The 57,671-nt window shown below is 43.7% G+C and carries 53 protein-coding genes and 1 pseudogene (1 of these 54 running past the window's edge); 4 read left to right on the top strand and 50 right to left on the bottom strand.

Annotation, left to right across the window (positions count from 1 at the left end; all coding sequences use genetic code 11):
• The 6 genes and pseudogenes from V7266_RS11370 to V7266_RS11395 all read right to left on the bottom strand — a co-directional run.
• Window positions 1-322, bottom strand: a pseudogene (locus tag V7266_RS11370) (NADH-quinone oxidoreductase subunit C); the annotation flags it as partial.
• A 3-nt stretch (window positions 323-325) separates the two neighbouring features.
• Window positions 326-838 carry a NuoB/complex I 20 kDa subunit family protein gene (locus V7266_RS11375; protein ID WP_141561107.1) on the bottom strand — a complete coding sequence of 171 codons (513 nt, stop codon included), beginning with the start codon at window positions 836-838 and terminating at the stop codon, window positions 326-328.
• Window positions 829-1,200, bottom strand: a complete 372-nt coding sequence (locus tag V7266_RS11380; RefSeq protein WP_335468004.1) for an NADH-quinone oxidoreductase subunit A — start codon at window positions 1,198-1,200, stop codon at window positions 829-831. The genes V7266_RS11375 and V7266_RS11380 overlap by 10 nt, the downstream gene beginning before the upstream one ends.
• A gap of 845 nt (window positions 1,201-2,045) precedes the next feature.
• Window positions 2,046-2,903, bottom strand: coding sequence for a YitT family protein (locus V7266_RS11385; RefSeq protein WP_335468005.1), 858 nt, complete (start codon window positions 2,901-2,903; stop codon window positions 2,046-2,048).
• A 45-nt stretch (window positions 2,904-2,948) separates the two neighbouring features.
• Window positions 2,949-3,668, bottom strand: coding sequence for a GntR family transcriptional regulator (locus tag V7266_RS11390; RefSeq protein WP_335468006.1), 720 nt, complete (start codon window positions 3,666-3,668; stop codon window positions 2,949-2,951).
• A 111-nt stretch (window positions 3,669-3,779) separates the two neighbouring features.
• Window positions 3,780-4,616 (bottom strand): sugar phosphate isomerase/epimerase family protein, encoded by an 837-nt coding sequence (locus V7266_RS11395; protein ID WP_335468007.1) that lies wholly within the window; start codon window positions 4,614-4,616, stop codon window positions 3,780-3,782.
• Between the two features lie 218 nt (window positions 4,617-4,834).
• Here V7266_RS11395 and V7266_RS11400 point away from each other — a divergent pair, with 218 nt between their 5' ends.
• Complete coding sequence (locus V7266_RS11400; RefSeq protein WP_335468008.1) at window positions 4,835-5,821, top strand: SIS domain-containing protein; 987 nt, start codon at window positions 4,835-4,837, stop codon at window positions 5,819-5,821.
• 374 nt (window positions 5,822-6,195) lie between these two features.
• Here the strand turns inward: V7266_RS11400 and V7266_RS11405 are convergent, their stop codons facing one another.
• From V7266_RS11405 to V7266_RS11575, 35 genes are all read right to left on the bottom strand, one after another.
• A complete protein-coding gene (locus tag V7266_RS11405; RefSeq protein WP_335468009.1) occupies window positions 6,196-7,032 on the bottom strand; it encodes a PfkB family carbohydrate kinase in 837 nt (278 codons plus the stop codon).
• Between the two features lie 56 nt (window positions 7,033-7,088).
• Window positions 7,089-8,102, bottom strand: coding sequence for an SIS domain-containing protein (locus tag V7266_RS11410; RefSeq protein ID WP_335468010.1), 1,014 nt, complete (start codon window positions 8,100-8,102; stop codon window positions 7,089-7,091).
• Between the two features lie 210 nt (window positions 8,103-8,312).
• Window positions 8,313-9,170, bottom strand: coding sequence for a carbohydrate ABC transporter permease (locus V7266_RS11415; protein WP_420491387.1), 858 nt, complete (start codon window positions 9,168-9,170; stop codon window positions 8,313-8,315).
• A gap of 59 nt (window positions 9,171-9,229) precedes the next feature.
• Window positions 9,230-10,105 carry a carbohydrate ABC transporter permease gene (locus tag V7266_RS11420; protein ID WP_335468012.1) on the bottom strand — a complete coding sequence of 292 codons (876 nt, stop codon included), beginning with the start codon at window positions 10,103-10,105 and terminating at the stop codon, window positions 9,230-9,232.
• Window positions 10,106-10,203: 98 nt separating this feature from the next.
• Window positions 10,204-11,481: an ABC transporter substrate-binding protein gene (locus V7266_RS11425; RefSeq protein WP_335468013.1), complete on the bottom strand. Its 1,278-nt coding sequence runs from the start codon at window positions 11,479-11,481 to the stop codon at window positions 10,204-10,206.
• Window positions 11,482-11,900: 419 nt separating this feature from the next.
• Window positions 11,901-12,308, bottom strand: coding sequence for a F0F1 ATP synthase subunit epsilon (locus V7266_RS11430; protein WP_098527778.1), 408 nt, complete (start codon window positions 12,306-12,308; stop codon window positions 11,901-11,903).
• A gap of 21 nt (window positions 12,309-12,329) precedes the next feature.
• Entirely contained in the window at window positions 12,330-13,751 is a 1,422-nt protein-coding gene (gene atpD, locus V7266_RS11435; RefSeq protein ID WP_335468014.1) for a F0F1 ATP synthase subunit beta, read from the bottom strand.
• A gap of 200 nt (window positions 13,752-13,951) precedes the next feature.
• Complete coding sequence (gene atpG / locus V7266_RS11440) at window positions 13,952-14,812, bottom strand: ATP synthase F1 subunit gamma (protein WP_335468015.1); 861 nt, start codon at window positions 14,810-14,812, stop codon at window positions 13,952-13,954.
• A 95-nt stretch (window positions 14,813-14,907) separates the two neighbouring features.
• A complete protein-coding gene (gene atpA / locus V7266_RS11445) occupies window positions 14,908-16,416 on the bottom strand; it encodes a F0F1 ATP synthase subunit alpha (RefSeq protein ID WP_098527775.1) in 1,509 nt (502 codons plus the stop codon).
• Window positions 16,417-16,625: 209 nt separating this feature from the next.
• Window positions 16,626-17,162 carry a F0F1 ATP synthase subunit delta gene (locus V7266_RS11450; protein WP_335468016.1) on the bottom strand — a complete coding sequence of 179 codons (537 nt, stop codon included), beginning with the start codon at window positions 17,160-17,162 and terminating at the stop codon, window positions 16,626-16,628.
• Entirely contained in the window at window positions 17,159-17,698 is a 540-nt protein-coding gene (locus tag V7266_RS11455; protein ID WP_335468017.1) for a F0F1 ATP synthase subunit B, read from the bottom strand. Before V7266_RS11455 ends, V7266_RS11450 begins: the two co-directional genes overlap by 4 nt.
• Window positions 17,699-17,816: 118 nt before the next feature.
• Window positions 17,817-18,041 carry a F0F1 ATP synthase subunit C gene (gene atpE, locus V7266_RS11460; protein WP_098527772.1) on the bottom strand — a complete coding sequence of 75 codons (225 nt, stop codon included), beginning with the start codon at window positions 18,039-18,041 and terminating at the stop codon, window positions 17,817-17,819.
• 73 nt (window positions 18,042-18,114) lie between these two features.
• Window positions 18,115-18,828, bottom strand: coding sequence for a F0F1 ATP synthase subunit A (atpB, locus tag V7266_RS11465; RefSeq protein WP_335468018.1), 714 nt, complete (start codon window positions 18,826-18,828; stop codon window positions 18,115-18,117).
• Window positions 18,829-18,850: 22 nt separating this feature from the next.
• Window positions 18,851-19,225: an ATP synthase subunit I gene (locus V7266_RS11470; RefSeq protein WP_335468019.1), complete on the bottom strand. Its 375-nt coding sequence runs from the start codon at window positions 19,223-19,225 to the stop codon at window positions 18,851-18,853.
• Between the two features lie 2 nt (window positions 19,226-19,227).
• Window positions 19,228-19,452 carry an AtpZ/AtpI family protein gene (locus V7266_RS11475; RefSeq protein ID WP_335468020.1) on the bottom strand — a complete coding sequence of 75 codons (225 nt, stop codon included), beginning with the start codon at window positions 19,450-19,452 and terminating at the stop codon, window positions 19,228-19,230.
• A gap of 395 nt (window positions 19,453-19,847) precedes the next feature.
• Window positions 19,848-22,031, bottom strand: coding sequence for a S8 family serine peptidase (locus V7266_RS11480; protein WP_335468021.1), 2,184 nt, complete (start codon window positions 22,029-22,031; stop codon window positions 19,848-19,850).
• Entirely contained in the window at window positions 22,028-23,044 is a 1,017-nt protein-coding gene (locus V7266_RS11485) for a nuclease-related domain-containing protein (protein ID WP_335468022.1), read from the bottom strand. Before V7266_RS11485 ends, V7266_RS11480 begins: the two co-directional genes overlap by 4 nt.
• A gap of 310 nt (window positions 23,045-23,354) precedes the next feature.
• Complete coding sequence (gene upp / locus V7266_RS11490) at window positions 23,355-23,984, bottom strand: uracil phosphoribosyltransferase (RefSeq protein ID WP_335468023.1); 630 nt, start codon at window positions 23,982-23,984, stop codon at window positions 23,355-23,357.
• Between the two features lie 262 nt (window positions 23,985-24,246).
• Entirely contained in the window at window positions 24,247-25,488 is a 1,242-nt protein-coding gene (gene glyA / locus V7266_RS11495; protein ID WP_335468024.1) for a serine hydroxymethyltransferase, read from the bottom strand.
• Between the two features lie 184 nt (window positions 25,489-25,672).
• Window positions 25,673-26,239 carry a TIGR01440 family protein gene (locus V7266_RS11500; RefSeq protein ID WP_335468025.1) on the bottom strand — a complete coding sequence of 189 codons (567 nt, stop codon included), beginning with the start codon at window positions 26,237-26,239 and terminating at the stop codon, window positions 25,673-25,675.
• 26 nt (window positions 26,240-26,265) lie between these two features.
• Window positions 26,266-26,712, bottom strand: coding sequence for a ribose 5-phosphate isomerase B (rpiB, locus tag V7266_RS11505; RefSeq protein ID WP_335468026.1), 447 nt, complete (start codon window positions 26,710-26,712; stop codon window positions 26,266-26,268).
• Window positions 26,713-26,983: 271 nt separating this feature from the next.
• Window positions 26,984-27,424, bottom strand: a complete 441-nt coding sequence (locus tag V7266_RS11510; RefSeq protein WP_335468027.1) for a low molecular weight protein arginine phosphatase — start codon at window positions 27,422-27,424, stop codon at window positions 26,984-26,986.
• 168 nt (window positions 27,425-27,592) lie between these two features.
• On the bottom strand, window positions 27,593-28,153 hold the full coding sequence (locus tag V7266_RS11515; RefSeq protein ID WP_335468028.1) for a manganese efflux pump MntP: 561 nt from the start codon (window positions 28,151-28,153) through the stop codon (window positions 27,593-27,595).
• Between the two features lie 123 nt (window positions 28,154-28,276).
• Complete coding sequence (locus V7266_RS11520) at window positions 28,277-29,320, bottom strand: L-threonylcarbamoyladenylate synthase (protein ID WP_335468029.1); 1,044 nt, start codon at window positions 29,318-29,320, stop codon at window positions 28,277-28,279.
• Between the two features lie 185 nt (window positions 29,321-29,505).
• Window positions 29,506-29,952: a GNAT family N-acetyltransferase gene (locus V7266_RS11525; protein ID WP_335468030.1), complete on the bottom strand. Its 447-nt coding sequence runs from the start codon at window positions 29,950-29,952 to the stop codon at window positions 29,506-29,508.
• A gap of 194 nt (window positions 29,953-30,146) precedes the next feature.
• Window positions 30,147-31,091 carry a stage II sporulation protein R gene (gene spoIIR / locus V7266_RS11530; protein ID WP_335468129.1) on the bottom strand — a complete coding sequence of 315 codons (945 nt, stop codon included), beginning with the start codon at window positions 31,089-31,091 and terminating at the stop codon, window positions 30,147-30,149.
• A 256-nt stretch (window positions 31,092-31,347) separates the two neighbouring features.
• Window positions 31,348-32,292, bottom strand: a complete 945-nt coding sequence (gene prmC, locus V7266_RS11535; RefSeq protein ID WP_335468031.1) for a peptide chain release factor N(5)-glutamine methyltransferase — start codon at window positions 32,290-32,292, stop codon at window positions 31,348-31,350.
• Window positions 32,285-33,358: a peptide chain release factor 1 gene (gene prfA, locus V7266_RS11540; protein WP_335468032.1), complete on the bottom strand. Its 1,074-nt coding sequence runs from the start codon at window positions 33,356-33,358 to the stop codon at window positions 32,285-32,287. Before prfA ends, prmC begins: the two co-directional genes overlap by 8 nt.
• A 148-nt stretch (window positions 33,359-33,506) precedes the next feature.
• Window positions 33,507-34,025, bottom strand: coding sequence for a hypothetical protein (locus tag V7266_RS11545; protein WP_335468033.1), 519 nt, complete (start codon window positions 34,023-34,025; stop codon window positions 33,507-33,509).
• Window positions 34,026-34,387: 362 nt separating this feature from the next.
• Entirely contained in the window at window positions 34,388-34,984 is a 597-nt protein-coding gene (locus V7266_RS11550; protein ID WP_335468034.1) for a thymidine kinase, read from the bottom strand.
• Between the two features lie 167 nt (window positions 34,985-35,151).
• A complete protein-coding gene (rpmE, locus tag V7266_RS11555) occupies window positions 35,152-35,364 on the bottom strand; it encodes a 50S ribosomal protein L31 (RefSeq protein WP_160724203.1) in 213 nt (70 codons plus the stop codon).
• A gap of 244 nt (window positions 35,365-35,608) precedes the next feature.
• Window positions 35,609-36,874 (bottom strand): transcription termination factor Rho, encoded by a 1,266-nt coding sequence (gene rho, locus V7266_RS11560; protein ID WP_335468035.1) that lies wholly within the window; start codon window positions 36,872-36,874, stop codon window positions 35,609-35,611.
• 330 nt (window positions 36,875-37,204) lie between these two features.
• The gene (locus V7266_RS11565) at window positions 37,205-38,491 is read right to left on the bottom strand and encodes a UDP-N-acetylglucosamine 1-carboxyvinyltransferase (protein WP_335468036.1); all 1,287 of its coding nucleotides are present in this window, start codon (window positions 38,489-38,491) and stop codon (window positions 37,205-37,207) included.
• 500 nt (window positions 38,492-38,991) lie between these two features.
• On the bottom strand, window positions 38,992-39,846 hold the full coding sequence (locus tag V7266_RS11570) for a class II fructose-bisphosphate aldolase (protein WP_335468037.1): 855 nt from the start codon (window positions 39,844-39,846) through the stop codon (window positions 38,992-38,994).
• Window positions 39,847-40,081: 235 nt separating this feature from the next.
• On the bottom strand, window positions 40,082-40,453 hold the full coding sequence (locus tag V7266_RS11575; protein WP_335468038.1) for a response regulator: 372 nt from the start codon (window positions 40,451-40,453) through the stop codon (window positions 40,082-40,084).
• Between the two features lie 163 nt (window positions 40,454-40,616).
• On the opposite strand from V7266_RS11575, the gene V7266_RS11580 reads away from it, so the two are divergent.
• Entirely contained in the window at window positions 40,617-41,147 is a 531-nt protein-coding gene (locus V7266_RS11580) for a DUF2529 domain-containing protein (protein WP_335468039.1), read from the top strand.
• Between the two features lie 208 nt (window positions 41,148-41,355).
• Here the strand turns inward: V7266_RS11580 and V7266_RS11585 are convergent, their stop codons facing one another.
• From V7266_RS11585 to V7266_RS11625, 9 genes are all read right to left on the bottom strand, one after another.
• A complete protein-coding gene (locus V7266_RS11585) occupies window positions 41,356-42,951 on the bottom strand; it encodes a CTP synthase (RefSeq protein WP_335468040.1) in 1,596 nt (531 codons plus the stop codon).
• Between the two features lie 329 nt (window positions 42,952-43,280).
• Window positions 43,281-43,880: a DNA-directed RNA polymerase subunit delta gene (gene rpoE, locus V7266_RS11590; RefSeq protein ID WP_335468130.1), complete on the bottom strand. Its 600-nt coding sequence runs from the start codon at window positions 43,878-43,880 to the stop codon at window positions 43,281-43,283.
• A gap of 643 nt (window positions 43,881-44,523) precedes the next feature.
• Complete coding sequence (icmF, locus tag V7266_RS11595; protein WP_335468041.1) at window positions 44,524-47,772, bottom strand: fused isobutyryl-CoA mutase/GTPase IcmF; 3,249 nt, start codon at window positions 47,770-47,772, stop codon at window positions 44,524-44,526.
• A gap of 51 nt (window positions 47,773-47,823) precedes the next feature.
• Window positions 47,824-48,480 (bottom strand): TetR/AcrR family transcriptional regulator, encoded by a 657-nt coding sequence (locus tag V7266_RS11600; RefSeq protein ID WP_335468042.1) that lies wholly within the window; start codon window positions 48,478-48,480, stop codon window positions 47,824-47,826.
• A 15-nt stretch (window positions 48,481-48,495) separates the two neighbouring features.
• Window positions 48,496-49,635 (bottom strand): acyl-CoA dehydrogenase, encoded by a 1,140-nt coding sequence (locus V7266_RS11605; protein WP_335468131.1) that lies wholly within the window; start codon window positions 49,633-49,635, stop codon window positions 48,496-48,498.
• 84 nt (window positions 49,636-49,719) lie between these two features.
• Window positions 49,720-50,850, bottom strand: a complete 1,131-nt coding sequence (locus V7266_RS11610; protein WP_335468043.1) for an acyl-CoA dehydrogenase — start codon at window positions 50,848-50,850, stop codon at window positions 49,720-49,722.
• Between the two features lie 170 nt (window positions 50,851-51,020).
• On the bottom strand, window positions 51,021-51,872 hold the full coding sequence (locus V7266_RS11615) for a 3-hydroxybutyryl-CoA dehydrogenase (protein WP_335468044.1): 852 nt from the start codon (window positions 51,870-51,872) through the stop codon (window positions 51,021-51,023).
• Window positions 51,873-52,140: 268 nt separating this feature from the next.
• The gene (locus V7266_RS11620; protein ID WP_335468045.1) at window positions 52,141-53,331 is read right to left on the bottom strand and encodes an acetyl-CoA C-acetyltransferase; all 1,191 of its coding nucleotides are present in this window, start codon (window positions 53,329-53,331) and stop codon (window positions 52,141-52,143) included.
• A gap of 260 nt (window positions 53,332-53,591) precedes the next feature.
• Window positions 53,592-55,700 carry a (Fe-S)-binding protein gene (locus V7266_RS11625; protein WP_335468046.1) on the bottom strand — a complete coding sequence of 703 codons (2,109 nt, stop codon included), beginning with the start codon at window positions 55,698-55,700 and terminating at the stop codon, window positions 53,592-53,594.
• 185 nt (window positions 55,701-55,885) lie between these two features.
• On the opposite strand from V7266_RS11625, the gene cls reads away from it, so the two are divergent.
• Together cls and uvsE are read left to right on the top strand one after the other, a co-directional pair.
• Window positions 55,886-57,088 carry a cardiolipin synthase gene (gene cls, locus V7266_RS11630; RefSeq protein ID WP_335468047.1) on the top strand — a complete coding sequence of 401 codons (1,203 nt, stop codon included), beginning with the start codon at window positions 55,886-55,888 and terminating at the stop codon, window positions 57,086-57,088.
• Window positions 57,089-57,104: 16 nt separating this feature from the next.
• A protein-coding gene (gene uvsE, locus V7266_RS11635; protein ID WP_335468132.1) for a UV DNA damage repair endonuclease UvsE crosses the window boundary here: on the top strand, window positions 57,105-57,671 show its 5' portion. 390 nt of this gene lie beyond the right edge of the window; the window shows 567 of its 957 coding nt (coding positions 1-567); it begins with the start codon at window positions 57,105-57,107; its stop codon lies off the right edge, out of view.

Consider the following 57,671-nt stretch of genomic DNA (forward strand, 5'->3'; position numbering starts at 1 on the left):
TTTTCTTCGCCAGGTCATCACTATCATCAGTTGACTGCGCTGATGTTTCCTCAGCGGGAGGCTCTTCCTCAGTGATCCCTTCGCGTTGCTTTTTCGCTAGCGCCGCCGCCTTTGCTTTCGCCGCTGCGGCTGCCTTTTTCTTCGCCAAGTCATCGGCCTCGCCAGCACTCGCAGCTGCGGCTGGTGCCTCTTCCGGTGTCGATGCAGGTGGTGGCGGTGCAGATTCGCCAGCCTCTTTCGCCTGACGTCTTGCTAAAGCCTCCGCCTTAGCCTTTGCGGCCGCCTCTTTTTTTAATTGTTCGAGATCCTTCTCCCCGCTCATCGGTTAGATCACCTTCTTCCCAGTCTTCGCTTCGTAACGAATTTTATCCTTTAACTTATTGATTCCGTATATTAAAGCGGCAGGGTTTGGCGGGCATCCTGGGATATAGACATCCACCGGAACAATCTGATCGACTCCTTTAACCACGGAATATGATTTTACATATGGCCCGCCTGCCGTCGCACATGAACCCATCGCAATCACCCATTTCGGCTCCGGCATTTGGTCATATAAACGCCGTAAAATCGGTGCCATTTTTTTCGTCACCGTACCAGAAACAATCATACAATCTGACTGCCGCGGCGAAGTTCGGAAAATCGTCCCAAACCGATCAAGGTCATAGTTCGCTCCCCCGGTACCCATCATTTCAATCGCACAACAAGCCAGACCAAATGTCATCGGCCACAAAGAATTACTCCGTGCCCATGCCTTAATTTGCTCCAGCGTGGCAAAAAATACATTTCGTTCTAACTCTCTTATTTCATCCGGTGTGAAATCTTCTAGTCTTAAATCCATCGTAACACCTTCTTCTTCCAAGCATACACTAGGCCAAGTAGAAGCATCGCCACAAAAATTAACATCTCGACGAGCGCAAAAATCCCCAGCTTATCATAGGCAACCGCCCATGGATATAAAAACACTGTTTCTACATCAAAAATAACAAACATCAGGGCAAAAATATAATAGCGGACATTGAACTGCACACGCGAATCGTGAAATGGCTCAATACCGCTTTCATATGTGGTATTCTTCTCGTCGCTTGGATTATTCGGACGCAGAAGTTTCCCCAAATATAACGCCACCACAGGCAGCAGCACCCCAAGACATAGGAACACAAAAACTATCAGATAATTATTCTGATATACATTAAGTTCCATGTCTATCCCCTCCAATGTGTAAATTTTCATACTAGTTAAATATGTAACCGAATTCATTATAACATTGTTACAAAGCCATGTCGACAAACCAACTTTATAAAAATTGGGAATTCAATCGCGGCGAAAATTCCCCTTTTTTTTCGCAAGCCTAAGAGACAGCGGAAGCCGATATGTTTTTCTCACATTGTGATAGAAATCCATGTCCTCCGCACTAAACTTGTCTTAAAATACATGCCCCTCCTCCTGCGTGTTTGTATGATCTCGCTCAAGGAGTTCCTCTGAAAAACATCAGAGATGACACAAGAGCGAACCACCTGCAACTAATCCAAAGTGCGCACTTTCGGTGCACGTAATCTGGAGCACCTGCGGAAGATGATGTGCCTAAAACAAGCTCCGCAAGAACCTGCTAAAATGATCGACAACAACCACTATTTAACAATAATTTCCTCTCGTTTGTCTGTGAGAATTGTCATCAAATGTTCACTTTTCTTTATTATTTTTAAAAAATAAACAAAAATCAATCTTTTCTATCATAAAATGACACAAACTGTTATATTACTAGAACATTTCTTAAAACGATACGCGAGTCCAATATCCGTTTTCCCTATCATCATATGCAGAATTGTCCTCATCATACCACCTACAGAAAAACTAAGTCTTTCGCACCACACATAACTGCCCATCTAGATGTGAAAACATTTTTTCCCACTCAAAAAGCCAGTCACATGACTGGCCCAACCAACTAGTACTATTAAAAAGATGAAACACTTAGAAATCCAATAGATGATTAACTAATAGGAATATGGATTGACGACCTTTAACATAACCTGCTCCTTACAACAACCTCAAATGCCTTTTGCCATCTTAGTCTTACCGACCTTATACCCTTTTCCAATCATCTCCTGAACCAGATGAACGGTCACATAGGCATTCTCATCCACTGCATAAATCAAATTCTTCAGCTGAACAATCTCCTGCCTATTAATCACGATATAAAGCACATCCTTATTATCACCAGTATAACCGCCGCGTCCCTCTAAAACCGTAGTTCCTCGTGATAACTTATTCGTAATCGCATCCAGCACCAATTCAGAGGAATTAGAAATAATCAGGACAGCCACCTTTTCTTCTAGCCCTTCCACAATAAAATCAATCGCCTTGGCGCCCAAAAATACGGCGATTAACGTATACATCGCTTTCCCCAGTCCAATGATAAACACCGATCCGGCCACTACAATAATATCAATTGTCAAAATACCCTTCCCCATACTCCAGCCGAGAAACTGGTTGGCAAGCCTCGCTAAAATCGTCGTCCCGCCCGAGGTGCCACCAGCACGAAAAATAATCCCTAAACCGCCTCCCACCAATAAACCAGCAAAGATGGCAGCTAATAACGTGTCATTCGTCAGCTTTTTTCCCGTTTCCTCGGTAATAAATAAAAACAAAGAACATGAAAAAATGGAAAATAACGTATAAATAATCGCTCTTTTTTCTAAAAACTTCATTCCTACCAAAACAAGCACCGTATTGAGGATAAAATTCACAATTCCTGGCGACCAATGGAATAGATAGTGAAAAATAATCGTTAAGCCGATAATCCCGCCCTCTGACAACAAGTTTGGGATTGTAAAATAGTTAATACCAATTGAAAAAATAAGTGAACCCAGCAAAATATATAAACAATCTTGAATCGTCTTCCTCATCGCAATCTACTTCCCCATATCAAATTCCGAATTTCTTTTTAGAAACTATTGCTGGAAGATGAATTTATAGCTATCCCCTAAAATATACTGTTTTCCGCGATGAACAGGTTCGTCTTTTTCATCATAAACGGTCGTTTCCATATAAAAAAGAGGTTCGCCGCTTGAAGTATTTAGTAATTGCACCTCATCCTCAGATGCCCGGACAATCTCCAACGTCGTCTCCCAAGAACCATGAGGCTTAACATTCAGCTTTTCTTCAATGACTTTATAGACTGAACCCTCTAAATCCTCATTCAGTAGGATATGGAATTTTTTATAGGAGTAATAATTATTTTCAATCATAATCGGAGAATCGCCAGCATAGCGGACCCGTTGAATAAATAACAGGGCATCCCCTTCTTCAAGCTGCAGCAGCTCTTGATCCTTTGCCGTGGGCTGGACAATTTCCTTTTTAATGACCTTACTGCTTGCTGTCAGGCCATTCGCCTTACAGGCATCACTAAAGCTTAAAAAGTGGACAATTTTCCGTTCAATCTTCCGTTTGTTAACAAACGTTCCTTTCCCTTGCCGCTTCACCAGGAATCCATCTTCCACCAGCTCAAGAATCGCCTTTCTTACGGTAATCCTGCTGATTTTATATTCTTCACTTAATTCTGCTTCCGTTGGGATTTTATCCCCGTACTTTAAATCTCCATTCAAAATGGAGCTGAGGAGTGATTCCTTTAATTGGATATATAAAGGAATTTGATCATCCTGTTTTAACACATCCATCACCTGCCTAATTTTCTTTTACGTACACTTTATATGAAGGAGCTTTGCTGCTTTTTCTATTGTTACTTCAAGTATATATAAATAATTTCCAGCTATCAATTTGTTTCAATCGGCTAGCATCCCTGAAAGCACGTCCAACGTCCGTTCCATCGCCTCATCCGGGTTCTGCACATATTGATAGGATGTATACTCTAATGTGAGCGCTCCCTGATAACCATGTTGACTCAATTGATCGATATATTTTTGAAGCGGTAAGACGCCGTCTTTCCACACCAAATGGCCTTCCGGTTTCCCGTCAATAAAATGAATATGGACAATCTCGTCTTTAAGGATGCTGAAATATTCATTGAAATCTTCATTAGCTAGAGCCATTGGAATAGTATCAATCATCCCTTTTAGGAAGGGACTATTTACTTCTTCCAGCATTGCTTTTAGCGACTTCGCATCGTAGATGATATTGGATTCTACTCTTGTTAAAGGTTCAAGCGCTAGCGTTAGCTCCAGCTCATCCGCAACTGATGATAATCTTTCCAGCGAATCTCTCGTTCTCTTCCATGCATCCTCTCGACTTTCATTTTCATAGCCCCAGCCTGGCGTAACCAATAGTAATGGTGCCTCTAATTCTTTTGCTGTCTCCGCTGATTTGATGAAATATTGAATGCTTCTTTCCCGAATTCTATCCTCTTTGGCCGCAAGGTTAATTGGATATACACACTGTTCCGGTGTAAAACAGACCACCGATAAGTTTCTTCTATCAATCTCTCTTTTTACATTTCTTATATCCTGAAGAGTTAGTTCATCTACATAAAAGTGAGGGGATGCTCCCCATAATTCAATATTTTTGTATTCATATCGAACCATAGCATCTAAAAAATATTCCAAAGGGTAGTGTTTATAATGGAAGTTCATTCCGGTAATTTGATCCCTCGTAATCTTTGACAAATCCCCATCCCCTTCACTTAATTATGTACCTTTTTAACAAGGTATATAAAGTTAATATAACATTATAATATGTTATAAGTCAATTCGATAAAAGTGTCTATTAAATTATTAAATTTAATTTTCAAAAGAGATTGACAATTTATATCATGTATAATACTATAACATCATATAATGTATTATTATATGTTAGATCAAATAGTCCTAAGGAGGAAAAATGAATGGTAAACTCACAAGTAGTTGTAGATCCACAGGTGAAAAATGTGTTAGATGCTTTGAAAGGGCGCACAATTAACCATGTATACTTTGTTGCATGCGGCGGTTCCTCTGCTATCATGTATCCAAACAAATATATCATGGACCGAGAAGCAAAAAACATTCCTTCTGATGTATACAGCTCCAATGAATTCATTCATCGCAACCCTAGAAAACTTGGCGAAAATTCACTTGTCATCTTGTGCTCGATGTCAGGCACGACTCCTGAAACTGTAAAGGCTGCGGAATTTGCCCGTCAAAAAGGAGCATTAACAGTTGGTTTCACAAATGAACCAGCCTCCCCGCTGGCACAGGAAAGTGAATTCGTTGTTAAATATGAATGGGGCGATGAATCCGTTGCCTTCAATACCAACTTAGGCTTACTATATCAACTAACGATGGGTGTTTTAAACGTCCTAGAAGGAAACGATAAGTTCGATAAAATGGTCAATAGCCTATCCAATACCCAGGCCGCCTTTGAAAAAGCTGGTCAGCAATTTGCAGACCGAGCTGCACAATTTGGTCAGGCATACAAGGATGAAAGAGTAATCTATACAATGGCGAGCGGAGCCAACTATGGAATTGCATATTCCTACACTACTTGTATTCTTTTAGAAATGCAGTGGATCCACTCCAACGCCATTCACGCAGGTGAATACTTCCATGGTCCATTTGAAATCATTGATGAAGACGTACCATTTATTATCCTAGTTGGTATCGATGAAACACGTCCACTCGATGAAAGAGCCTTAGATTTTTCAAAGAAATATGGTAAAAAACTCGTCGTGTTAGATGCGAAAGAGCTTGATTTAGCAGGCATTGACGAAGAGTTAAAAGGTTATATCGCACCACTTGTCTTAAATTACGTTCTCCGCCGCTATGCAGAGCAATTGGCTGATTCTCGTAATCACCCGCTTTCAAAAAGAAGATATATGTGGAAAGTAGAATACTAAGAAAAGCGCAAGGCGCTTAGACTTCGGCGACAAGCACAAGACGAGCCGGCCGAAAGGTTGTTCTTTAACCTTTTGGACGGATTGATCTAAATGTGGAGGCGACTGTTCTGGGACTCTAGACTAAGACGCACCCTGCAAGAAGGCGCTTTTTGCCTTCTTCAGGGGGTGGCTTAGGCTTTGAGTCCCAAGGAGCCGCAACTGGATAAGCTTGTGACCTCGAGCCGATGGCGCCTGGAGCTGGACAATTCTCGAAGTCGAAATTTATACTTTCTTATCTCTTAAAATGAAACCGCTCCCTAAGCCTTAAAAACTTAGGGAGTGTTTTTTATGCGTAATAGAAGAACCTGTTCTACAAAGAACAGGTTCTTCTTGTCTTAGCCAATTGTAATCCGTTTCCCACGCTTTTTCCCATGGCCGAAGGCACCAAAGCGCTGGCATGTTTCAGCTGCCGCTGCCGCACCCTTTTCCATCGCCTCCTGGGCATTCTCAGACAAGACATATTCTTTTAAAAATATTGCTACAAAGGTGTCACCTGCACCTAGTGTATCGACTACGTCTGTCTCTACGATCCCTTGCTTATATAACTGCTTTGAATCGGAGAATAAGGATCCTTCCGACCCTCTGGTCACAATAATATTCGGTGTCCCGAGCTGGTGAACGCGCGCGATTAGTGCTTCACATTCCTCGTTCGTTAAGTCACCGCCAGAAAAAATCGCATAGTTGATATAGGGGCAGACAAGCTCTAAGTAGTCCACATCATATTTTGTTGAAAAATCAAATGATATATCAATACTCTTCTGCAATAAAGGTAATTCTTTTTCTAAATGGCTGAATACGCTTGTATGCAGCAGTGAGAAGGTGCTGATAAACGCTAGTTCCGATTCGGTAAAGTTCAATTTCAGCTCTTTCTGGACACCGCCTTTATTCGAGCCGACAAACTTACGATCACCCTGCTCATCCAACGTAACAACCGCCTCACCAGAAGCCCCAAACACTTTTCTTACCCGGGAAACATCAATCTGTTCCTGCGCTAACGAGCTGACAATATGCTCGCCTTCTTCGTCATTTCCGACGATGCCAATATATGAAACCTCCTCTACACCATAACGTTTCCAAAAAACAGCCACATTGACGGCATTCCCTCCTGGAAACATTTCTTCTCGATCTTCATAATAATCGACTACATTATCTCCAACCGCTATTAATCTCATTAATTGTTCCTCCCATTAGTGAATAAGGGAAAGATATCCTCTTTCCCTTACGCTTTTTAATATGCTACTGTCCGATAGTATCTGCGAATCTCTAACGAGTGATTCCGTTTATCCTCAAGGTGAACGCTCATTCTTTGCAGAAGAGTCGACGTAACAATTGGTGATAAATACTTTCTAAACTCCAAACTGATACCCTCTAGTGCATAGTCTTTTGTATCAAGCACTGTCAATTTCTTCGTATACTGCTCAGCAAACTGTTCCACACGATTCATTAGTGGACGAGTTTCATCTTCCCCTTTTAATAGAATCATGCTTGTATCTTCTTCCACCAACTCCAAGGTGCCATGGAAGAATTCCGCCGCATGGATGGACTTCGTTTTAATCCACTGCATTTCTTCCAATACACACATCGCATAAGAATAAGCCCGGCCCCAGGTGGTTCCTGAACCAACCACCATATGATACGGCTCATCCTTATAAACAATCGCAAACGCTTCTGCTTTTGGCTCAAATTTTTCTTTAGCCTCGATTAACTTTTCTGGAAGTAGTTCAAGCTGTGCGGCAAATCTTTCATATTCAGGGAAATCGCCATTTTTATGCATCAGTCTAAAAATAAGGTGGAAGAGCACCAATTGATTGGAATCACTGGCAAAATCATTCTCTGCAAAGTTGACTAAGGGAAAGTCTACTGTGTCAGCAAGCGGCTTATTGTACTCACCTGTTATACCAATCGTCGTTGCGCCTCTTTCTTTACAGTATTTTGCCGCGGCAACCGTCTCCTCTGTCGTCCCTGATAAGGAAGAAAGAATGACAAGTGATTCTTCACTTAACTGTTTATGATTTTGTAAAACGAATTCTGCGGCAATTTCCGCATAAGCTGGAATCGTCGATGTTGAATTCACCATATATTCGAATGGATAGAAGGTTGCTACTGCCCCGCCAGATCCGATTAAGAATAGGTTTTTAAAGCCTTTTTCATAGACTTTATCTACTACTCTTTCAATTTCTTCTCTCAGCCCGATGGCTCCACCTGTCACCTTTAAATACTTTTCTCTGCTAAAATTCAACATTGCGTCCACTCCCTAATATTATTTTTAAGCTTTGAAATTTGGCTGTTGATTTCCGCTACAGGCGCTCGCTTTCCGCGGGCGTGCCGGGGAGCCTCCTCGGCGCCTTAGCGCCTGTGGGGTCTCCCNNCCCGCAGGAGTCGAGCGCCCTCCGCTCCAATCAACAGAGTTTAATAAACAATATCGGTTAACAGAGCCTATTTTCAAACAATATTATCCCTTCACACTTCCCTCGGCTAAGCCGCGGACAAAGTATTTTTGCATCATCAGGAAGATGACAATCAGCGGAATGGCGGAAATGACCAAACCTGCCATCAATACCCCCCAATTGGTGCTCAAGGCACCTTTAAACACCAGGAGTCCTGAGGTAATCGGTTTAACGTCTTCTGTCTGAATAAAGAGAATGGAAAATAGAAACTCATTCCACGCATAATAGGCGGTTAAAATGACACCCGTGAACATGATCGGCCTGCTCATTGGCAGGAATATTTTTGTAAACACCTTAAAGCTGTTAGCCCCGTCAAGGTAAGCAGATTCCTCTAACTCTTTCGGAATTGAAAGAAAAAAAGAACGGATTAACAGCACGGTTAAAGGAATGCGGTAGGCTGTAAACGTAAGAATCAATGCCCAGTATGTATCAAAGATTCCTAGTTTTTGAACTAACTCATAGAGCGGAATTAAACTGCTTTGCGGGGAAAACATCAGACCCGCTGAAACAAATAAGAGCAGGAACTTGCCGCCTTTGATTTGAAAACGAGTTAAACCATACGCACACAAGGCACTTACTAACACCGTCAACAAACAAGTCCCCCCCGTGATAATCAAGCTATTCATGAAGTAGCTAGAAACCCCTTGTTCCCAAGCCGTAGTATAATTCGAAAATAGCCACTCTTTTGGCAGCCCCCAGCTGTCGTTAAAAATAGCAGCTGTCGTTTTAAAAGAGTTGATGATCATCCAGAACAAAGGATAGGCAATGGCTGCAAAGTAAAGGAGTAAAAAGAGAAAGATCAATCCGACAACGATTGAAAAGCCAGATTTGCGTTTCGTAGCTTTCAAGCTTAGAGCGGCCATTTTCCCAAGCTTTCCATCTGGTTTTACTGAATCTCCCTGTGATTCCACCAGCTTCATTTTTACTCCTCCCCTGTTTTTAAAAATTTGTTCTGTACAAAATAAAAGATAAGCGTGATACCAAGAATCACGTTTGCAATTGCTGATGCAAATCCTGGTTCATTATCAATAAACGCTTTTTGATAGAGATATGTACTAAAGACCTGTGATGAGTTCCCTGGACCCCCACTCGTTAATACATATACTTCACTAAAGACTAAGAACGAGCCCGTCACCGTATAGATTAATAGAACAAAGGTCATTTCTTTTACTTGTGGTACAGTAATGCTGAAAAATGTCCGAATCTTCCCGGCCCCATCAATGGTGGCCGCCTCATATAATTCTCCAGGAACCTTTTGCACGGCTAGCACATACAACATGACCGCATATCCAATACTTTGCCATTGAGAAACAAAAATGACTGCATAGATCGCTGTTTTAGGGTTGCCCAGCCAGCCCTCTGCCAAATCCCCTAGTCCGATTAGTCGTAAAAAACTATTTAGTAACCCCACTTCTGGATTGTAAATAAAACTAAAGAGGATACCAATGACTGTCATCGATATGAGAACCGGTATAAAAAAGGTTGTCCGGAAGAAGGTAGAAAATCTCCTGAAAATCTTATCTTCCAGCACTGCAGCAATCACGAGCCCAAGCCCAACCTGCATAATGACAGAGATCACTGCGTATAACAAATTGTTTTTCATCACTGTGTAAAAAACAGGATCTTTAAAAAGCCTTAAATAGTTATCTAGGAAAACAAAGCTTCTATCTGATGTAAATGGGTTCCATTCATAAAAGCCATTTACGACATTTCGAACTAATGGGTAGTATACAAATAAAGCCAGCATAATCAAGGCCGGTGCCATGTAAAGAATTGGGACTATTCGTGTTCTGCGCATCTTAACCCTCCCAAACAACAAAATCTTTAGCATTTTGCCGGTTAAAAGGGAGTTGTTATCTCTCTTAACCGGCACCTTTGATAGATTTGTAGATAGTTCTACTTGTTATACACTTGTTTTGCTGCTTCTTGAACACTCTTCATAACATCTGCAGGCTTCATTCCGCCGCCAAGCATCGTTTGTACTCCATCACCGTATGGTTTGAAGATTCGGCTGTCTAACGCACTATCAGTCCAAATCAACATATTTTTCTGTTCCTTAATTAAATCCATTGCTTTGACTTCTTCTTTCGTTGCTGTATTTTCATTGACTGCGTCAACCACTGTACTAGCTAATCCCGTATCTTTAATTAACTTTTCGCCATTTGCTTTAGACGTCATAAACTTCAAGAACGCCATCGCTTCTTTTGGATGAGCGGATTTGCTGTGAACCATAAACCCTTCAGGAGCGCCGATTAAACCGCCCTGATCCCCTTTTGCCCCTTCAATCGTTGGTACCTTAAATGTATCCCATTTAAAGGTTGCATCTTTCATATACGTAATTTCCTGTGTTTCTAGGAACGTGATCGCTGCTTTTCCGCCCAGGAATAGGCTTCTTGCTTCATCGTGAGCGACTGCATTTGGATCGTCATTAAAATATGGTCTTAGTTCATTTAATTTCTTTAAAGCCTCTACATATCCAGGGTCAGTAAATTTGGCCCCCTGATAGCTAAGATCTTTATCTAGCACTTCTTTAGGAACTAATCGCTGATTCAAGGCTGTTACATAGTGAGCAGCAGCCCAAGGTGATTTATTTCCCAGGATGATTGGCGTTGTTCCATTCTTTTTAATCGCTGCCAATACGTTCATGAACTCATCCCAAGTAGTTGGTGCCTTCAAACCTAACTTATCAAATAGATCTTTGTTGTAGAAGAAGAGCTTACTGTCAGTAAAAAGTGGAACTCCATAGACTTTGTCGTCCTTTTTAAAGAAGTCTACTTGTGAGCTAATTAACTGGCCAGACCACTCAGTGTCATCTTGATAGTATTTTGTCAGATCTAACGCCACACCATCTCGAATAAACTTTTGTCCGTATTCTCCAGCCCAGCTAAAGAATACATCAGGTGGATTTTGGCTTCCTAGAAGAACATTTGCTTTTTGCTTATAGTCATCGTTTAATGCGGTAACTTCCTCGACTTTAATGTTAGGATTTTGCTTTTCAAACTCGGCAATAACACTTTTAAAATAGGACTTATACGGCTCATTTGGCCAACGGTAAAAAAATGTGATCGTAGTCTTTCCATCTTTTGATTTTGAAGTAGTGCTTTTTGAGGAACAACCGATAATTAATGACATAACCATTAAAATACTGAAAGCTACACTAAACCAACGTTTCACATACATTCCCCCCAGTAAATTCACTCTCATGGCAAAAGGATTTTTAAACCGCTTTCATAAAGAACTAAACCGATATGTTAAACTTTCTGTTCCTCCTCCTTTGACCTATCTTGTCAGTGTTTATCACCTGTTGTATTATAATATATTATTACATGTTATAACGTTTATCGTCAATATCGAAATAGATAAAACTTTCAAACAATTTGTTGCGGAATGATAAATACTTTATTTACTATTTTTCGATTAACGAAATTGGTATTGTACAATACTTCTTTATTAGATAAAAATATCATATTAGCAGCACTTCTGATAGAAAAAAATTATTTATTTAAAAATAAAATAGCCATTATAGAAATGATTTTTGCTTTACAAATACAAAAAACCTCTCCGGTAAACACCAGAGAGGTTTTTAATTATATTTATAATCTTTTTTCCGATACGGCGAGGCGATTGATTGCACGCTGCAGCGCAAGCTCAGCACGTCTGAAATCCATATGCTCAGCACGCTGGTCTCTCATACGCTGCTCAGCACGTTCCTTCGCTCTTAGGGCACGTTCTACATCAATATCAGATGCTTTCTCAGCTGATTGGGCCAGAACTGTCACTTGATCAGGACGAACTTCTAAAAATCCACCGCTCACTGCGATAAATTCCGTCTTTCCATCCTTCTTCAGACGAACCGAACCAATTTCAAGCGGAGCAACCAACGGAATATGGCCAGGTAAAATACCTAACTCACCACTTTTAGCTTTGGTACTTACCATTTCCACATCTGATTCATACACCGGGCCATCGGGAGTAACAACACTGACTTTAATCGTCTTCATTTTTTACCCTCCTGGCTCTCTTTAGACCTCTACACCCATACGTTTTGCACTCTCAACCACTTCTTCAATACGGCCGACAAGACGGAACGCATCTTCAGGAAGGTGATCATATTTACCCTCAAGGATATCTTTAAATCCTTTAACCGTTTCTTTAACAGGAACATATGAACCTGGCTGGCCAGTAAACTGCTCCGCCACGTGGAAGTTCTGTGACAAGAAGTTCTGGATACGGCGCGCACGGAATACGACTAACTTATCATCATCAGAAAGTTCGTCCATACCAAGGATCGCGATAATATCCTGTAACTCACGATATTTTTGTAGAGTCGATTGAACAGCACGAGCTACTGTATAGTGCTCTTCACCAACGATATCTGGTGCCAATGCACGAGAAGTCGAAGCAAGTGGATCCACCGCAGGGTAAATACCCATCTCAGAAAGCTTACGCTCAAGGTTTGTTGTTGCATCAAGGTGAGCGAAAGTAGTAGCCGGAGCCGGGTCCGTATAGTCATCGGCAGGTACATAAATCGCTTGGATTGATGTTACAGAACCTTTATTTGTAGATGTAATACGCTCTTCTAGTCTACCCATTTCAGTAGCAAGAGTCGGCTGGTAACCTACCGCAGATGGCATACGGCCAAGTAGGGCAGAAACCTCAGAACCTGCTTGCGTGAAACGGAAGATATTATCGATGAATAACAATACGTCTTGTCCTTGCTCATCACGGAAATATTCAGCCATTGTCAAACCAGTCAAGGCAACACGCATACGTGCACCCGGCGGCTCGTTCATTTGTCCGAATACCATCGCTGTTTGCTTAATAACGCCGGAATCTGTCATTTCGTGGTAAAGGTCGTTCCCTTCACGAGTACGTTCCCCTACACCAGCGAAAACAGAAATACCGCTGTGCTCTTGAGCGATGTTATTGATTAATTCCTGGATTAAAACTGTTTTACCTACACCGGCACCACCGAATAGACCGATTTTACCACCTTTAATATATGGTGCTAAAAGGTCTACTACCTTAATTCCAGTTTCAAGAATTTCTACCTGAGTAGAAAGCTCTTCAAATGTTGGTGCTTCACGGTGAATAGAATCACGGCGGGCACTAGCTGGTACATCCTCTTTCAAGTCAATTGCTTCACCTAATACGTTAAATACACGGCCAAGTGTTACATCACCAACTGGAACAGAAATTGGCTTACCAGTATCTTCTACTTCCACACCACGAGTTAAACCATCAGTGGTTGACATTGCGATCGTACGAACTGTATCATCACCTAAATGAAGGGCTACTTCAAGGGTCAAGTTGATATCAACATCTGATTCATTACGCGCTGTATTGACAACTCTTAATGCATTATAGATCTCAGGCAGTTGACCATTCTCAAACTTAACGTCAACAACTGGACCCATAATCTGAAGAACGCGTCCTTTGTTCATCGTTTTCCCTCCTAACTTACTCTTTACAAAAATTCAAACATCCTTCTGAGAAATGAACCTTGTTCCTGCACCTTACTCGTAACCATTGTAATAAGAAAATAGGAGCGCTCCACCATTTCCCACTACGATACTCATCAAGGTCACTGAACAGAGTCCATTTTCACTAAGGACGTGTTACTAATGGTGCCTGTCACCAAGCACTATTCTAATGCCGCCGCACCGCCGACGATTTCGGTAATTTCTTGGGTAATCGCTGCTTGACGTGCACGGTTAAATACTAATGTATAGTGATTAATTAATTCTTTTGCGTTATCTGTTGCGTTTCTCATTGCCGTCATCCGGGCAGCATGTTCACTTGCCTTGCTGTCAAGCAGGGCGCCGTAAATTAGGCTTTCCGCATATTGTGGCAGGAGAACTTCTAAAATTTCTTCTGCAGAGGGCTCAAATTCATAAGAAGTGAGTTTGTGAGAAGCAGCAGATAAATCCGTTAACGGAAGTAATTTCTTCTCGGTCACTTCCTGTGAAATCGCACTTATATAATGATTGTAAAAGACATACAATTCATCGAATGTACCATCAGCAAACATGGCAACCGTATTGCGGGTTACATCTTGGATATCCGCAAAATTTGGCTGTGCAGGGATACCGATAATTTCTAAGATAACATTTATATTGCGCTTTACAAAATAGTCACGGGCCACTCTTCCGATTGCAATAATAGCAAACTCATCATTCGATTTGTGACGGCTCTGAATCGTCTGATGAACTTTACGAATAACGTTACTGTTAAACGCGCCGGCAAGTCCACTATCACTTGTGATCACAATATAACCTGTTTTCTTAACAGGACGAGTTTTAAGCATAGGGTGATTCACTCCGCCTGAGCCGAGCGCAATCGACGCCGTTACTTCCTGGATTTTTTCCATGTACGGTACAAATGATTTAGCATTTGTTACAGCACGGTTCCATTTCGCAGCAGAGGTCATTTCCATTGCCTTTGTGATTTGACTCGTCTTTTTCGTCGAATTAATACGTGTTTTTATTTCGCGTAATGAAGCCATAGGTTCTCACCACCCTTTTTCAAAGAATGTCTGGCCCGGCGCACGGCAGCCTTGCGGCGGCCGCACTGCCCAGCCTTACTACATGTCAGACCCTATTATTCGGAAACTGCAAACGTCTTTTTGAAGTCGTTGATTGCAGAAGCCATATCCTCATCAGAAGGAAGATCCTTCGTTTTTGTAATATGGTCTAACAACTCTTTGCGGTTGTGGTCTAACCAATTATGGAAATCTGATTCAAAACGGCGGATATCCTGTAATGGAATATCATCAAGGAAACCGCGTGTTAATGCGTAAAGGATTACTACTTGCTTTTCAACAGTAAGCGGCTTGTGAAGATCTTGCTTAAGAACTTCAACCGTACGGGCACCGCGGGCAAGCTTCGCTTGGGTTGCCTTATCAAGGTCAGAACCAAATTGAGAGAATGCCTCTAATTCACGGTAAGATGCAAGGTCAAGACGTAATGTACCTGCTACCTTTTTCATCGCCTTAATTTGGGCAGATCCACCTACACGTGATACGGAAAGACCTGCGTTGATCGCCGGACGAACACCGGAGAAGAATAGGTCAGACTGTAAGAAAATTTGTCCATCTGTGATGGAGATAACGTTTGTTGGGATATAAGCAGAAACGTCACCTGCTTGTGTTTCAATAAATGGTAATGCTGTAATCGAACCAGCACCAAGAGTATCGTTAATTTTACATGCACGCTCTAGCAAACGGCTGTGTAAGTAGAAAACATCCCCTGGATAAGCTTCACGGCCTGGAGGACGACGAAGCAGCAAGGAAAGCTCACGGTAAGCAGCTGCTTGTTTAGACAAGTCATCATATACGATTAGAACATGTTTGCCCTCGTACATGAATTCTTCCGCCATTGCAACGCCAGCGTAAGGTGCTAAGAATAGCATTGGAGATGGCTGTGATGCAGAAGCTGTAACAACGATAGAGTAATCTAATGCACCATATTTACGAAGGGTTTCAACCGCACCACGTACAGTTGACTCTTTTTGACCAATCGCAACATAGATACAAATCATGTTTTGACCTTTTTGGTTCAAAATCGTATCGATTGCAACAGATGTTTTACCTGTTTGACGGTCACCGATAATTAACTCACGCTGACCACGGCCGATTGGCACAAGTGCGTCAATCGCTTTGATACCAGTTTGTAATGGCTCATGAACAGACTTACGAGCCATAACGCCAGGAGCAATTGCTTCTACTGGGCGAGTTTTAGTTGTATTGATTGGACCCATTCCATCAACTGGTTGTCCAAGTGCGTTCACAACGCGTCCGATTAAGGCTTCCCCAACGGGAACCTCCATGATGCGGCCTGTGCGGCGTACTTCGTCACCTTCACGGATTTCTGTGTAAGGTCCAAGAATGATGATACCGACGTTATTTTCTTCAAGGTTTTGTGCCATACCCATAACGCCGTTTGAGAATTCAACAAGTTCTCCAGCCATGACATTGTCGAGGCCATGAACACGTGCGATACCGTCACCGATTGAGATAACTGTACCGACATCAGTTACTTGAATTTCTGCCTGATAGTTTTCAATTTGTGATTTAATCAAGGCACTGATTTCTTCAGCTTTGATGCTCATGAGTTTCACCCCTATCTATGATACTTTGCATATTATTTCGAACATTGGACTTTTAGAATTGTCCAGCTCCAGCTCCCAGCGACTAGTGTCCTTCGCTCTTCTCCCTACGATAAGTCAACGTCGAATCGCTGACGCTCTTCGTGTTTCCTTTATCTCAGTCGAATCGCTCCAGTCCATACGTCGCTAAACGGTCGCTTCCGCATTTCTTATTAACTTAACAATTTACGTTCTAAACGGTCTAACTTGCCGCGCAAGCTGCCGTCATAAATCCGATTTCCAATGCGAAGACGAATGCCGCCAAGCAGGTTGGAATCGACGATATTTTCAATTCTCAGTGATTTTTTGCCAATTTTCGCAGCAAAAGCCGCAGATAATGCCTCGCGTTCAGCATCCGTCAATTCACGAGCGCTGTACACTTCCGCATCCGCAATCCCTTTTGCTTCATTTGCCAGTTCAAGGAACTGGTCAGTTACTTCGACAATTTGATCCTCGCGATGACGTTCAACTAAGATCAACACCGTATTAAGGACATACACATTCACTGATGCAAAAGCATTTTTCACAATCTCTTTTTTCTTATCAATCGTAAGTTTTGAAGATTTTAAAACAGCCTTTAAATCAGGATTGTATTCCAAGACTTCCTTTACTACACGAAGGTCTTCTTCTACTTGATTTAGAATCTGCTGTTCATTCGTGATTTGAAAAAGAGCGGACGCGTAGCGTTTTGCTACCATAGTGTTGCTCATCGTCCTTCTCCTGCCTCTTTAATATATTCGTTAATTAGTGCATCTTGATCTGCAGCTGTTAATTCCTTTTCAATCACTTTAGAAGCAATTAACACAGACAAGGAAGCAACCTGTTCGCGAATGGCAGCAACTGCTTTTTCTTTTTGCTGCTCGATTTCAACCTTTGCAGCTTCTTTAATGCGCTCTGCTTCAGCCCGGGCTGTAGTAATAATTTCCTCACGCTGAACATCGCCTTGTTTTTTTGCATTTTCAATCAAGTTTTGTGCATCATTACGTGCTTCTTTTAAAAGATTACGCTGCTCTTCTAAAAGTTTTTTTGCTTCTAAATGGCTGTTTTCTGCCGAGGTAATTTCATTAGAGATATGCTCTTCACGTTGTTTCATAATGCCCATTAATGGACCCCACGCGAATTTTTTAAGCAATGCTAACAAAATGATAAATACGATAAGCTGGAAGAAGATATCTCCAGTATTAATGTGGCCGCTATGTTCGCCAGCTTCAGCGGCAGTGGCCAGTACAAAACTGCTTGTTAACACCCTGGGTTCACTCCTTTCAAGAGTTGCTAAAACGATTGAGTACAATCAATACATTCAAACAAACATAAATGAATGGCGAAGGATTCTGTTATCTTCGCCACCTGGAATTTTTCCAATTTTATCGGTTTAATACCATGAACGCAATAACTACTCCGATAATCGGTAGGGCTTCAACTAACGCAACCCCGATGAACATTGTTGTTTGAAGAGTACCACGTAATTCAGGCTGACGAGCTACACCTTCTACTGTACGTCCTACGATAAGACCGTTACCAATACCTGCACCAATTGCTGATAAACCAATTGCGATCGCTGCTGCTAAAATACCAATTGAACCTGTCATTTCTTTTTTTCCTCCTTAAATGTATGAAAACATAATATATTTTTGTTTTTGTTCATGAGTATGAACGGTTATTTTAATGGTCATGACTCACTTTATGAGCCATGTAAACCATTGTTAACATGGTAAAGATGTAAGCCTGGATAGAGCCGACAAACACAGAGAAACCTTGCCAGATTAATGTTAATGGCACAGCGGCAATAGTACCCGCGATTCCTTGATGAGCTAGTCCTGCTGCCAATAGTGATAATAGCAGCTCACCTGCGAAGATATTACCATAAAGACGCAGACCAAGCGTTAATGTGTTCGCAAATTCCTCAATAATCTTTAATGGAAACAAGAATGGCATCGGGCTGAAGAAGCCTTGTGCATATCCCTTGACACCTTTTAACTTCACACCATAAAAATGGGTTAAACCCAAAATCATAACCGCAAGAGTTAATGTAATGATTGGGTCAGCTGTTGGTGATTTCCACCAAAGTGTTCCATCAATCACAACCGAAAACGGCAAACCTAACATATTGGATACAAAGATATACATGATGAGCGTGATTCCAAGGATATGAAATCTTCCGCCATCCTTCCAATCCATTGTGCTGTTGATGATCCCTTTTACAAAGTCCATCACCCATTCAAAGAAGTTCTGCATCCCTGTTGGTTTCATAGCCAGCTTGCGGGTAGAGAGAACGGCAATTAGAAAAACAATGACACTTGCTACAGTGATCATCAGGATATTGGCGCCATTAAACCATAGACCCAAGAATTCAAACTCAGGAGTTTTATGTTCCATATGTACTCACCTCACTTCCCCTTCATTTATGTTGATGCATTGCATTGTAAAAATAATCTATCATAATGACAATATAGGATGTCATTAGTCCTATCACATAAGTAAAAACATTAAAATATTCCGGGTACTTTAGGGCAATTGCAGCTCCAATACCCGCTGTCGCCATCCTTGATAAGGAGCCCAGCGACCGGGGTTTCTTCCCCTCTGATACTTGTTTATCAAACTTCTCCGTCTTCCTTACCAGCAATAAAAGGTTAAGAAAACCGAAGCATGTACCTAAAATCAATCCTAAAAAGATGGTATGGTAAGTCGTGAAGCCCCAGCCAAGAACATATATGGCCAACAAGTAGAATATCCATTTCTTTTGCCTGTTGTACATGACTCTGAAATCTGGCATTATTAATTATCTCCTGAATAGAAATGGCGAATTGAAAGAAGCATAGAATAGGTCCCCGCTGCCAGTCCCAAAAGCAGTCCGGTTATTAAGAAAATTGGTTCGGTACCCCAATGCCGGTCGAGCCATCTGCCGGCAAAAATACCTATTAGAATGGAGCCGACTAACTGGGAGACTATCGCGGACATTAACGCCATTGCTTTGAATGGGTTGCGGTTATTTTGACGCATATAATCACATCCTCACTCATAGAGAATGTCAAATGGGCAGGTGACAAATTCATTCCACAAAAGCTATCTTTATATAGATAATTTGACATGAAAACCCTATCATCAACACCCTTTGTTAGCATACAATAGCAAATTGTCAATGTCAATGAATTTACGTGAATTATACCACAATCTACTATTAATAATTTCTGAATCTTTGACACCTTTGTTAACACTCTTATTGTATTGTAAATTTTGAATATTTTTAGGCTAATTTGTGTCTATTTTGTGAACTTTTAATCGAATTTTAATCTAATTCTCATCAAAAAAATTTTTTTCACCGCTGATGATTGCTTCCAAAATCACGTTTTCGCGGTAACAAAAAGGCTGGAGCCATATCAGCCCCAGCCTAAGAACTAGTCTTGGCTTTTTTCAACTGTAATCATTCTCTCGATAAAGTCCTCCCTGCCAGCCTTTTTCGCAAACACCTTTACTAAATAAGTCCCTGATGACGGGGTCTGCTCCTTCGGAATGATTTTACGAAGCAGCCCCTTTTTAACATTTGTCTCCGAGTCTAAAAAACCGACAAAACGATAACTCTCCGGGTTAAAAAGTGCAATGCCAAACTCCTCTGCTCCGCCCGGCAGGTACACCTCATAGCGGTATTCCCCCGGCCTGTCGCCATACGCAAAATCAAAGCCCATCACCCGTGGATATCCCGGCTCCTCAAGTACATACAGATAAGGAATTTGAATCAGCTCCGAACCAGCCTCGAGATGAATAAATCCATCATGGATCTTCCTTTTAAACACGTGCGGGTCAATTTGCAGTTCCACTGTCATCTCCCTCGACTCCCTCGGGGCAAGCGTAAATGATAAGGGAAACCGCCAGCTGACACCTTCAACCTGATGCGGAATCTGAAAAGAGTAGTGCACGGTCCGCTCACTTTTGTTTTCAATTTTTACGATCGCCTTATGGCTGTCGTTCTCCTCTGTATATTTTCCAAAGCGCAGGCTGCTTGGGGTAACCAGCGACTTAGTTTGAATGGCATCATCGACCTGAATGCGGCCGGCCCCCTGCTCATAGGTGCGGTACAGGGTATTGGGATTAGGTCCGATCGGCTTAGCCGTATTCATTAACGATGCCTTAATTTGGGCCGGCGTCCACTCCGGATGCGCCTGCTTAATTAACGCACAAGCCCCTGCCACGTGCGGTGCGGCCATACTCGTGCCTTGCAGCGATAAGTAACCGCCTGGTATCGTCGAGTTGATAGCCACCCCGGGAGCGACAATATCAGGCTTTATCTCCCAGGTCCCCGTGACAGGCCCCCGTGAGCTGAAGTCCGCGAGCCGGTCGCGCTCTTCGCTTATCAGAACCCTTGCCGCCACACTTTTTTCTTTTAATCCTTTTTGTAAAATCACTCCGTCACCCATAGCGAGTGCTCCGACTGGGATGGTCATCGGAGTATCGAGGTTTCCCATGAAGCTGCCGCTCAAGTTGTTATATATCAGTACGGCTTTTGCCCCTGCTTCATAGGCGTTCTTGGCTTTTTTGGTAAAAGTTATCGTCCCGCGTTTTATTAGCACCATTTTGCCCTGAACATGGTGAAGGTCCTCTTTTCGGCCTAATCCACCGTCAGCTAACTCAAGGGAGCGGTCCAGCCCCCAGTCTGCGGAGCCGTCCAAGGGCTGGATCCGGACGGGCTGCCGACTTCCTTCTATAATTAAGGAAGGAATTTTCATTGTAGGTGTTGAGGCGCCAACCGATATTGCTTTGGATGCGGTACCTGGGGAACCAACTGTCCACACGTTCGGTCCTGAATTACCGGATGCAGCGACCGCAACGATCCCTTTGTCGACGGCCCGGTTTAAGGCAAGGGAGATCGGCAGGTCAGGTCCGTTGATATCATTTCCGAGGGAAAGGTTCATAACATCCACTTTGTCTTTGATCGCTTGTTCAATGGCGGCGAGTACCTGCTCCGTCGTTCCGCCCCCGCCGGGCCCGAGCGCGCGGTAAGCCACAATTTTTGCCTCTGGGGCAACCCCTTTAACTTTCCCATTGGCGGCAATGATACCGGCGACATGGGTGCCATGGATGGTCGCTTTTCCGACGGCGAGGGTTTCCATTGGGTCTCTGTCATTGTCAACAAGGTCGTGGCCGCCAGCATAATTGCTTTTTAAATCAGGGTGGGTATAGTCTACTCCAGTATCAATAACCCCGACCGTGATTCCTTTGCCGGTAAGGCGTTGATTGTGGTGATCAAAGATTCGGCGCACTTCTTCCCCGCCGATAATTTTGACGCCTTCTTCTGATTCTGCCTGGTATTTAGCGACAGGCGATACGGTGAGGATACGCTGTTGTTGGCTTAGCCTCGCGATGGCCTCAGGGCTGCCTTCAATCGAAAAACCATCCAGTGCTTCCCGAAAAATCCGTCTTAATTTTACGTCTTTATAAGGGGTGATGATTTGCCTGATTTCTTGCTCGGATTGCGGCTGTTTTAGTACAACAATCGCTACTTGTGTGGATTTGGGTATGGGCGGGTGGATGAGTACGGTTGAGGTGGTTTGTAAGGTTAGCAGGATGGATAAAAGCCATTTCATTCATGGATTCCCCTTTTTCCTCTAGCGTTTTCTTTCAAAGGGGAAAGTATGCAATCGGAAGGGAGAAAGTATTGCGTTGTTCGTTTTTGCCCTGTGGATGGAAGGTGTAAGGAATGAAGCAAATTTTTAGCCACACCTCGTTGCTCTATTCGAAAAAACTCCTGAAATTCTTTGACTGTCAATGGCGCATTCATTAATAGAAAGTAGTCCCTTACTGTTTGGATATGGGCCTCTTTAGAGTATGACTTGCACCATGTGCAATACCAAGCGGCTGACACTCTTATCATTGGAATTGCTTTACAATTTGGACATTGAACGCCGGGAAGGATATCAGATTTTGGAATGTTATAGGTTTTGAGGATTTCAGGGTAGGATGGGACTCTTTCGGATAAGAGGTAATCGGTCAATTTATTTATTGCTTTGCCTTTTAGGGCGGGGCTTTGATATTTCGCAGCAATTTGCGCGACCTTTTCCTCTAGATTCTCCGCATATATCATGTGATCGAATATATGTTCATTTCCCAGATTGGTCTTTAGGATGGTTGAATTTCTGCTAAAGACAACTAAGTACTCGATTGGCATGGGGGGAATTTTATGCCTCACGTTCCAATTCATTAATTGTCTTTGATGTCGTTTAGCCTGTGTCAGCGGGTTGGGGATGCCTTCCTCGATATCCTTATACGTCCTAATGACGCCGTTTGTATTTTTATCAAAAAGCAATGTTCCCGTAATATTCTTGATTTCTAAAACCAAGCCAAACATCTGCGAAAGGATATAACTATCGATCTGGAAGATGTTTTTGTTTTTTAAACGAAGGTCATTGATAATGCGATACGGTTCATCTGGCAGGTAACTAAGATAATAATCAACATTTTTCTCCCCTGCATAGCCTGTTCTCCAATTTATCAGTTCTTTTTCAATATCCTTGTGTCTGGAATGCGATTTGATAATCCTCTGCAGCAGTGCCTCTCGCTGTAATAACGGGATTGGAATAGGTCTTTCATTTACAATCATCCGTTTTCCTCCTTTTTTAGCCATTAATACCTAGATTTTCTTCATTCTGGGCAAAATCCCTTCTACTTAATTTAGAACTCTTTGTGAAAGTTGTTTTTTGGGTGAATTTTTTAAGATTTGGAGTACAATTGGCCTGCTCTTTTAGTAAGCGTTTTTTGATTGGCTGATTTTTTGGAGGGATTGGCTTAACTTTGGGATACATTGGCCGATTTTATCGTTTATTGGCTCATTTTCCGCCAATATTGGCTATTTTTCCATTTATATCCAATAAAGCCCCACAAAAAAAGCCGAGCATCTCTGCTCGACTTGATTATTTTGTACCAAATAAACGGTCACCGGCATCGCCCAGGCCTGGAACGATATAGCCGTGGTCATTTAATTTCTCGTCTAATGCGGCGATATAAATATCCACATCCGGATGAGCTTCCTTTAGGGCCTCAACGCCTTCAGGTGCAGCGATTAAGCACATAAACTTGATATGTTTCGCCCCGCGCTTTTTCAAGGATTGGATTGCTTCTACAGCGGAACCGCCTGTTGCCAGCATTGGATCCACCACGATGAAATCACGCTCTTCTACATCGCTAGGAAGTTTAATGTAATATTCAACCGGCTTCAATGTTTTAGGGTCACGGTATAAGCCGACATGGCCAACCTTGGCTGCTGGGATTAACTTTAAGATCCCATCGACCATTCCGATTCCGGCACGGAGAATCGGTACGATGCCAATTTTTTTCCCGGAGAGAACTTTTGATTTTGCCGGACAGACTGGTGTCTCGATATCCATGTCCTCAAGTGACATATCTCTTGTAATTTCGAATGCCATCAGGGTTGCTACTTCATCAACAAGTTCACGAAATTCCTTTGTTCCTGTATGTTTATCACGTATGTAGGTAAGTTTGTGCTGGATAAGCGGGTGGTCGAAGACGTATACCTTTGCCACATTAATCGCCCCTTTATCTAAAATTAATCATCGCCTCATTTTACAGAAAAAAGACCCATAGAGCAACTATGTTCATCAAATGTAATGGATACAAAATAGCGTGAATTTTCCCTCTTTTATAACATACCCAAAAGCAAATCTATAAAGCTTTGTTTTTAGTCTTTCCCAGGGAAATGATTCGTATAGGCTCGTTTGGGGTTTTTTTAGATCTTGCGCCATAAAAAAAGGCCTTCATCTTTCAGATGAAGGCCAATTCTTAAAATTAATACTCTGGATATAGAGTGAATTTGTTTGTTAAAGCTTCAACGCGGCCACGTGCTTCAGCAAGCTTCGCTTCGTCTTCGTGGTTTTTCAATGTGAAGGCAATAATTGATGCGATTTCGTCCATGTCCGCTAAACCAAAGCCACGGCTAGTAACCGCCGCAGTGCCGATCCGGACTCCGCTCGTTACAAATGGGCTATTTTGGTCAAATGGAATCGTGTTTTTGTTAACGGTAATGCCGACTTCATCTAACACATGCTCTGCAATCTTACCTGTTAAGCCGAGGCTTGTTACATCAACCAATAGCAAATGATTGTCCGTACCGCCAGATACAAGTTTTAAGCCTTCTTTTTGCAGGCTCTCAGCCAAACGGTTGGCATTGGCGATAATATTGGCAGCATATTCTTTAAAGCTGTCCTGCAGTGCTTCACCGAAGGCAACTGCTTTCGCTGCGATTACATGCATAAGCGGGCCGCCTTGAATTCCAGGGAAGATGGACTTATCGATTTTCTTACCGAATTCCTCTTTGCAAAGGATCATCCCGCCGCGAGGTCCGCGTAGGGTTTTGTGTGTAGTAGTGGTAACAAAATCAGCATATGGTACTGGGTTTTGGTGTAAACCAGCTGCAACAAGACCTGCGATGTGTGCCATATCAACCATTAGGTAGGCACCGACTTCGTCAGCAATCTCACGGAACTTTGCAAAGTCAATTGCACGAGGGTACGCACTTGCGCCCGCAACAATTAGCTTTGGCTTGTGAGCAAGAGCTTTCTCACGTACATCATCATAATTGATGCGGTGAGTGGTTTCATCCACACCGTACTCCACGAAATTATATTGGATACCACTGAAGTTTACTGGGCTTCCGTGTGTTAAGTGGCCGCCATGAGAGAGGTTCATACCAAGAACTGTATCTCCCGCTTCGAGGATGGTGAAGTAAACTGCCATATTGGCTTGCGCCCCTGAATGCGGCTGAACGTTTACGTATTCTGCACCGAAAATTTCCTTAGCACGATTGCGGGCTAAGTCTTCCACTATGTCGACATATTCACAACCACCATAATAACGGCGGGATGGATAACCTTCTGCATACTTATTTGTTAGTACAGAACCTTGTGCTTCCATAACTGCTTCACTTACAAAGTTTTCTGAGGCAATTAATTCAATTTTTGAACGCTGACGTCCTAATTCTAGTTGAATCGCTTTAAAAACCTGTTCATCCGCTTGAGACAAATACTTCATCCTACATCCTCCTTTTATCTATAACACCATTAAAATTTAAAATTCGAAAATTCCTTCTTCATTCTAACACATCTTTCGGATTTTGCCACCATAAACTCTATAAAAATAGGAGAAAAGGTGTCTAACACCATTAATAACCGAACAATAGTGAAAATAACGGTAATGGTGACAGGCACCATTACCACTATGTGCAACTTGTGTTTTGGGTGTTTTTTTCGTAGACTGCACGGGTGCCGCCGATTAGTTTTGGACGGGCTTTTGCCAGGGTGACGAGGGCATGTCCAACGCTTTTTTGTTTGGTACGGACAGGAACGGCGACATGTTTTAGATGCATGCCGATTAACGTTTGACCAATGTCCATCCCGGCCTCTGCTTTAATGAATTCGACGACAACAGGATCGTCCAGATGGCCATAAGCATAGGTTGCCATCGCACCGCCTGCTGTACGAACAGGAACAACGGAAACCTCTTCATATCCTCGCTGATCCGCAGCAGAACGGTCCAGCACCAACGCCCGGTTTAAATGTTCACAGCATTGAAAGGCCAGCTGAATTCCCGTTTGATCCTGGAGATTTTTCAGCTGCCTGTAGATCATTTCGGCCACTTCGACCGTCCCCGAAGTGCCAATTCGTTCGCCGATTACTTCACTCGTGCTGCAGCCAACCACAAACAGCTGTCCTGGCTTTAGTGCAGCCTGTTCACGAAAGTCTGCTAAAATGGCTTCAAGCTCTTTTTCCCAATCTTGAATCATAAAACATACCCTTCTTTCAACCTTGCTTAGAGATGCGTTTTCTCATACTCCGTTATTTTCCCAATCCGGTTCGCATGGCGGCCGCCCTCGAATTCTCCAGTCAGCCATATCTCGGCGATATCGCGGGCCAGTCCTGGTCCAATGACGCGTTCGCCCATCGCCAGCATATTCGAATCATTATGGGCACGTGTCGCGCGGGCACTAAACGTATCATGAACAAGAGCACAGCGGATGCCTTTTACCTTATTAGCAGCAATGCTCATCCCAATCCCTGTTCCACAAATTAGAATGCCGCGGTCAAACTCACCGTTTGCTACCTTTTCTGCCACAGGCAATGCATAATCTGGAAAATCCACTGATGTTTCACAATCACAGCCAAAATCTACATATTCTATCTTTAATTCTTCCAATAAATTGGCGATTTCTTTACGTATATTCACACCGCCATGATCGGACGCTAATGCCACTTTCATCTAAAATCCTCCTAATTCTCTTATCGTAAAATTCAAAAAACTAAAGGTGGTGTCCTCCCCAACAAACAATCCTCGCTGCCATCTGGATCCTGCCTATCTTAAGGTAATCTGTTATCATTTTGACACACCGACTCAAAAATTTAAAGCAGAAACCTTCATGATCTGAAGCGATAAACTAAAAAAATAATAGCCCTCTTTTTCCTAAGAGAGCTCTACCTTGTCCATTCTTCATTTAGTTTTTTCAAAAAAGGTTGACACCATTCGCCATCCACTATGCTTTAAATTTTTCAATTGCCTTATCAATTAATTTTTCTAACTCGTGATAAGTCTCTTCATAGATCGCAAGGCTGCCGCCGTATGGATCGACCACATCTTGACTACCAGTTTCACCGGTATATTCTTTCAACGTAAATACCTTCATGACTACATTGGGAAACTGCTGCAGGATGGCAAATTTGTGAGAACTTGTCATGGTTAAAATAAGATCCGCCCACTCAACAGCTTCTGCCGTTAACAATTGTGAGCGATGCTGATGCGGCACCTGATTGTCATCCAGCACCCGCTTCGCATGAATGGACGCCTCACTGCCGTTTGCCGCATAAATTCCGGCCGACTTTACCTTCACATCCACGATATTTTTATTTTTTAAAATGGCTTCTGCCATCGGACTCCTGCATGTATTTCCTGTACAAACAAACAAAATATGACGCAACCTGAAACGCCCCCTTCGTTAAAATTTTACCCAGAATATGGTTAGATAAATCAAATGAATGAAGCCAAAGCAGGCATCCCGAATCAAAGCACTTTAAACCTGTCCCAGACGGTCCTGCCAATTCTAGTCTAGCATAACCTTGAAGGAGTTTTAAATGATTCATAGGTTCTATTGCCAAATATTTGCTAGAAGTTTTAAACCGAACCCAAGTAAAATCGTTCCTCCTAAGGCCTCGCTATACGTTCCCAGCCAGCCTTGAACCTTTCTGCCGAGCAAAAGTCCTGCCCAGGTTTGGATGGCCGCTATGATCCCAAAGCACAAAATTACCATGATCGTTTTTGCTCCATAGATCCCTAAAGTCAAACCAACCGAAAAACTATCCAGACTCACACTCAATGCAAATAACAGTAAGCCGAAGCCTACTGGTGTGATTACCTTCGCTTCTTCTTTCTTAAAGGTTGACCAAATCATTTGCAGACCGAGGACCATGAGAAGCAGCCCGCCAATGATCGTCGCAAAGACACCGAATTTTTCGGATAGAAATTTCCCTGCTATGAGACCTAAGAGCGGCATCCATACATGGAATAAGCCAATCATCAGGCCGATATAAAAAATTCTCCTCAGCCGCAGTTTGTACATTCCCATGCCAAGACCAACCGAGAAGGCATCCATCCCAAGTGCAAATGCCATTATTATTAATGTTAAAAGTTCACCAGCCATTTCTGACACTCCTCTACGCCTCCTTGGACTAACTATCCTAGCCTATGCACGTCCAATCGGAAATAGAAGTACGATTTGGCAATGGAATCCAAGGCATAAAAAATACCGAAGCTCCTGCAAGGAGTTCCGGTATTATTCAGTGATGAGCTTATGACCCGCTGCCTTTTCCAGGCGGTTCATGATGGCGTGCCCAACGCCTTCATTTGGGAAAATTTCGCTAAAAATAATATCTACTTGTCCCTGGTTGAAGCTGCGCAGCGTATCATAGAGAGAGGCTGCTACCGTATCAAGCTCGGCCCTTCTGCCACAGGATAGAACAAGATTAGCCTCATAGAAATGGTGATTTTCCTCCGTTGTCAACACACCCACCCGGAGTCCTTCCGCTTCCTTCTCTGTTACTAATGTTTGCAAAAATTCCTTCGGGCCTGCCACCATATAAAGCGGGGCATTTGGCGCATAATGCTGATATTTCATGCCAGGTGCCTTAGGACGCGCAGACTGGTCCTTTAAGGCCGAATCTTCCTCTACTATACCGACTACTTCTTCAAGCTGCTCTTTTGTGACGCCGCCCGGTCTTAGGATGACGGGTGTGGCAGCAGTACAATCAATCACAGTCGATTCCACGCCCACTCCTGTAGCTCCGCCGTCTACTACACCCGCAATTTTTCCCTTTAAATCATCTAATACATGTTCCGCTTTGGTCGGGCTCGGCTTTCCAGAACTGTTCGCACTAGGGGCGGCAATCGGCAGCCCGCAGGTTTTCAGCAGTGCCAGTGCGACGGGATGATCCGGCATCCGAACGGCAACAGTGTTGAGACCTGCAGTTGCCTTTTCAGAAAGAATGCCATCCTTCTTTTTAAAAATAATCGTCAACGGGCCCGGCCAAAAGGCATCCATCAGTTTTTCCGCCGTTTCAGGCACCTCTGTTACAAATCTACTAAGCTGTTTACGGTCGGCAATGTGAATAATTAACGGATTATCCCCTGGCCGTCCTTTCGCAGCGAAAATTTTGGCGACAGCCTCATCATTTTCGGCATTTCCACCCAGGCCGTAAACAGTCTCTGTTGGCAGGGCGACTACTTCATTTTTTCTCAAAAAATTGGCTGCATCCACAACCTGTGGATTATTTTCGAGATTATCCACATCTTTATCCACTTTCCAAACATCTGTGTTCATAGTTATCCACCTTTATTGATGACGAGACTTTTATCGAAATTTGGCGAATTTACACGGAAAAACTCCTATTTGTTCACCTTGTACGTTTGAAAGTATAAAAGAAGGTGGGTATAAATACAAGTTTTATCCACAAATTGTGTATAAGTTTGAGGAAAAAGTGGATAACTTTGTGGATTAATCCACAACTAGATAGAAAATTTTAAAAATAATGAGTTATCCACATTTAAAACGTGTCGAATGTGCTCAGAGTGATTAAATTCTGTGGGTAACGCTGCCTGTTCGATTTTTTGAAAGCCCATTAATTCGAAAAATGGCAAGGCTACCCTTTTATTTGTTGCCAAAAACAAGCTTTTCATCCCTTTTTCTTTTGCTAATTGGACCATTTGATCAAAGAGAACGAAGATTTCTTTATCGGCTTGTCCAGGTGAGACCACCAATGAGCGCAGCATGCCGTGTTCGTTAAACGCCTCCATGCCGAGAGAACCGCGGATTGTGCCGTCCGGGTTTTCTAGCAGGAGAAAGCAGTCAACGGTTTCTGCCGTTAGTCCTTCAGTCCCTAAGTTGGCTCTTGTCAGGAATTCTCGTAGATTTGCCAAATCTTCTTGATTAGCCTTGCGAATTATTGCCTGCATCCTATCCACCTCATTTAAAAGATTCTACTCTATTACTATGAAAAACTAGAGATAATAGAACGGATGGATGCGTAATTTTTATTAGAAAACTTACCGATTGCGGAGACCCCAGGGGTGGTGTTACGCTTAGACCTGAAAGGATAGTTATCCTTTCCTATCAGCGCACTAAAAAACCAGTCCAGGGCTGGACTGGTTTAGTTAAACATTTTCTCCCACATTTCCACTACAAAGAACTTTACCTTTACAGGTTCTTCATCTTTAGCAGTATATAGAGGAGCTTCTTTTTTTGCTGCCTTCTTGATCTTTTTCTCTTCTGCAGGCTTCTTTGTCATTTGTACTTCTTCTGTATGTTTTTCCTCGTCTTGTACTTCTGCTTCTGGCTTCTTTACTACCGGTTCATCTTCTACTAGTTTCTTTTCTACTACTTCTTCAACCGGTTTCTTTGCGATTTTTTTTTGGACTTGAACAACTTCTTTCACAGGTTCTTCTACTTCTTTTACTGTTTCAGTTTGTTCTTCTTCCACGGCTGCAGGAGCAGAGGTGACGGCTGCCACATCTGTTTTAGCATCCTCCTGTTTCTTTTTACTAATGGTTTCTGCTTTTGCCACATGCTTTTCCTCAAAACCATCGCTCACAGCAACTCCATTTGAAAAATCAAGGAAGCATAATGGCGGGTATAGGACACACCACCAGTTCGCTCCTTCCCCTTTGCCTAACGTTATCAAAATGGCTTGATATTCACCGGCTGGATATAGATACTGGCCATATAATTTAGTTGGAAATTGAACTTTTCCAAATTCCACCTTAACCGACTGATTGGAGCCTTGTTCACGAACTACTTTTTCGGCAATATCTTGAATTTCAGGAAGCTTGCCATTAATGACTTTCCTTGCTTCATTCATGGAAGTTAAATCCTGTACCCAAAGAGTGATTTGGGCATTGACCGCATCGCGCACCTTGCGCTTGATCGCCTGGTCTTCTTCAAAATCACTGTTTGCCAAAATTCTAAGGCGAATGGCTTCCCCTGGAATGACAATCGATTCCTTTGCCGCTGCTTCAGTCTTTGGCATATATAAATTCAACATTGTTCCCAATGATAAAATCACTAAGTATCCCCAAACGATTAGTTTGCTTCTCATCATCTCTAGCCAACCCCTTTGCCCTTCGATAGTTTCATTTTGGACAAAGAATAAGAATCTTAAACTAGTAAATTTGAAAAACTCTATTAAATTGGGGAGGGCTCTGAAAAAGTTCTCTACATGTAAGTTGTGTATCAAGGTGGTCTGTTGATCCACTCCGGGCGGCTTCGCTTTCTGCGGGCGTGCCTTCCGCTCCAATCAACAGAGTTCTATTACTTAGTCTAAATATAAAAAGGATGTTAAACCCGGCCAGAGGTTAACATCCTTTAATTTCGGCAAAAACCATCCGATCCCTGCCATTTATATCATTAACAATTTCGACATTCACTTTTGGAAAGGTATTTCGAAACATCTCTGCTACCGCTTCTCCCTGCCCCAGCCCAATTTCAAAACAAACGAGGGCAGTTGGCGCCAGAACCTGCGGCAGCTCCGTCATAAAACTGCGGTAAAAATCCAAGCCATCATCACCAGCAAACAGGGCGCGATGCGGCTCATGCTCTGTTACCACGTCAGACATGGTATCCATATCGGCGAGTGGAATATAAGGCGGATTCGATACCACCACATCCAGTTTCTCACCGTTTTCTATAAACGGCTGGAGTAAATCCCCCTGAATAAACCTGACATCCGCTCCAAGTCTCACAGCATTCTCCCGCGCCACCGCCAGCGACCCCTCCGCAATATCAGTAGCCGCTACCTTAATGGTGCCTGTCACCTTTTGTAACGTCTCCGCATTGTTATCAGTGCCTGTCACCATTTTTACCTTTTGCACTGCTGCAAGCTGGAATTCCAGCTTTAGTGTGATGGCAATGGCGCCGCTGCCTGTGCCGATATCGGCTAAGCGGATTTCCTGGTGGTTGTTGAAGGTCTCTTTCATACGCTGGAGTGTTCCATAGACGAGTTCTTCAGTTTCCGGCCGTGGGATGAGGACCTCTTCGTTAACCATGAAAGTCCGGCCATAAAATTCTTCAGAACCAATTAAGTATTGGACCGGCACACTCTCTTCTACATGCTCACGCACCGCTTTTTCAAACGCCTCCCAGACACTTGGCTCTAAATCCTCCCGCATGTTGGCAAACAACTGCGCCCTTGACATTCCCGCAAAATGGCGCAGCAATAGTTCGCCGGCGTTCTCATCACGACCTGCTTCAACTAAAAAAGAAGAAGCCCATTTTAGGGCCTCGAATACTTTTTTACTCATTAGCTGCCTCTTCTAGTCTTTTTGCCTGTTCATCCATAATCAAGGCATCAATGATTTCATCCAGCTTACCTTCTACAATTTGGTCTAATTTTTGAAGCGTTAAACCAATACGGTGGTCGGTTACCCGATTTTGCGGGAAGTTGTACGTACGGATCCGTTCAGAACGGTCACCCGTTCCGACTGCGGATTTACGAACCTGGTCGTACTCAGCCTGTGCTTCCTGCTGGAATTTATCATAAACACGTGCACGTAATACTTTCATCGCTTTATCCCGGTTTTTATGCTGGGATTTTTCATCCTGGATGGAAACCATAATTCCAGTTGGAAGGTGAGTCAAACGAACGGCTGACATCGTCGTATTAACGGATTGTCCGCCGGCGCCGCTTGAGGCAAACGTATCAAAACGGATATCTTTTTCATGAATTTCATATTCAAATTCTTCCGCTTCCGGCAAACAAACAACCGTTGCCGTAGATGTGTGAATCCGGCCGCCAGATTCAGTTTCCGGAACACGCTGTACGCGGTGGGCACCGCTCTCAAACTTCAATTTGGAGTATGCACCTTGACCATTAATCATAAAACTAATTTCTTTGTAACCGCCCAGGCCTGTTGGGCTGGCATCAATAAGATCCGTTTTCCAGCCTTGAGCTTCTGCATACCGGCTGTACATCCGATAAAGGGTACCAGCAAACAAAGCTGCTTCATCTCCACCTGCTGCACCACGGATTTCAAAGATAACGTTTTTGTCATCGTTTGGATCCTTTGGAACAAGAAGGATTTTCATTTTGGCTTCAAGCTCTTCAATTTGGGCCTCAAGCTCATTAACTTCTTCCTTCACCATTTCACGCATTTCAGCGTCAAGCTTCTCCTCAAGCATGGCCTTTGCATCTTGAAGCTGCTCACGAGCCTCTTTATACTGGCGGTAGGTTTGTACGGTTTCTTGTATATCAGATTGTTCTTTTGAATATTCGCGTAGTTTTTTTGAATCATTAATAATTTCTGGATCACTTAAAAGTTCGTTCAACTTTTCATAGCGATCTTCCACGGATTGAAGACGATCAAACACAGTTCATTCACCTCGAGTTTTAGTCCATAACATTCTAATTATAGTATAGGTGAAAACCTCCGTCAAAACCAAATTGAGGGAGAAATTTTTTATTTAGGTCAAGCCCCTTTTTTTTCATACAAAAAAACATGCCCTAAATCAGAGCATGTTACCTGCGGTCTTCCTGGACTCGCACTTCAATATTATAACGCGGGAGCGCATTAACCAGCTTACGATGAAGGCGTGCCTCTGCATCGTTTCTAGTTTTATCAGAGAACATTCCTTTTTTATAAACAGTTACCCACATGCGGTCACCGTTAATCCATACGGAGTCGGTTCTAAACTCGTTTGTATCAGCAATCACTTGTTTTGCTTTATTGATATCGTTGCCGTGATTGGTCGCACCAGCTTCACCACCGCTGCCCGTGTGCTTCAGATCAAGGAAGTTTGGGTTTTGGTTGGTGATATCGTCTTCAACCTTGTGCTGCTTATTTTTGCCGCGGTCAGCTGTGGAATCTACATTATTGCCACGGATGTTCATTTGGTTAGAGTTATTTTTGCTAACGTTTTTGACATTATCATCCGAACCAAGGTAAGCTCCCTTACAGCCGCCCAATAGAAACATACACATGATACTTACGAGAGAAATCCATTTTTTCAACTTTGATCCACCTCCCTTTACTATCATGCCCTGCTCTGATTATTTTGAGCGAGAAAAATCTTTCCAAGGGCAGGGTTCGTAAGAGGATACAACGGAGATTCTGCTTGTTTTAAAGGTAATTCCAGCAAACTCGGGACGTAATTCCGCTTGTTTCACCTAGAATTCCGCCAATTTTATTCATATTTCCGCCAAATCCAGCGAAGATTCCGCCTAAGCCTCATTTAATACCATCAACCACCACAAACCAGTATCCCAACCGAATCCAAGACACAAAAAACTGCCTGAGAAATCAACTCTCAGACAGTGTTAACGGTGACAGGCACCGATTATTATTTTTTCACATTACTAACCACGTTTTCGGTGACAGGCACCATCGAAGGCACCACCGATTAGCGTGCTGGTATGGGTGATGTTTTTGGGACTTCGTGGTGGTGGCGGCAGCGCGGCTCGTACGCTTCTGCGGCACCTACCAATATCACTGGGTCATGGTAGGATGCTGGACGGCCGTCAATCAAACGCTGTGTTCGGCTAGATGGTGAACCACAGACCGTACAAACGGCCTGAAGCTTTGTTACCGACTCCGCTACCGCCATCAAGGCCGGCATCTGACCAAACGGCTCACCGCGAAAATCCATATCAAGGCCGGCGCAGATCACACGGTGACCGCTGTCAGCCAGCTGCTGAACAACCCGGACAATCCCTTCATCAAAAAACTGAACTTCATCTATCGCAATAATATCAATATCAGCCTCTACATGATGCAGAATCTCAATTGAATGGGAAATTGGCTTCGCATGAAAAGAAGTACCATTATGGGAAACTACAGACTGCTCACTGTAGCGATTATCAATTTTCGGCTTAAATACAGCTATATTTTGTTTTGCAAACTGAGCCCGTCTAACACGACGAATCAATTCCTCTGATTTTCCAGAAAACATACTGCCACAGATAACCTCAACCCATCCGCTTTGTTTCATTAAGTACATAAACGGTGTCTCCTTCCTATAACGAACCCTGTTACGACTATATTGTCTATTTTAAGCTGAATTCTCAACTATATTTAAGTATTTTTCCTGCATATCTATGTGAATACTCTAATTTTTTTCAATAAAAAACAGGCAAGCCATAGGTCCTCTTGCCTGTTCTTGAGTAGTTATTGTTGTTGTGACTTAAGGCCGTATTTTTTGTTGAAACGATCAACACGTCCGCCGGCTTCAGCGAATTTTTGACGACCAGTATAGAATGGATGACATTCTGAACAAGTTTCAACACGGATCTCATTCTTAACTGAACCAGTTTCAAACGTATTACCGCATGCACAAGTCACCTTTACCATTTTATAATTAGGATGAATTCCTGCTTTCATTTCTTTTCATCTCCTTCCGCCCTGAATCATTCGAAACAGAGTTATATAAATGCCTGTCTTTTTAAAAACAAGCATGAAATACTTCAAACACACTGCACCCATTATAACAAGGGTAACCTAATTTTGCAAGTTGGGATTTTTTTGAAAATCAAAGTTAATTTAGGCTGTTGAACACCGCTGCAGTCGCTCGCGTTCCACGGGCGTGCCGGGGAGCCTTAACCAGGCTAGTCCCACAGATAAGGTGCTACGATCTTCTACTCTTTAACTCTTCCCCTAATTGAGCAAAAAACTCTTCATTGGACTTTGTCTGGCGTAATTTTTTCAAGAAACGCTCGGCAAAATCTGGTGAATCTGACATCGATTTGCGAATCGCCCATAATTTATCCAAATGATCCTTTGGAATCAGAAGCTCTTCCTTTCGCGTACCAGAGCGGCGAATATCAAGCGCAGGGAAAATACGGCGCTCCGCCAGCTGACGGTCAAGATGCAGTTCCATATTACCAGTTCCCTTGAATTCCTCATAAATGACATCATCCATCCGTGAACCGGTGTCCACAAGTGCCGTAGCAAGAATCGTTAAGCTGCCGCCCTCTTCAATATTTCGGGCCGCCCCGAAGAAACGCTTCGGACGATGGAACGCTGCCGGGTCAATACCACCAGATAACGTACGTCCACTTGGCGGGATGACTAGGTTATAAGCACGTGCTAAACGCGTAATACTATCCATCAAAATGACAACATCACGCTTGTGCTCTACCAAACGCATCGCTCGGTCAAGTACGAGTTCAGCGACTTTGATATGGTTCTCAGGCACTTCATCAAACGTCGAGCTGACCACATCGCCTGCGACAGAACGTTCAATATCGGTTACCTCTTCCGGACGTTCATCGATTAACAGTACAATTAACTCAACATCTGGATGATTGGTAGTCACACTGTTAGCAATTTCCTTTAACAGCATCGTTTTACCAGCCTTTGGAGGAGCAACGATCAGACCACGCTGACCAAAACCGACCGGTGCCACTACATCCATAATCCTCGTTGACAAATGTTTAGGTGTAGTTTCTAGCTTCATTTGACGATTTGGATAAAGCGGAGTTAAGGCAGGGAAGTAGACACGTTCTTTCGCCGACTCTGGATCTTCTCCATTGACGGCTTCTACATGAAGTAAGCCATAATAGCGCTCGTTTTCTTTTGGAGGTCGAACCTTACCGGACACCTTGTCTCCATTCCGTAGATCAAAACGGCGGATTTGGGAAGCGGAAATATAAATATCCTCTGAGCTTGGCGAATAATTGATTGGCCGTAAAAACCCGAAACCTTCTGATTGAATAATCTCGAGTACGCCTTCCATGAAGAAAAAGCCCTGCTGTTCAGCGCGAGATTTTAAGATTGCAAAAATAAGTTCTTTTTTCGTTAATTTGCTGTAATAGGTAACCTTATATTCGCGAGCAAGCTCATAAAGTTCCTTCAGCTTCATATTTTCTAAACTTGAAATTGTTAATTCCATTTGTACACCACTCTTTAAAATTTTTCCAGCAAATCCGCCTTATGAGCGAGAGATTGTCCAGGTTTGATAATAATTAGATTTTAGAGGAATTGAAATAGAAGTAGAAAAAGAAATGAATAGGTTTGCAGAATACATGCATAATAAAAACAATTACTATTTTACCCTCTGAACAAAAAATTAATCAACTAAAAATTATTAATCCCAATATTGGTAAATATTTCATACCATTGTTAACTAAATGAAGAGACTAGATGCAATCAATCCAGCCTCTTCCACTGTGCTTATAGTGTTAACGGTGCCTGTCACCATTACCAAAGCGTAAAAACTATTTTATGTGTTTTTAAGGTGTTCCAGTTCTTCTTTCGTCAGTGCTTCGCGCCATACAGTAGCACCGAGACCATTTAGTTTTTCTTCTAAATTACTATAGCCACGGTCAATATGCTCAAGACCAGTTACTTCCGTTATCCCTTCGGCGAGCAGGCCGGCAATCACAAGAGCTGCTCCGGCACGCAGATCGCTTGCCTTCACTTTCGCCCCTTGCAGCTGTACAGGACCGTTGATGATCGCGGAACGTCCTTCCACCTTGATATTCGCGTTCATTCTTCTAAGTTCATCAATATGTTTAAAACGGGCACCATAAATGGTATCAGTAACCACGCTAGAGCCTGAGGCTTTTGTTAATAGAGTCGTAAATGGCTGCTGAAGATCCGTTGGAAATCCAGGGTAAACAAGTGTTTTGATATCAACCGCTTTCAAACTTGCTGAACCGTCCACAAACACTTGATCATCACTAGTCTCAACTCGAACACCCATCTCACGGAGCTTTGCAATCAAAGATTCTAAATGCTGCGGGATGACGTTATCCACCAATACTCCTTCACCGGCAGCAGCTCCTAGAATCATATAGGTTCCTGCCTCAATCCGGTCTGGAATAATGGTGTGACGGCAGCCATGCAGGGTTTCAACCCCATCAATCCGAATCACATCGGTTCCGGCCCCTTTAATTTTTGCACCCATATTAGTTAACAATGTAGCCACGTCAATAATTTCCGGTTCTTTTGCGGCATTTTCGATGATGGTCCGTCCTTTAGCACGTACGGCTGCCAGCATAATATTAATCGTCGCCCCTACACTGACTACATCCAAGTAAATCCGAGCACCGCGAAGTTCATCCGCACGCAAATAAATGGCACCTTGTTCGTTCGTTATTTGAGCGCCCAGTGCTTCAAAGCCCTTAATATGCTGGTCAATCGGTCTTGGGCCAAGATAACAGCCGCCCGGCAGGCCAATAACCGCCTTTTTAAACCGCCCAAGCATGGCTCCCATTAAATAATAGGATGCACGAAGCTTTTTAACCTTTCCATTTGGCAGCGGCATTGAAATCATCGTTGAAGGGTCAACCGTCATTTCCTCATCAGTCATCGAGACTTTCCCGCCGATTTCCTCGAGCAAATCCTTTAAGATTTCCACATCCGAAATGTGCGGTAAACCTTCGATTGTTACGGGTGATTCTGCTAAAATCGTAGCCGGAATTAAGGCAACGGCACTATTTTTCGCTCCACTGATGCGAACTGTTCCTTTTAACGGATAACCGCCCGCAATTTTAAGTTTTTCCATTAATTGACTCCCTTCTAAAGCCCACAAAGGTGCGTGAATGGTTGTCAGTACGGGACTTTCATTCTAGACCCCAGCACGCTGAAGTGTGCAAAAGACTTCAAACGTGCTGGACCTTATTTAAAAAGACCACTGGTACCCAGCGAGGCTATAGGTATATTTTTCCAACACAAAAAGTCAAATTCCGACAGCTTGTCTATCATTAGTTTACACGAAAATCCGAATTTCATGTATTTATAATAAAAAAAATTATGGCATTTTGTCCAGCAGCTGTGAAAGTCTGTTTTGATTTGAAAAATAGAGGGAGTGTTCCCAATGGAACGTTTTGGCGTTTGTGCGGTTTTTTCAGTACTTAAGAACCCTTCAATCCCTTTCTGTTAAAGGGTTGGGACAAAGCTTTTATTCTTTGTAAATATGTCGACTAAATTTTCAGAATTCTTATCCTAAACATAAACCGCCCTCAGGAAGGACGGCTTTCAGTTTTATTATAGTTTCGCTTAATCTTAAGCTTTGCCTGCTGAACCGAATTCACGGATTTTGCCAACAACAGTTGCTTTGATGGCGTCGCGAGCTGGTCCTAAGTATTTACGTGGATCATATTCCTCTGGTTTTGCCGCTAATACTTCACGAACTGTTTTCGCAGAGGCAATTTGGTTTTCAGTGTTTACGTTAATTTTTGCAGTTCCAAGAGAAACAGAACGCTGGATGTCCTTTGTTGGGATTCCAGTACCGCCGTGTAATACTAATGGCATGCCAGTTAGATTACCGATTTCTTCCATTTCTTTGAAACCAAGGTTTGGTTCACCTTTGTAAGGACCGTGAACAGAACCTAATGCAGGAGCTAAGCAATCGATACCTGTACGTTTTACAAGCTCGACACACTCGTTAGCATCAGCATAGATAATGCTTCCAGAAACGTCGTCTTCTTGTCCGCCGACTGTTCCAAGTTCAGCTTCAACAGAAACACCTTTTGAATGAGCGTAATCTACTACCTTTTTAGTAATTTCAACGTTCTCTTCAAATGCGTGGTGTGAAGCGTCAATCATAACAGATGTAAAACCTGCATCGATTGCTTCTTTACATTTTTCAAAGCTTGAACCGTGGTCAAGGTGAATAGCTACAGGAACAGTTACTTTTAAATCTTCCAATAAGCCTTCTACCATTTTTACAACCGTTTTGAATCCGGACATATAACGAGCAGCACCTTCAGATACACCAAGGATTACGGGTGCATTCTCTTCTTGTGCCGCTTGAAGGATCGCTTGCGTAAATTCTAAGTTATTTAAGTTGAATTGACCTACAGCATAGCCTTCCGCTTTCGCTTTGTTAAGCATGTCTTTCATTGATACTAAAGGCATTTCTCTTCCTCCTTAAATTAGGTTGAATATCATTTTAAACATGGCCTACCATAAAAGGTTTTCCCTTCGATTTGCCAATTATGTATAAATCAAAAATGATATACAGCCGGTTAAAGTCATATGTATCATATCAAAAGAAAGGAGGAAATGCCATCATTCGAGCATGTTTTTTGAAACTGTCACATTGTAAGCGCACCCATTGGTAAATCTATATTTTAAGCATACTTTTTATCTTTTAATTTGTTTTTTGCGGTATATGTTTGCGGACTGCCGCACGAATATCGTCAATATCGAATGGCTTTGCAAAATGGGTTAGAGCACCAAGGTCTTTGGCTTCTTGAATCATGTCCAATTCACCATAGGCGGTCATGATGATGACGCGAATCTCTGGATCGATAACTTTCATTCGTTTTAAAATTTCAATACCGTCCATACCCGGAATTTTCATATCCAAAAGGACAAGATCCGGCTGATGATTTGTCACAATCTCAAGGGCTTGGACTCCATTTGCAGCCTGAAATGTTTGATACCCTTCTTTTTGGAACACTTCATTCAGCAAGATACGAATGCCAAATTGATCGTCGACAATTAAAATCTTCTCTTTCATAAACTCCACCTCTTCCTTGATTAGTATTTATCTTTTACTTGTTATATTTCTACCTCTGGAAATAAATATCCTGCTTAAAGTTTCGCATTTATTTGTTATTTTACAATTGTTTTTGGTTACGCTGGAAAAAGCTTATAATAGATAGCGTACAAGGAGGGTTACTATGTTAAAAATGTTTACAACCCAGTTAACGGGTATTTTTAAAAAAATCGCAGAAAAAGAAGAATTTTCGTTTGAAGATGGGGCCCGCTTACTGGCCCAAGCACCAGCAGGTGACGGTTCCATTTATATATGGGGTGCCGAAGAAATGAAAGCAGTGGAATTTGAAGCGGTCTATGGTGCTGAACCCTTACGTAGTGCCAAATCTTTGACTGAGACCGATCTAGATAGGATCACAGATGCCGACCGTGTCCTCCTATTTACACGATTGGCTAACGATGTTCCTGCAGTTGAGCTGGCAAAACGTTTGCGTGAGAAGATGATACCTTTTGTCGCTATTTCGACCGTGTTGGAATCTAGCGAGGAGGATTTATCCCAGTTAGCAGATGTTCATATCGATTTGCAATTAAAAAAGGGGCTGCTTCCCGATGATGTCGGAAATCGCTATGGTTATCCAGCTGCCATGGCAGCATTATTTGTCTATCATGGATTAAAATTTACGATTGATGAGATTTTAGCGGAATATGAAGAGTAGAAATGGGGCCTTGGTGGGCCCTATTTTTTTGATTGGCTGATTTTAGTGGGTGATTGGCTCATTTTCCGTGTTGATTGGCCATTTTTTCGACAGCAATGGCTGATTTTGGCGCACCATTGGCTCATTTTCCAGCAAGATTGGCCGTTTTCCCATTTAACGCCAAAAATAAAGACCAGTCCTCAAACAAGGAACTGGCCATAAAACAAAATTATTTTTGAATCGAAGCTTTAATAAAGTCGCGGAACAACGGCTGCGGGCGCGTTGGTCTTGAAACAAACTCTGGATGGAACTGGGACGCCACAAACCATGGATGGTCCTTCAACTCAATAATTTCCACTAACCGGCCGTCAGGGCTTGTCCCCGAGAAAGTAAATCCGGCAGCTTCCATTTCTTGACGATAGAAATTGTTAAATTCATAACGGTGACGGTGGCGCTCATATACCACTTCATCTTCATAAGCTTCAAACGCTTTTGTCCCTTCCACAAGCCGGCAAGGATAAAGACCTAAACGTAAAGTTCCGCCCAAATCTTCGACATCCTTCTGCTCTGGAAGAAGGTCAATAATCGGATGTTTCGTTTCAGGCAGGAATTCTGCTGAATGTGCATCAGCATAACCCAATACGTTGCGGGCATACTCAATAGTTGCCAGCTGCATACCTAAACAGATACCAAGGAATGGCTTTTTCTGCTCACGAGCATAACGGGTTGCTTCAATTTTCCCTTCAATCCCACGGTCGCCAAATCCGCCTGGCACAAGGACGCCATCGACATCGCTAAGAAGTTCTGCTACATTTTCACGCGTAACATCTTCAGAATTAATCCACTTAATTTCTACATCTGTATCAAATGCGTAACCGGCATGCTTCATTGCTTCCACAACCGAAATGTAGGCATCCTGAAGTTCAACATATTTACCAACAAGACCGATGCGGACTTTACCAGAAAGGTTTAGAACCCGATCTACAAGTGCTGTCCACTCCGTCATTTCTGCAGCTTGGGTATTTAATTCCAAGTGATCGCAGACAATTTGGTCCATGTTTTGATCTTGTAAGGCAAGTGGAATGGAATAAAGGGTATCTGCATCGCGGCATTCGATGACCGCTTTCGCATCAATATCACAGAACAAAGCAAGTTTATCCTTCATATCCTGCGAAACAGGGAACTCCGTTCTTACGACAATAATATTTGGCTGAATTCCAAGGCTGCGCAGTTCCTTCACGCTATGCTGGGTCGGCTTCGTCTTCATTTCACCGGCTGCCTTTATGTACGGAATCAGCGTACAGTGAATGTACATCACATTTTTGCTGCCAATGTCACTTTTAATTTGACGAATTGCCTCTAGGAATGGCAGTGATTCAATATCCCCAACCGTTCCGCCAATTTCAGTAATGACGACATCTGCATTGGTTTCTTTGCCAGCGCGGAAGCAGCGTTCTTTGATTTCGTTCGTAATATGTGGAATAACCTGAACGGTTGCTCCTAAATAATCGCCGCGGCGCTCTTTTCTTAGGACAGTTGAATAAATTTTCCCTGTTGTTACGTTTGAGTACTTGTTTAGATTAATGTCGATAAAGCGCTCGTAGTGGCCAAGGTCCAAATCCGTTTCCGCACCATCGTCAGTTACGAAAACTTCCCCATGCTGATAAGGGCTCATGGTTCCTGGGTCCACGTTAATGTACGGATCAAACTTCTGGATCGTTACATTCAAACCTCGATTTTTCAATAAACGCCCTAAAGAAGCAGCGGTAATCCCTTTTCCAAGTGATGACACCACACCACCGGTAACAAAAATATACTTTGTCATAAAATAGTCCTCCTCCATAACAGTTTGTGCATTATTCAGGTTGTTTAAGGATATTTTTTTAAAAATTTATTTCCCTATTGCTCCAAAAACGAAAAAACTCCTTGTGTGGGAGTTTTCTTGAAAAGGTTCAGTGCCTTAGCTTGGCTCTAAATCTTGACATAAAAATAAAAAGCGCCCCACTCGCTGCTTTGCGAGGGGAGCGCATATTCGTTATATTCATTCGTCCTTTTAAAAGGAGCCCAAAAAAGATAATACAGGGGCTTGAATCAAAAGTCAAGCCGTTTTCCTCAATCCAACAAAACGGCAAATGGCTCAGCTTTCAACCAAACTTACTTGTCTTCGTCTTCTTCTACGTCGTCGAACTCTTCCTCTTCGTCCTCTTCTTCATCTAGATCATCATCGAGAACTTCGTCTTCATCAAGCTCGAATTCCTCATCTTCATCGTCATCGTCAAGGACATCATCGTCATCGTCAAATTCATCCACGTCATCAAGATCATCTAAATCATCATCATCATCATCGAGAAGATCATCTTCATCATCGGCGAAGTCGTCAAGATCATCATATTCCTCGTCATCGATTTCATCGAAATCTTCAAGTTCGTCTTCGTCCACAACTTTCTTCGCCTTTTTCTTCTTCGGTTTAACAGCTGTGATAACCTCTTCTTCAGCTGTATCAACCGGATACCAAACGCGAAGTCCCCAGCGGTTTTCGCCTAACGAGAGAAAACGGCCGTCAATGTTGATATCGGTATAAAATTGTGCCAGACGTGAACGAATTTCTTCGTCCGATATATCAGCTGCCGCTTTAATCTCATTCACTAATTCATGAAAGGAGATTGGCTGCTTGCTATTTTTTAAATATTCATAAGCCATTTCCATGAGGGAAAACTCTTGCAATTCCTCTTTTGAGTATTGTGCTAAAGTCACTATTGGCACTTCCTTTCTCTATTTAACGCTCATTACTTTCGAGTCAGTCAGGACAGTTAAGATTTTTATGTATGAAAATATGTTGATAACTGTCTAGCTTCCGTGCGGGCTTACATTATCCGCACTTCTAAATTTTTGCATATTCTTCATTATAAACAAATTATTGGTGTTTATGCTAGTACAACCCGATAGTTTCAGTTGATTTTTTGCAAAGAGGGACTAATCCTTGTTCTCAGTTTTTTCCCTTTTTAGTTTTTTAATTTCCTTTACGGAAATATATAAAAAGAAGATTGCCAAAAGCAGAAATGAAACGGCACCTAGTTCACGTTCATAAAGATAGTATAATGGCCAGGCGAAAAAAATTAAAATAACGATTATGTGAATACTCCTCATCTGAACACCTGCCTAAAAAAACATCGAGTTGAAAGCTAGTATGATTATATAAGATAAGAGATGAATTTAATATTATTAAGCAAAAATATTTTACCACAAAAATAGACAAGAACTAAAAGGCACCATGTTTTGGCATGGTGCCTGTCACCGTTTCTACCCTTAGCATTGTTGAAACTTTAGGAAATTGTCCAGCTCCCGCACCTTGGGCTTTAGCCTTTGGTCAAGGCGCTTCTGCTTTTCGTATTCCATTTTACATATTCCGACGGTACTGGCCGCCGACTTCATAAAGTGCTCTTGTGATTTGCCCAAGACTTGCAGATTTAACCGTTTCCATTAATTCTGCAAAAATATTGCCATTGTTCACGGCTGCCGCCTTCAAGCGATTTAAAGCGGCCGCTGTTTCGTTCGTATGAGCTTCTTGGAAGGCACGCAAATTATGAATTTGCAATTCCTTCTCCTCTTTCGTTGCCCGGGCGATCTCCATATTATTCACCTCTTCCACAGACGGTGGATTCGGATTCAAATAGGTATTGACGCCAATAATTGGCAGCTCACCGGTATGCTTCTTCATTTCATAATACATCGATTCATCCTGGATTTTACCGCGCTGATACTGCGTCTCCATCGAACCCAGCACCCCGCCGCGGTCATTCAAGCGGTCAAACTCCTGCAGCACCGCTTCCTCAACCAGGTCCGTCAATTCCTCCACAATAAATGATCCCTGCAGCGGATTCTCATTCTTCGTTAAGCCGTGCTCTTTTGTAATGATCATCTGAATTGCCATCGCCCGGCGCACCGAATCTTCAGTCGGCGTGGTGATGGCCTCATCGTAGGCATTCGTATGCAGCGAATTACAGTTATCATGGAGCGCCATTAGAGCCTGCAGTGTCGTCCGGATATCATTAAAATCAATTTCCTGCGCATGCAGCGACCGCCCTGAGGTCTGAACATGATACTTAAGCTTTTGACTGCGCTCATTCGCCCCGTACTTATCCCTCATCACTGTTGCCCAAATTCTCCGCGCCACCCGGCCAATCACCGTGTATTCGGGATCCAGACCATTGGAGAAAAAGAACGACAAGTTTGGTGCAAAGTCGTCAATCTTCATGCCGCGGCTCAAATAGTACTCAACATACGTAAAGCCATTTGACAGCGTAAAGGCCAGCTGTGATATTGGGTTGGCGCCGGCTTCGGCTATATGATAACCGCTAATGGACACAGAATAATAATTGCGGACTTGATGGTCAATGAAATACTGCTGGATATCCCCCATCATCCTTAGGGCAAACTCTGTTGAAAAAATACACGTGTTTTGCCCTTGATCTTCTTTTAAAATATCCGCCTGCACTGTCCCGCGCACCGTCCGCAATGTATAGGCACGGACCTCCGTGAACTCCTCGACGGTCAGCGTGCGGCCAAGCTCTGTTTCCTTCTTCTGCACCTGCTGATCAATTGCTGTGTTCATAAACATGGCCAAAATAATCGGCGCTGGACCATTAATGGTCATCGAAACGGATGTTGACGGGTGACATAAATCAAAGCCTGCATACAGCTTCTTCATATCATCTAACGTACAAACATTGACCCCGCTTTCGCCGACCTTTCCAAAAATATCCGGACGGTAATCCGGGTCCTCCCCGTACAAGGTCACCGAGTCAAATGCGGTACTTAACCGTTTCGCAGCATCATCCTTCGATAAATAATGGAAGCGGCGGTTCGTCCGTTCCGGTGTCCCTTCACCGGCAAACTGGCGTTTTGGGTCCTCACCTTCACGTTTAAAAGGAAACACCCCAGCCGTATACGGGAACGAGCCTGGGACATTCTCGCGGTACACCCAGCGCAAGATCTCACCATAATCTTTATATTTAGGCAAAACGACCTTTGGGATGTCGAGACCTGATAAACTTTTCGATTTTAATACCGTGATAATCTCTTTATCCCGAATGCGCGTAACGAATTGATCCCCCGCATAGGCTTCTTTTGTCTGTTCCCACGACGAAAGGATATTTCGGGATTCCGGCGTTAATTGCTCCTCCGTTTCCTGCTTCACTGCTTCTAATGCAGCCACAACATCTAGCTGGTCTTGAACCGCGGCAATCGCGCCTTCAAGCTGAAATAATTTCCGGGCAATATCAGTCTGCGCTTCGGCCTTGCGGTGGTAGCCGCGCACCGTCTCAGTGATCTCTCGTAAATAATAACGCCGGTCCGTTGGAATAATCACATTTTGCTTTTCAACTACTGCATCCTTGCTAAACGAGGTTACCCAACCGGTCCCCGCTTTTTCATTGATGACTTCCACTAATGCCGCAAATAAAGCATTCGTCCCCGGATCATTAAATTGACTGGCAATGGTACCGTATACCGGCATTTCGTCGAGTTCCTTTTCAAACAGCATATGGTTGCGCTGGTACTGCTTCTGCACCTGGCGCTTTGCATCCTCCGAGCCCTTGCGCTCAAACTTATTGATAACAATTAAATCCGCAAAATCGAGCATATCAATTTTTTCCAGCTGTGACGGGGCTCCAAATTCACTTGTCATTACATACATCGACGCATCACAGACCTCTGTGATTTCAGCATCCCCTTGCCCGATGCCGCTTGTCTCGACAATCACAAGGTCAAAGCCCGCCGCCTTTGTGACTGCGACGGCGTCCTTTATCGCCAGCGATAGTTCACTTTTTGAACTGCGCGTTGCCAGACTGCGCATATACACATTCGGCGAGAAAATCGCATTCATGCGAATTCGGTCTCCCAGTAGTGCTCCGCCCGTTTTTTGTTTGGTCGGGTCGACGGAAAGGATGGCAACTTTTTTCCCAGGAAATTCATTAATAAAACGGCGAATCAATTCATCCGTTAATGAGCTTTTTCCAGCACCGCCTGTTCCTGTAATCCCCACGACAGGAATCCCCTTTTCAAGTGACTTCACTTGTTCAAGCACTTGTTCAGCAGCAGCAGCGGCCTCATTCCTTTGATCCACATGAAGTTCGGCTAAGGTGATTAGTTTGGCAATGGCATTTACGTCACCAGCCGGCAGGGCGGCAATCTGCCCGCTAAGATCAGAAGTCAGCGTCGAAAAGTCACACTCCTGGATCATCAAGTTAATCATCCCTTGGAGCCCAAGCGTCCGCCCATCTTCCGGTGAAAACAGCCGCGCAATTCCGTAGGCGTGCAGTTCATCCAGTTCCCGCGGGATAATCACCCCGCCGCCTCCGCCATAAATTCGAATATGCGAAGCGCCCTTTTCCTTTAGCAGGTCATACATGTATTTAAAATACTCGACGTGCCCGCCTTGATACGACGAAATCGCAATTCCCTGGACATCTTCCTGGATCGCGGCGTTGACAACCTCCTCGACCGAACGGTTATGTCCAAGGTGAATGACCTCTGCCCCGCTCGCCTGCAGGATCCGTCTCATAATATTTATTGAAGCATCATGACCGTCAAACAGGCTCGACGCCGTCACAAAGCGGATATGATGCCGCGGCTGATAGTTCCCCATCGTGCTCCCCCTTTTGGAAAAAAATGAATCTATTCTAGCACTCGCTGTTGATTAACCCTTTTCCGGAACCGTTACGGCTCCCGAGACCCCGTTTTGAATCCCCGATAATAAGACTTCTGTCTGCATCGTAATATACTCCTCGAGCGTAAACAGCTTTCTTAACGCCCAGCGGCGGAACCCCCACATTTGTCCCTGAACGAAAATATTATGGGCGACGAGCTCAATCTGTTTTTGTGTTAATCTCAGCTCTCCGTTCTCGACACAGCGAGTCAACAGCTCCTCAAACATCGCGACCATTTCCATTTCCTTTTTCAACACATATGGCAAGGCGTCCTTGGAAAGGGACTTTACTTCCTGATACATGACAAGTACCTCGGCCTGCATTTCATCCATGACCTGGAAAAAGTCCGCAATCCCACGCTTTAAGCTTTCCAATGTTCCTTTTTCTACCGCCAAATCTTCTTGAAGCCGTTCACTGACATGATCATAGATACTGTCACAGACAAGATAAAGGACATCCTCTTTTGTACGGATGTATTCATACAATGTGCCGATGCTAAACCCGGCTGCTTTGGCGATTTCCCTCGTTGTTGTCCGGTGAAACCCTTTTTGTTTAAAAAGTGCTACTGCCCCTTTGATCATTTGATCGCGCCTTTTTTGCACAAGACGCTCATCTTTGACAGAGGCCTGAACTTCTCGTTTTTTCATCCCCTGTTACCGCCTTTATCTTGTTATCATTCTCGAAATCACGAGTCGCTGAATTTCCTGTGTACCCTCATAAATTTGCGTAATTTTTGCATCACGCATAAAGCGTTCAACTGGATAGTCTTTTGTATAGCCATAACCGCCAAACACTTGAACCGCTTCCGTCGTCACCTTCATCGCCGTGTCGCCGGCAAATAGTTTCGACATCGCTGACTCTTTGCCGTACGGCAAGCCATTCGACTCAAGCCATGCTGCTTGATAGGTTAATAGTCTAGATGCTTCGATATTAGTCGCCATATCGGCCAGTTTAAACGAGATGCCTTGATTGGCTACAATCGGCTTGCCAAATTGCTGGCGTTCGCGCGCATAATCAACGGCTGCATCCAGAGCGCCCTGAGCAATACCAACCGCTTGAGCGGCGATGCCATTGCGGCCGCCGTCAAGCGTCATCATCGCAATTTTAAAGCCCTCGCCCTCTTCTCCAAGACGGTTTTTTATAGGAACCTTGCAATCTTCAAAAATAATTTCAGTTGTCGGCGAGGAACGAATCCCAAGTTTCTTTTCTTTTTTACCAACAGAGAAGCCAGGGAAGTCACTCTCGATAATGAAAGCGGTCGTTCCTTTCTGTTTGTTTGCTGGGTCCGTTAAGGCAAAGACGACATAGATGTCGGCCACGCCGCCGTTGGTAATGAATATTTTTGATCCGTTTAAGACGTAGTGGTCGCCATCCAGCCGGGCGGTTGTTCTCATTCCGCCGGCATCTGAACCACTGCCAGGCTCTGTTAGGCCGTACGCACCAATTTTTGTACCTTCTGCCATGGGACGGAGATAGGTTTGCTTTTGCTCTTCGTTTCCAAATTTATAGATTGGCCAGCCGGCAAGGGAAGTGTGCGCCGATAATAGCACGCCTGTTGAGGCGTCAACACGGGAAAGCTCCTCTACCGCGATACAGTAGGCAAGAAAATCGCTGCCAATGCCTCCGTACTCTTCTGGCCAAGGAATCCCTGTTAAGCCCAGCTCTGCCATTTTGTCAAAAATCTCCCGGTCAAAGCGTTCTTCTTCATCGCGCTCTGCCGCTGTCGGTGCCACCTCGTTGCGCGCAAAGTCCCGAACCATTTTACGAATCATTTCATGCTCTTCAGACAATTTAAATTGCATCATTAGTGCCTCCTCTTCCCATTTGGGGCTTATTCTTTAGCTTTATTAACAAAATTTATGATCTATTAACAATCTGTGCCCAACTCATAGATGCTTACTAATTACAATCCGCTGAATCTCGCTCGTGCCCTCATAAATTTCCGTCACCTTGGCATCGCGGAAATACCGCTCGACTGGATAGTCCTCGGTATAACCATAGCCGCCAAAGACCTGAATGGCCTCCGTGGCTACTTCTACCGCTGTCCGCGTCGTAAAGAGCTTTGCCATCGACGCCTCTAACGTGCACTTCAAGCCCTTACTCCGCAAATCTGACGCTCGATAGACTAATAGTTTTGCAGCCTCCACACTCGTGGCCATATCGGCCAGCTTAAAAGCAATTCCCTGCTGGGCAGCGATTGGCTTGCCAAATTGGCGGCGTTCCTTCGCGTAGGCGGCGGCCGCTTCCAATGCGGCTTCCGCAATCCCCAAGGCCTGCGTGGCGATGCCAATCCGGCCGACATCGAGGTTTGCCATCGCTATTCTAAAGCCCTCGCCTTCCTGGCCCAGCATGTTCTCCGCTGGGACATGCATGTCCTCAAAGGTCAGCTGGACTGTTCTTGAGCCATGCAGCCCCATTTTCTTCTCATCCTTGCCGACGATAAAACCAGGCGTAGTTTTTTCAACAATAAAGGCCGCAATCCCTTTTGTACCAAGAGCTGGGTCTGTTGTGGCAAATACAATATACACGTCGGCCTCGCCGCCATTTGTGATAAACACCTTGGAGCCGCTCAGTACGTAATGGTCTCCTTTTTTCACTGCCCGCGTTTTTAAACTGGCCGCATCCGATCCAGAACTCGGCTCAGTTAAGCAAAAGGCCCCCAAATACTCACCCGAAGCCAGCTTGTGTATATACTTTTGCTTTTGTTTCTCTGTTCCGAAATACAAAATGGGGTTCGTGCAGACCGAGGTGTGCACCGATAGAATCACACCGACGGCAGCGCTTACTTTAGACAGCTCATGAATGGCCATAATGTATGAGGTAAAATCCATCTCTGCTCCGCCGTATTCTTTAGGAACTGGTATCCCCATCAGGCCGAGTTCGCCCATTTTACGAAGAATTTCACGGGGAAATTCCCCTTTTTCCATTTTTTCAATAAAGGGTTTGATTTCTTTCTGAGCAAAATCGCGAACCATTTTCCGCAGCATTTCTTGCTCTTCTGTAAATGAAAGATTCATAATATGTTCCCCTTCCTGAGGTTGAATAGTTCGGATGCTTTGGGCCAGGGGAATCTTCGATTATGTAAGGACGGCGTGATTCACCTGGTTTTGTTTAATTGTCCCGCACAAGCGCTTGGGAAAAAGCGAACTACTTCTTGCCCTATTCAAGGCGCTTCCGCTTTTCTATCTTATTCATAGCTGTAAAAACCGCGCCCTGATTTCTTACCGAGCCAGCCGGCTTTCACATATTTACGCAAAAGCGGGCATGGACGGTATTTATCATCGCCAAAGCCTTCATGGAGGGTTTCCATAATGTATAAACAGGTATCTAAGCCGATAAAATCAGCTAGCGTTAACGGCCCCATTGGGTGATTCATGCCAAGCTTCATCACTTCATCAATCGCTTCTTTAGTGGCAACGCCCTCGTAAAGCGTGTAAATGGCTTCGTTGATCATCGGCATCAAGATGCGATTCGAGACAAAGCCAGGAAAGTCATTTACTTCGACAGGCACTTTGCCCAAAGTCTTGGTCATATCTTCAATCACTTGATAGACTTCATCGCCTGTGGCCAGACCTCGGATAATTTCGACTAGTTTCATAACTGGGACTGGATTCATAAAGTGCATGCCGATTACCTTTTCCGGACGGCTGGTGGCAGCGGCGATTTCTGTGATAGGCAATGATGAAGTGTTGCTTGCAAGGATGGTATGTGCTGGAGCGATTTTGTCTAGCTGCGAAAAGATATTTGTCTTAATTTCCATGTTTTCAACAGCTGCTTCGATGACAAGGTCAACGCTGCTGGCGTCGTTGAGTTCGGTTGATGGGGTTAGTCTTGCTGCTATTTCCTGTTTTTGTTCTTCCGTGATTCGGCCTTTGTCGACGTTGCGGGTGAGATTTTTTTGGATGACCCCTAACCCCCGCTCCACGAATTCCGTATTTATGTCATTTAATACCACTTTGTAACCGGCTTGAGCACAAACCTGGGCGATACCAGAACCCATTTGGCCTGCGCCAATTACCATAACTTTTGACACGTTCATTGTTTTCCCTCCAAATTTAAGGCCGGACTATGCCCGGCCTCGCTATTAAAAATAACGGCAGAAGGAGGCGGTTTTCGCCAGTAATCTAAGCTTATCCGCCACTATAAAATCTACTTCCGCCAGTTATTTCATGTCTTCCGCCAGTAAATCGGCCTAGCGCCAGTAAAAGAGCGGTTTCCGCCAGTATTTTAACCTATCCGCCAATAATAAAGCCCGTTACGCCAGTTATGCCATACGATCCGCCAATAACCACATTTTAGAAAACGCCCTACGCCTTCTTAGGCACCTCAATCATCACAGCATCTCCCTGGCCGCCGCCTGAGCAAATCGCCGCAATCCCAATACCGCCGCCTCGGCGTTTCAATTCATGCATTAAGGTAATAATAATCCGCGCCCCGCTCGCACCAATCGGATGACCCAGCGCGACCGCACCGCCGTTCACATTGATTTTTTCCGAATCAAGCCCGGCAATCTTTGCACTCGCTAACGCCACTGCCGAAAAGGCTTCATTGATTTCAAACAAATCAACTTCATCCAAGCTCCGTCCTGTTTTTCTTAACAACTCATTGATCACCAATCCCGGTGTCTGTGGGAAATCCTTTGCTTCAACTGCAATCGCTGCATGGCCAAGGATAACCGCCTCCACCTGACGCCCTTCTCGCACCGCCCGCTCCTCACTCATCAGCACAAGGGCCGCCGCACCGTCATTTACGCCAGGAGCGTTACCGGCGGTAATCGTGCCAGTTGAATTAAACACCGGTGCTAACTTGGATAGCCGCCCCAAAGAGGTGTCCTTGCGCGGACCCTCATCAGCAGAAACCACCACCGGCTCCCCTCTGCGCTGAGGCACCTCAACCGCTACGATTTCCTCGGCTAATTTTCCGCTCTCAATCGCAGCCGTCGCGCGAACATGGCTGCGAAGCGCCCATTCATCCTGGGCTTCACGCGAAATCTCCATTTCAGCGGCGGTTCCATTCCCATACGTGCCCATATGCACGCCTGTAAAGCTGCAGGTCAAACCGTCATGAACCATTAAATCCTTTACAGTGGAGTCGCCCATTCGAAAGCCCCACCTTGCTTTTGGCAAAACATAAGGAGCGTTGCTCATCGATTCCATCCCGCCTGCGACAATGACCTCTTCATCGCCAGCGCGAATGATTTGATCTGCTAACGTCACGCTGCGCATTCCCGAAGCACACACTTTGTTTATCGTCTCCGTCTTGACTTCCCATGGCAGTCCAGCGTGAACTGCTGCCTGACGGGATGGAATTTGCCCCTGTCCGCCTTGTAGCACCGTTCCAAGAATGACTTCCTCCACCTCTTCTGGTTTCACACTTGCACGAAGCAGTGCTTCCTTCACCGCAATGCCGCCAAGCTGTGAAGCCGTAAAGCTGCTTAAAATTCCCCCTAATTTTCCAAAAGGTGTACGGACACCACTCAAAATAACCGTTTTGCCCATTTCCATCTCTCCCTTGTTCCATTTATTCGTACTAAACAGCCAGTTCCCCTCAGCCTGTTTCGACTGAACGCTCGCTCAGGTAAGGAGCGAAAAAGATAACGCAAGCATAGAACCAAAGATTCCAACTTACGTCCCCTAAAATAATGAAAGCGTTTTAATTTTATAACTCTATTTTACATAAAAAAGAGCAGAAGTTGAAATAGTTTACACAAAATTTTTAAAATTTTGATTTGTAAAACAATCCAACTCCTGCTTCAGTTTTAAGAAGCAGTTCTCACTTCACCACAAACAGCTTTTTCAAGTAACTCGGCCACATCGTAGGTCGAAACTTTTTCTTCCACTTCCTTAGCCTTCGTTCCATCAGACAGCATCGTTAAGCAGTACGGACAGCCCGAGCTGATCACGGACGGATTGACGGCAAGTGCCTGTTCCGTTCGGCTGACGTTGATACGATGGCCAGTTTCTTCCTCCATCCACATCAAACCGCCGCCTGCACCGCAGCACATACCCTTTTCCCGGTTGCGTTCCATTTCCACCAGCTTCACTCCAGGAATAGATTTTAAAATCTCCCGCGGCGGATCGTATACATCGTTGTAACGTCCAAGGTAGCAGGAATCATGGAAGGTTATGGTTTCATTAACGGCATGCTTTGGAACGAGCCTTCCATCACGGACTAACTGATAAAGAACTTCCGTATGGTGATAAACTTCCGCTTCTAACCCGAAATCAGGATATTCATTTTTTAAAGTATTATAGGCATGCGGGTCAATGGTGACGATTTTCTTGACCTCTGCCTTTTCAAATTCCTCGATATTTTTCGCTGCAAGCTCCTGGAATAGAAACTCATTTCCTAAACGGCGCGGTGTATCACCGGAGTTCTTTTCCTTATTGCCGAGGATGGCAAATTTCACACCTGCCTCGTTTAGGAGCTTAGCGAAAGATAAGGCAATCTTTTGGCTGCGGTTATCATAGGAGCCCATTGAGCCCACCCAGAAGAGATATTCAAATTCTTCGCCTGCCTTGTTCATTTCCTTTACGGTTGGAATATGGACATCCTCGCGAACCTCACGCCAGTTTTCGCGTTCTTTACGGTTTAAGCCCCATGGGTTGCCCTGGCGCTCAATATTCGTCATGGCACGCTGGGCATCGGCATCCATTTTTCCTTCTGTCAAAACTAAGAAGCGGCGCAGGTCGATTATTTTATCGACATGTTCATTCATAACGGGACATTGGTCCTCACAGTTGCGGCAGGTCGTACACGCCCAAATTTCCTCTTCGGTAATCACATCACCGATTAAACTAGGACTGTAAACTGCGGCCGCCGCTGATTCTTGCGCCCCCGCCCCTTGTGCGGCAAGCGCGATCTGATTCCCTTTTGAATTGGCAAAGGCAAATGTCGGCACCCATGGCTGCTTAGACGTCACAGACGCACCATAGAAAGTGAGGTGGTCGCGCATTTTGACGATTAAATCCATTGGTGACAGCATTTTTCCTGTCCCGGTGGCCGGACACATATTCGTACAGCGGCCGCATTCCACGCAGGCATAAAAATCGATCATTTGGTGCTGAGTAAAGTCTTCAATTTTTCCAACACCAAACGATTCTTGTGATTCATCTTCAAAATCAACTTTTTTCAGCTTGCCGGGCTTATCTAGACGGTTAAAGTAGACATTGGCCGGACCGGCAATTAGGTGAGCATGTTTTGACTGCGGGACGTACACTAAGAAGGTTAACAGGAATAATAAATGTGCCCACCATGCTATGTAGAAGATGACAATGGAGACGGTTTCATTTATTCCTGAAAAAATCAGTGAAATCAGTGAAGCAACGGGCTCTGTCCATGATGGGTCCTCACCATGCCAAATGATACCCATACCATTGCCAAGTAAAACAGACACCATCAATCCGCCAATAAATAGCAGAACGAGGCCTGATTTAAAGTTGCGTTTTAGGCGGACTAATTTTTCAACATAACGGCGGTGAAACGCCCAAACAACCGCAACAAGAATCATTAGGGTGACAATCTCCTGGAAAAAGGTAAACCCGGCATACAATGGCCCGAGCGGCAGATGAGAGCCTGGCGCAAGCCCCTTCCAGATGAAATCAATCGCTCCGAATTGCACTAAGATAAAGCCATAAAAGAACATCACGTGGATGGCACCACTTTTTTTATCTTTTAACAGCTTCTTCTGGCCAAACACGTTGACCCAGATTTTTTGCAGCCGCTTTTTGACATTGTTATCAAACTCGACTTTCTTCCCCAGCTTAATAAATTCAATTCGCGTTTTGACTACATAAACAAACAGACTTACTGCGTAAGCGGTTACAGCTAGAAACGCAATGAGATTGACCCATAAAAGACCATTCAAGTAAAACGCCCCTTTCTTAGATTCTCCCCAATTGTTTGTTGAAAATAGTAAATATTCAGAATTATACTTATCTCTATTATAAAAATGAATGAGCATTCAGTCAAATGTTTTTTTAAGATTCCTCAACTAATAGAAATGCTGGCGCTTGGAGACACTAACTAAACCGAATGGGGGAAAGATTCACAATGAAATTTGTACTCATTTTGAGCGGACTGCTTATTCTAATCATTATATGGCTTGTCTTAGATTTTAGGTTAGGCCGTAAGAAGCATCTTTTCATCACAAGCAAACTTGAAACCGGCATCCTCCATGGCGAGTTAGAAATTTTTACGCATGGCAAAGAATTTTTTCGCACTTATTTTTCTGAGATTCAAAAGGCCCAAAAACATATCCATATCTTGTACTACATCGTAAAGAATGACAGTTTGGGACAGGAGTTTTTTAACATTTTAAAAGAGAAGGCGCGTATCGGTGTCGAGGTCCGCTTGCTGATTGACCGCCTTGGCAGTTTAACAATCAAGAAAAAAGAGGTTAAAGAACTAAAGGGTGCGGGAATACATGTAGCATTTAGTAATCGAGTCAAACTGCCCTTCCTTTTTTATTCATCTCAAGTCCGAAACCACCGGAAGATTTCAATTATTGATGGGGCGATTGGTTTTATGGGAGGCTTTAATATTGGCAAAGAATATATCGATGAAGATCCGAAGCTTAGTCCATGGCGGGATTACCAGTTAAAAATAACCGGTGAAAGCGTGAATTTTTTGCAAAGTGAGTTTTTGCTGGATTGGAATGAGTATGCAAGTGAGAAGGTGCAAAACGATCCTGGTTATTTTCCCAAGCTGCCCAAAGGCAGCATCCGCCATCAATTTAACCCAACCGAGGCCGGGATGCTGGAAGGTATTTTTATTGACTTAATAAGAAAGGCGAACAAATCGATTCTAATCGGTACCCCCTACTTTATTCCGAGCACGCCTATTTTTAAAGAATTACTCGCGGCGCGGCGGCGCGGCGTCAGCATCACGCTCCTTGTCCCCTTTACGGCAGATCATATCCTTGTTCAAGAAGCATCCTATCGTTATTTGCGGAGGATGCTTCAAGCAGGGGCACTTGTTTATCAATACCAAAACGGTTTTTATCATGCAAAGACCATCCTGATTGACGATAAGATTTGCGATATTGGTACGGCCAATTTCGATAAACGGAGCTTATTTTTAAATAAAGAAATTAATTGCTATATCTATGATCCTGCCTTTATTAAACGCATGAGGCAGGTCATCAAAAAAGACATCCTCGATTCTAAGCAGCTGTCGCTAGAAGACCTTACTAAACCAAACCTATGGCGGTCTGTGAAGGAAGCAGTTGCAGGGGCTGTCAGTTATTTTTTATAAGGGGGGAGAGTTAATGATTAAAATTCGGCTTGGCTATGTTTCGCATGCGATTAGTTTATGGGATGCCTCCCCGGCAAAGACGCTTACCTTTACCCGTTATCAGCAGCTTAGTGCCCGAGAGCGCGAAGAAAAGCTGCTTGAGGTGACGAGGCTAAATCTTCAGCACACATTACGGATGCTCTACTATAATCTTGCCCACGAAATTGAATTGTACCGATTCTCAAGCTCCATTGTCCCATTGGCAACACATCCAGAGGTCCGCTGGGATTTTACTACACCGTTTTTAAAAGAATGGCAGGAAATTGGGGATTTAGTCAAACGGCATCATTTACGGGTCAGCTTTCATCCAAATCAATTTACGCTGTTTACTTCACCGAAAAAGACGATTACTGAAAATGCTGTCATTGATATGACGTATCATTATCAGATGTTTGAAGCAATGGGGATAGCTGATCAAGGACTCATCAATATTCATATTGGCGGAGCATATGGGGATAAGGCGGCCGCAGTGTCGCGTTTTTATGAGAATCTGACCACTTTACCGGGCCACATTAAGAAGGTCATGACATTAGAAAATGATGAT

This window comes from Neobacillus drentensis, from assembly GCF_036965645.1.
GTDB lineage: Bacteria > Bacillota > Bacilli > Bacillales > Cytobacillaceae > Neobacillus > Neobacillus drentensis_D.

Coding starts and splice junctions, on each gene's coding strand:
- V7266_RS11430 (WP_098527778.1), bottom strand. CDS start 12,308: ATGAAGACGATTAAAGTCAGTGTTGTTACTCCCGATGGCCCGGTGTAT.
- V7266_RS11485 (WP_335468022.1), bottom strand. CDS start 23,044: ATGATTGTAAATGAAAGACCTATTCCAATCCCGTTATTACAGCGAGAG.
- V7266_RS11570 (WP_335468037.1), bottom strand. CDS start 39,846: ATGCCTTTAGTATCAATGAAAGACATGCTTAACAAAGCGAAAGCGGAA.
- V7266_RS11375 (WP_141561107.1), bottom strand. CDS start 838: ATGGATTTAAGACTAGAAGATTTCACACCGGATGAAATAAGAGAGTTA.
- V7266_RS11525 (WP_335468030.1), bottom strand. CDS start 29,952: ATGCAGGCAATAATTCGCAAGGCTAATCAAGAAGATTTGGCAAATCTA.
- atpB (WP_335468018.1), bottom strand. CDS start 18,828: ATGGAACATAAAACTCCTGAGTTTGAATTCTTGGGTCTATGGTTTAAT.
- glyA (WP_335468024.1), bottom strand. CDS start 25,488: ATGAAGTATTTGTCTCAAGCGGATGAACAGGTTTTTAAAGCGATTCAA.
- V7266_RS11475 (WP_335468020.1), bottom strand. CDS start 19,452: ATGCGTCAAAATAACCGCAACCCATTCAAAGCAATGGCGTTAATGTCC.
- V7266_RS11385 (WP_335468005.1), bottom strand. CDS start 2,903: ATGAGGAAGACGATTCAAGATTGTTTATATATTTTGCTGGGTTCACTT.
- V7266_RS11550 (WP_335468034.1), bottom strand. CDS start 34,984: ATGTACTTAATGAAACAAAGCGGATGGGTTGAGGTTATCTGTGGCAGT.
- V7266_RS11580 (WP_335468039.1), top strand. CDS start 40,617: ATGTTAAAAATGTTTACAACCCAGTTAACGGGTATTTTTAAAAAAATC.
- V7266_RS11450 (WP_335468016.1), bottom strand. CDS start 17,162: ATGAGCAACACTATGGTAGCAAAACGCTACGCGTCCGCTCTTTTTCAA.
- V7266_RS11400 (WP_335468008.1), top strand. CDS start 4,835: ATGGTAAACTCACAAGTAGTTGTAGATCCACAGGTGAAAAATGTGTTA.
- V7266_RS11545 (WP_335468033.1), bottom strand. CDS start 34,025: ATGATAGTAAAGGGAGGTGGATCAAAGTTGAAAAAATGGATTTCTCTC.
- cls (WP_335468047.1), top strand. CDS start 55,886: ATGAAATTTGTACTCATTTTGAGCGGACTGCTTATTCTAATCATTATA.
- V7266_RS11500 (WP_335468025.1), bottom strand. CDS start 26,239: ATGATTCAAGATTGGGAAAAAGAGCTTGAAGCCATTTTAGCAGACTTT.
- prmC (WP_335468031.1), bottom strand. CDS start 32,292: ATGAGTAAAAAAGTATTCGAGGCCCTAAAATGGGCTTCTTCTTTTTTA.
- V7266_RS11520 (WP_335468029.1), bottom strand. CDS start 29,320: ATGAACACAGATGTTTGGAAAGTGGATAAAGATGTGGATAATCTCGAA.
- V7266_RS11585 (WP_335468040.1), bottom strand. CDS start 42,951: ATGACAAAGTATATTTTTGTTACCGGTGGTGTGGTGTCATCACTTGGA.
- V7266_RS11610 (WP_335468043.1), bottom strand. CDS start 50,850: ATGAATCTTTCATTTACAGAAGAGCAAGAAATGCTGCGGAAAATGGTT.
- V7266_RS11410 (WP_335468010.1), bottom strand. CDS start 8,102: ATGTTGAATTTTAGCAGAGAAAAGTATTTAAAGGTGACAGGTGGAGCC.
- rho (WP_335468035.1), bottom strand. CDS start 36,874: ATGGAATTAACAATTTCAAGTTTAGAAAATATGAAGCTGAAGGAACTT.
- atpG (WP_335468015.1), bottom strand. CDS start 14,812: ATGGCTTCATTACGCGAAATAAAAACACGTATTAATTCGACGAAAAAG.
- V7266_RS11620 (WP_335468045.1), bottom strand. CDS start 53,331: ATGGGCAAAACGGTTATTTTGAGTGGTGTCCGTACACCTTTTGGAAAA.
- V7266_RS11615 (WP_335468044.1), bottom strand. CDS start 51,872: ATGAACGTGTCAAAAGTTATGGTAATTGGCGCAGGCCAAATGGGTTCT.
- rpiB (WP_335468026.1), bottom strand. CDS start 26,712: ATGAAAGTGGCATTAGCGTCCGATCATGGCGGTGTGAATATACGTAAA.
- rpmE (WP_160724203.1), bottom strand. CDS start 35,364: ATGAAAGCAGGAATTCATCCTAATTATAAAATGGTAAAGGTGACTTGT.
- V7266_RS11405 (WP_335468009.1), bottom strand. CDS start 7,032: ATGAGATTAATAGCGGTTGGAGATAATGTAGTCGATTATTATGAAGAT.
- atpD (WP_335468014.1), bottom strand. CDS start 13,751: ATGAACAAAGGACGCGTTCTTCAGATTATGGGTCCAGTTGTTGACGTT.
- spoIIR (WP_335468129.1), bottom strand. CDS start 31,091: ATGAGAAGCAAACTAATCGTTTGGGGATACTTAGTGATTTTATCATTG.
- V7266_RS11415 (WP_420491387.1), bottom strand. CDS start 9,170: ATGGCCGCTCTAAGCTTGAAAGCTACGAAACGCAAATCTGGCTTTTCA.
- V7266_RS11605 (WP_335468131.1), bottom strand. CDS start 49,635: ATGCAATTTAAATTGTCTGAAGAGCATGAAATGATTCGTAAAATGGTT.
- V7266_RS11480 (WP_335468021.1), bottom strand. CDS start 22,031: ATGAAATGGCTTTTATCCATCCTGCTAACCTTACAAACCACCTCAACC.
- atpE (WP_098527772.1), bottom strand. CDS start 18,041: ATGACAGGTTCAATTGGTATTTTAGCAGCAGCGATCGCAATTGGTTTA.
- icmF (WP_335468041.1), bottom strand. CDS start 47,772: ATGGGGAACTATCAGCCGCGGCATCATATCCGCTTTGTGACGGCGTCG.
- V7266_RS11420 (WP_335468012.1), bottom strand. CDS start 10,105: ATGCGCAGAACACGAATAGTCCCAATTCTTTACATGGCACCGGCCTTG.
- V7266_RS11600 (WP_335468042.1), bottom strand. CDS start 48,480: ATGAAAAAACGAGAAGTTCAGGCCTCTGTCAAAGATGAGCGTCTTGTG.
- V7266_RS11380 (WP_335468004.1), bottom strand. CDS start 1,200: ATGGAACTTAATGTATATCAGAATAATTATCTGATAGTTTTTGTGTTC.
- V7266_RS11575 (WP_335468038.1), bottom strand. CDS start 40,453: ATGAAAGAGAAGATTTTAATTGTCGACGATCAATTTGGCATTCGTATC.
- V7266_RS11470 (WP_335468019.1), bottom strand. CDS start 19,225: ATGCCAGATTTCAGAGTCATGTACAACAGGCAAAAGAAATGGATATTC.
- V7266_RS11565 (WP_335468036.1), bottom strand. CDS start 38,491: ATGGAAAAACTTAAAATTGCGGGCGGTTATCCGTTAAAAGGAACAGTT.
- atpA (WP_098527775.1), bottom strand. CDS start 16,416: ATGAGCATCAAAGCTGAAGAAATCAGTGCCTTGATTAAATCACAAATT.